The organism is Paucibacter hankyongi (assembly GCF_037482915.1).
GTDB lineage: Bacteria > Pseudomonadota > Gammaproteobacteria > Burkholderiales > Burkholderiaceae_C > Paucibacter_A > Paucibacter_A hankyongi.
Genome location: NZ_JBBHJX010000006.1, coordinates 1 through 56222, shown reverse-complemented (window position 1 = coordinate 56222; position 56222 = coordinate 1). Strand labels below are relative to the sequence as shown.

The window sequence follows — 56222 nt, the reverse complement described above, 5'->3', positions numbered from 1 at the left end:
CAGCTTCGGGGGCCGCACTTTCGGCAGCCCCGAAACCGACCGCCCCGGCCCCAAGGACATGCGCGCCGCCATCGTCAGTTCCAGCAATGTGTACTTCTACAGCTTGGCCAATGAGATGGGTGTGGACCTGATCCATGACCAGCTCGAGCCCTTTGGTTTCGGCCGCAAGACCGAGATCGATCTGCAAGGCGAAGTCACCGGCGATCTGCCGTCCACCGCCTGGAAGCGCAAGCGCTTCAAGAAGCCCGAGCAGCAGAAGTGGTTCGCGGGCGAAACCATCTCGCTAGGCATCGGCCAGGGCTATAACAACTTCACCATGCTTCAGATGGCCACCGCCATGTCCACCCTGTCGACGGGCGGCCTGCGCTACAAGCCCCGGCTGGTGCGCGAGATCGAGGATGTGGTCAAACATGAGCAACGCCGCATGTCCAGCGATGCGCTGGAACCGATGGGGCTCAAGCCCGAGCAGGTCGAGGTGATCCGTAACGCGATGCATGGTGTGACCATCGAGGGCACTTCCAAAGCCGCCTTCAACGGCGCGGGCTACAAGAGTGGCGGCAAGACCGGCACGGCCCAGGCCATCGGTCTGCGCGCCGGTGAGAAGTACAAAGACATCAAGGCCGATGAGCGCAAGCGCGACCATTCACTCTACGTCGCCTTTGCGCCGCTGGAGGCACCCACCATTGCGTTGGCGGTGATCGTCGAAAACGCCGGCTTCGGTTCCACCTCAGCCGCACCAATCGCCCGCCGCCTGTTCGACTTTGTGCTGATGGGCCAGTACCCCAGTGAGGAAGACATCGCCCTGACTCAACAAGGCAAAACGACCGCTCCAGTCGGTAAGCCACGGCTGGCCAGCGAGGTCCCACTGCCTGGCACGGCACCTGAGGTTGCAGCTTCAGCTGCTTCAGCGGCCAACCCCGGCTCGGGTGCATCGGCACCCGTTGCCGCAACATCGGCTTCCGCTGCTTCCACGCCTCCTGTCGCTGGTAATAGCGCCAAACTGCCCAAAGCCGCCCTCATGCCGGCCAGTGCCGCTGTTCGTACGCCCCTATCGGTGCCGCAAGCCGCCAGCGCGGGCAAGCCGGCGGCCAGCGCTTCCGAACTCCGCCATGCGGCGGCCAGCCACCCACCCGCCTCGGGAGCCTCGCGATGACAGGCGTTTTCAACAAACCCAGCTGGTGGCAGCGCATCAAGCCGCTGTTCTCCGGCTTTGACATCCCCTTGCTGCTGGCAATTGGATGGTTGATGGGCATCGGCATGCTGTCCATGTATTCGGCCGGTTACGACCATGGCACCCGCTTTGTCGATCACGGGCGCAATATGTTGTTGTCCATCGGCCTGATCTTTCTGGTTGCGCAGATGCCGCCACAGCGGCTGATGTCATTTGCCATCCCGCTCTACACGATTGGCGTGGCGCTGCTGATTGCGACTGCCTTGTTCGGCATCACGAAAAAGGGCGCGCAGCGCTGGCTCAGCATTGGCGTGACCCAGATCCAGCCTTCGGAGATTTTGAAAATTGCCACGCCCTTGATGCTGGCCTGGTGGTTCCAAAAGCGCGAAGGGCTGCTACGGCTGCCCGACTTCATTGCCGCCTTTGTGCTCTTGGCGATTCCCGTCGGCTTGGTGGCCAAGCAGCCGGACTTGGGCACCTCCATCCTGGTTGCTGCGGCGGGCTTGTTTGTGATCTTTTTTGCCGGCCTGTCATGGCGCTTGATCGTTCCCGCATTCTTGATCGGTGCCGTGGCCATATCCGCGCTGATCATGAGCGAAGAGGCCATCTGCCAGCCGGATGTGAAATGGCCGGTGCTGCGCGAGTACCAAAAGCACCGCGTCTGTACGCTGCTGGACCCCAATAAAGACCCGCTTGGCAAGGGCTTCCACATCATTCAAGGCGGCATCGCCATCGGCTCCGGCGGGCTGACCGGCAAGGGCTTTATGAAGGGAACGCAAACCCATCTGGAGTTCATTCCCGAGCGCACCACCGACTTCATTTTTGCGGCCTTCGGTGAGGAGTTTGGCCTGATGGGCGCGCTGGCTCTGCTGGGCGGCTTCACCGCGCTGATCATGCGCGGCTTGATGATCGCGTCGGATGCGCCGACCTTGTTCGCCCGGCTGATGGCAGGCGCGGTGACGCTGAGCTTCTTCACCTATGTCTTCGTCAATATGGGCATGGTCAGCGGTATCTTGCCCGTGGTGGGCGTGCCCTTGCCCTTCATCAGCTATGGCGGCACCGCCATGGTGACCCTGGGCATCAGCCTGGGCTTTTTGATGTCGATCTCCAAGGCCAGGCGCTTCAATCAGTCTTGATGGTTCAGTCGTCCCCGCCTGCTTCCACGTCAGGGTTGGGTGGCGAAGCATGGGCGTGGAAGCGTATGGTGAAGCGCGCCCCCGGGCCATGACCGTCGGGCTCATCCAATCCAGGCCGGCGCTGGCGGGTGTCGTCGAGACTCAGCTCGGCCTCGTGCTGCTGGGCAATCTCGCGCACGATGGCCAAGCCCAGGCCTGAACCATCGACATTGGTGCCCAAAGCGCGGAAGAAGGGCTGGAAGACTTTTTCGCGCTCGTTTTCAGCAATGCCCGGGCCCGAGTCTTCGACCTGCAAGACACTGACTTGACCAAACGGGTCTTCCACCACGCGCACGGTGACCGTGCCCTGGGTCGGCGTGTACAGCAGGGCGTTGTCGACCAGATTACGGATCAGCTCTCGGATCAAGATCGGGTGGCCCAGCACGCGCAAGCCACATTGCTCCACGCTGGGGCCCTCGTAGCCCAGGTCGATGCGCTTGTCCATGGCGCGGGGCACGAAGTCGCGCACTGTCTCCATGGCGAGTTCGGCCATATTGACCTCGCTGCGCTGGGCCGCATGCTCTTGGTCCTCGGCGCGCGCCATCGCCAGCAACTGGTTCACCATATGCGCGGCGCGCTGGCTCGACAGCGAAATCTGCTGCAGCGACCGCTTCAACTCAGCGGGCTGGCTGCGGCCGGCATCGATTTCGCGCTCGGCAAACTCGGCCTGCATGCGCAGCCCCGCCAACGGCGTTTTCAACTGATGGGCCGCGTCGGCCAGAAAGTGCTTTTGCCGGCTGATCGATTGATCCAGCCGTGCTAACAAGTCGTTGATCGCGCGCACCAGGGGGGCCACCTCTTCGGGGATGCGGCGCTCATCGATCGGGCTCAAGTCCGAACTCTCGCGCGAGCGAATGCGGCGCTGCAATTCATTCAGGGGCGCAATACCACGCGCCAGGGCCAACCAGACCAAGAGCACGGCCAAGGGCAGGATCACGAACTGCGGCAGGATCACGCCCTTGATGATTTCGTTCGTCAGGCGGCCACGCTTGCCCAGGGTCTCGGCCACTTGCACCAGCATGGTTCGGGTCGACCCAGCCAAGCCTTCGGGCGCCACCCACAGATAAGCCACCCGCACGCGCTCATTGGCGACCTCGTCATCGCGGAAATGCAGCTCCCAGGGCACGATCAGCTCTTCGTCCACCGGCACCGGCAGATTCGCGTCGCCACTCAAGAGCTCACCGCGCAGGCCAAGCACCTGATAGAAAACCGTGTCGGCCTCATCGGCGCGCAGCAAGGCAGCGGCCTCCGGCGCCAGCGCATATTGGGACCGACCGCTGCGCAAATTGGGCTGTGCGGCGGCCACCTGCAAGCCCAAGGTACGCGCCATCTCGCCGAGTTCGCGGTCATAAGGGCGGCTGGCAATGCCTTGTGCTACCAGCCAGGTCAGCGCCACGCTGATCGGCCAGATCAGCAGCAGCGGCGCCAGCATCCAATCAAGGATCTCGCCAAACAGTGAGCGTTGACCCGAATCAACCGGCATTGACTGCCTTAAAGCGAAGGAAGAGGCGGAGTAAGAGCGGTCGGACGCGCATCAGGCGCAATCAGGCGGGGATTTTTTCCAGGCAATAACCCAGGCCGCGCACGGTGGCGATGCGGATCGGACCTTGCTCAATTTTCTTGCGCAGCCGGTGGATATAGACCTCGATGGCGTTATTGCTGACTTCCTCGCCCCACTCACAAAGGCGCTCCACCAACTGGTCCTTGCTCACCAAACGGCCGGCCCGCTGCAGCAGCACTTCGAGCAAGCTCAGCTCACGCGCGGACAGCTCAATCATTTGCTCATTGATGTACGCAACCCGCCCGGTCGCATCGAAGCTGAGCGGCCCATGCTTGATGATGCTCGACGCCGTGCCCAGCCCACGCCGGGTCAGCGCCCGCACACGCGCTTCCAGCTCCTGCAGGGAGAAGGGCTTGGCCATATAGTCATCAGCGCCAAAGTCCAGCCCCTTGACGCGCTGCTCGACGCTATCGGCCGCAGTCAAAATCAGCACCGGCATCGACGAGCCCCGTGCGCGCAGCTTGCGCAACACCTCCAGACCATGCAGCTTGGGCAGGCCCAGGTCCAGGATCACCAAGTCAAACTCATGCGAAGCCAAGGCGGCGTCCGCCTCGCTGCCGCTGCTCACCTGATCCACGGCATAGCCGGAGGCACGCAACGAACGCAGCAGCGCGTCGGCAAGTACTTGGTCATCTTCAGCAATCAGGATGCGCATGCGGTCTCCGTCCTTGACTTGTTCTTGTCTCCGCATTCTAGGGAGTCCGCCTGCCTTTCAAGCGCCTGGATTACGAATGTGCGCAGGATGAACGTTTGGGCCCTGAAGCTGAAACGGCGAATTACTGGCTCATCCAGTGAGCCATCTGATATTTACGATTGCATGCATTGAAGGCCTGGAAGGGCGTGGGCTGACAAGCAGACTTCGGTCGCTACATCACCCCACCGGCGGTTTCCAACTTCATATCGCGCCCGGCACTTGCCAACGACGATTCGATAAACTACTGTACAAACATACAGATTGCGCCATAATCGCGCCAGTCAATTCAGGAGAAATTCATGGACGCCCCAGCCAAAACCGTCAACGCAGAAAAGGCCAAGGCCCTGCAAGCCGCACTCAGCCAAATCGAGAAGCAATTTGGCAAGGGCTCCATCATGCGCCTGGGTGAAGGCGAGGTGATTGAGGACATTCAAGTCGTCTCCACCGGCTCGCTGGGTCTGGACATTGCCCTGGGCGTCGGTGGCCTGCCGCGCGGCCGAGTGGTCGAAATCTATGGCCCGGAATCGTCGGGCAAGACAACACTGACGCTGCAGGTGATTGCCGAGATGCAAAAGCTCAGCGGCGTCTGCGCCTTTATCGACGCCGAACATGCACTGGACATCCAGTACGCGCAAAAGCTCGGCGTCAATCTGCAAGATTTGCTGATCAGCCAGCCCGACACCGGCGAACAAGCGCTTGAGATTGTTGACGCCCTGGTGCGCTCTGGCTCGGTGGACCTGATCGTCGTTGACTCGGTCGCCGCACTGACGCCCAAGGCCGAGTTGGAAGGCGAAATGGGCGACTCGCTGCCCGGCCTGCAGGCACGCTTGATGAGCCAGGCTTTGCGCAAGCTGACCGCCACGATCAAGAAGGCCAATTGCATGGTCATCTTCATCAACCAGATCCGCATGAAGATCGGCGTGATGTTTGGCAGCCCCGAAACCACCACCGGCGGCAATGCCTTGAAGTTCTACGCCTCGGTGCGTCTGGACATCCGTCGCATCGGCTCGATCAAAAAGGGCGACGACGTGATCGGCAGTGAGACCAAGGTCAAGGTGGTCAAGAACAAGGTCGCCCCGCCCTTCAAGACTGCGGAGTTCGACATCCTTTATGGCGAAGGCATCAGCCGCGAAGGCGAGATCATCGACATGGGTGTGATCGCCAAGGTGGTCGAGAAGTCAGGCTCCTGGTATGCCTACCAAGGCGAAAAGATTGGCCAGGGCAAAGACAATGCGCGCGAGTTCCTGCGCGAAAACCCAGATCTGGCCCGCGAGATCGAAAACAAGGTTCGCGACTCGCTCGGCGTGCCGCTGTTGGCAGGCAGCGAGCCCGCGGCCTAAGGGTACAAACGCGCCGCCGCAGGGCGTTGTTCGGCAAGCTTCACCAAATGGGCAGCAAGACTTCCAGCCTTGAGTTGGTACGGCGCTTCTGGGCGCTCTACCAAGCTAGGCGCTGGGCCGAGGCCCAAGCGCTGCTGAGTCCGGCGGCGTATTGCGTGTGGTGGGCCACTACCGAACGGTTTGCCGGCGCGGCAGCCATCGTGCATGTGAATGCGGTCTATCCAGAGGGCTGGGCCATTCATTTGCTGGAGTTGAACCACCTGGATGATGGCGCCTCGGCGTCAAGCAGCGCCTCCGCAGACACACAGCACCGGCTGCCCGTGTTGCAAGAGGTGCAACGCGTGCACAGCCTGGTACGGGTGGACCAAAACGGCCAATCGTTCTACGCCAACAGTTTTTTCAAACTGCAGGCCGGGTTGATCTTGTCCATCGAAGAGTACTGGGCCGACACCCAAGCGCCCCCGGCTTGGCGTTCACCCGGTGCCTTGCCGGGCCTACACCCCTTGGCGCCCGACCAACGACAGGGCCTGAGCCTGGATCTCCTCCCGCCACCCTAGGCGCGAGCCCCGCAATGCCTCCACACCGATCGAGGCATTCAAACGCGCGCCTGCTGAGGACACCCTTCAGCAGCACCTAAGCCAACCGTCATGAAACCTCTGTCTTTGAAGATGCGCGCCATCTCCCTGCTGTCGCAGCGAGAGCACAGCCGCTCCGAATTGCGGCTGAAATTGCTGCGATCTTTGCGCAAGGATCTGGCGGCCGCGGCGGCTCAGGCGGCGATGGCCCCACAAGATCAGCCGGGTCCGAACCCGGATCTCGAGTCGACGCACAGCGTCGACCCCGAGGACCAGATCGAAACCCTGCTGGACTGGTTACAGCAGCAAGGCTATTTGAGTGACGAGCGTTTCGTCGACTCTCGCATCCACGCTCGCGCCGCCCGCTATGGCGATCTGCGCATCAAACAAGAACTGGCACAGCACGGCTTGAGCCTCAGCGCAGAAAAGCTGGCTGACTTGAAAAGCGGCGAATTCGAGCGCGCAAAGGCGATCTGGTCGAGAAAGTTTGGCGGCCAAGCCGCCCCTGACCTGGCGATGAAGGCCAAACAAATGCGCTTCCTGATCGCGCGTGGTTTCAGCTCGGAAACGGTTCGAAAGCTCTTGAACGCCAAGGACGAATAGGCGGCTCCAAGCCTTGTGGCAAGCCAGGGTTTGACGGTATCGACAGTTTCGTGAAAGCCTCCAAACGGCGCAGCATGCTACATTGGCGCCCTGCGCAAATGAGTGCCTGCAGGCTTTTTCCAGCCGCAGGCATCGTTTTGTGTGAACGCCGTTTTCTTGACATGCCCCTATCCATCCCCTCAGCCGAGCGCCGTTTGATGCATCGCCGCGCCATTGACGTGCAGGTTTTTGCACGTGATGACGGCCTGTATGAGGTCGAGGCAGAGTTGACGGACACCAAAACCACAGACATGTCTGTGGCCGGTGGCACCCGCTTGGCCGGTGAACCCATCCACGCGATGCGACTGCACCTTGCGATTGATCAGCAGTTGACGATCCACGCCGCCACGTCAGTCTCCGAATGGATGCCCTACCCGGGGTCTTGCGACCAGCATGGCGATGCCTACGCGCGCTTAGTCGGCCTGAATTTGATGAAGGGCTTTCGCCTGGGCGTCAAAGATCGCCTCGCCGGCACCAAAGGTTGCACCCACCTGACCGAGTTGTGCCAGGTCTTGCCTTCCGCCGTGATTCAAGCCTTTGCCGGCACCGTGATCGACACGCAAGAAGGCAGCGCTGCAGGGCAAGCCCCCTTCCAGATCGACCGTTGCCATGCCTTGCGTAGCGACGGCGCCACCGTTCAAACCCATTACCCTCGCTGGTATCGCAAGCCCGGGACCGCTTCGGCGGCCACCGTGCCTGCAATACCTGCCTCCTCTTCCTGACCTTTCCAAAAGCGAGACCCTTATGAAGATTCACGAGTACCAGGGCAAGGAAATCCTGCGCCAATTCGGAGTGCCGGTGCCCCGTGGCATTCCGGCCTTTACCGTGCAAGAAGCTGTTGAAGCTGCACAAAAGCTGGGCGGCCCGGTCTGGGTCGTGAAGGCACAGATCCACGCCGGTGGCCGTGGTAAGGGCGGCGGCGTGAAGCTGGGTCGCTCGCTGGACGAGGTGAAGAGCCTGTCCGAGCAGATCCTGGGCATGCAGCTCGTCACGCACCAAACCGGCCCCGTCGGCCAGAAGGTGCGTCGCCTCTACATCGAAGAAGGCGCCGACATCAAGAACGAACTGTATGTGTCGCTGGTGACTGACCGTGGCACGCAGAAGGTGGCCTTCATCGCTTCCAGCGAAGGCGGCATGGACATCGAGGAAGTGGCTCACTCCACCCCCGAGAAGATCCTGACCGAGATGATCGACCCGCTGGTCGGTCTGACCGTCGATCAAGCCAAGAAGATCGCCAGCGGCATCGGCTTGTCCGGCCACTCGGTGGACCAAGCTGTTGACCTGTTCCAGAAGCTCTACAAGTGCTACATGGACACCGACGCGTCGCTGGTGGAAATCAACCCGCTGAACTGCGACTCCAAGGGCAATCTGATCGCTCTGGACGCCAAGTTCAACTTCGACTCCAACGCACTGTTCCGTCATCCCGAAATCGTGGCCTACCGCGATCTGGACGAAGAAGATCCGGCCGAAGTGGAAGCCTCCAAGTTCGACCTGGCCTACATCAGCCTAGACGGCAATATCGGCTGCCTGGTGAACGGCGCGGGTCTGGCCATGTCGACCATGGACACCATCAAGCTGTTCGGCGGCGAGCCAGCCAACTTCCTGGACGTGGGCGGTGGCGCCACGGCCGAGAAGGTCACCGAAGCCTTCAAGATCATGTTGAAGAACCCTGAAGTGAAGGGCATTCTGGTCAACATCTTCGGCGGCATCATGAAGTGCGACACCATCGCCGAAGGCGTGATCACCGCTTGCAAGGCCGTGAATCTGTCCGTGCCGCTGGTCGTACGCATGAAGGGCACCAACGAAGAGCTGGGCAAGAAGATGCTGGCCGACTCCGGTCTGCCCATCATCGCCGCCGACACCATGGCCGAAGCCGCGACGAAGATCGTTGCCGCTGTTGCCTGAGTCTGCCTAAAGCCCCGCAAGGAAAAAAATCATGTCGATCTACATCAACAAAGACACCAAGGTCATCACCCAGGGCATCACCGGCAAGACCGGTCAGTTCCACACTCTGGGCTGCCAGGCTTACGCGAACGGCAAAAACGCCTTCGTCGCTGGAGTGAACCCCAAGAAGGCTGGCGAGAAGTTCTCGGACATCCCAATCTACGCCACCGTCAAGGAAGCCGCTGCTCAGACCGGCGCGACCGTCTCGGTGATCTATGTGCCGCCCGCAGGCGCTGCTGCTGCCATCTGGGAAGCCGTGGAAGCCGATCTGGACCTGGCCATCTGCATCACGGAAGGCATCCCCGTCCGTGACATGCTGGAAATCCGCAACAAGATGAAGGCCAAGGAAGCGGCCGGCGGCAAGAAGACCTTGCTGCTGGGCCCCAACTGCCCCGGTCTGATCACGCCCGAAGAAATCAAAATCGGCATCATGCCCGGTCATATCCACCGCAAGGGCCGCATCGGCGTGGTTTCGCGCTCCGGCACGCTGACTTATGAAGCGGTGGCTCAGCTGACCGAAATCGGTCTGGGCCAGTCCAGCGCCGTCGGTATCGGTGGCGACCCGATCAACGGTCTGAAGCACATCGACGTGATGCAAGCCTTCAACGACGACCCAGACACCGACGCCGTCATCATGATCGGTGAAATCGGTGGACCGGACGAAGCCGAAGCCGCTCGCTGGTGCAAGCTGAACATGAAGAAGCCGGTCGTTGGCTTCATCGCCGGCGTGACTGCCCCTCCGGGCAAGCGCATGGGCCACGCTGGTGCGCTGATCGCCGGTGGCGCCGACACAGCCGATGCCAAGCTCGCCATCATGGAAGAGTGCGGTTTCACCATCACCCGCAATCCTTCGGAAATGGCCAAGCTGCTGAAGGGCTTGCTGTAAAACCGACGCGGCCGTCCGAGCTGGTCTCGGCCGCCTGACGAATGCGTAATTTCACGCATCGGATCTCAACAGGTCTGCGGCGAGACTGGAACACCATTCGTTTTGCAAGAACAAAAGGGGCGCGAGCCCCTTTTTTCATGCGCCCTCTGCCCCTGTTGGCCCTTCGCTATAGTCAGGCCTCAGTCCTGCCGGCTTTCGCGCGAGAGCTCGCAACACAATCAAAGACAACTCATGGACACCTTGCTCAGCCCTGAATTCTGGTTGGCCGTCGGTCAGATCATCATGATCGACATCCTGCTGGGCGGCGATAACGCCGTGGTCATTGCCCTGGCTTGCCGCAAACTTGCCCCGGCGCAGCGCACCAAAGGCATCATCTGGGGCACCGCAGGCGCCATCGTGCTGCGCGTGGTGCTGATCTTTTTTGCACTCACCCTGTTGCAAATTCCGTATCTGAAGATCGTTGGCGGCCTGCTGCTGGTTTGGATCGGCGTCAAGCTGCTGGTGCCTGAAGACGAAGACGAGCACAACAGTATCCAAGCCAGCGACAAGCTCTGGGCCGCCGTCAAGACTGTCATCGTGGCGGACTTCGTCATGAGTTTGGACAATGTGATCGCCATCGCCGGCGCGGCCCAAGGTGCAGGCGGAGACCATCAAATGCCCCTGGTCATTTTTGGGCTGCTGGTGTCCATTCCCATCATCGTCTGGGGTAGCCAACTGGTGATCAAGTTGATGGATCGTTTCCCCGCTGTGATCACCCTGGGCGCCATGCTGCTGGGCTGGATTGCGGGCACCATGATCATCGGCGATCCCGCCTTGTCCGCTTGGGTTCCCACGCAAGCAGGCGACAAGCCGGGTGTCACCTCGGTCATTCCCGCACTGCATTACGGCTGCGGTGTCGCTGGGGCTGTGTTGGTCTTGGCTCTTGGCAAAGTGCTGGCATCGCGCCAAGCCAGCAAAGACTGAGGCTGATGCATGACCGGGTTTTGGCGACGCGTCTTCGGTAAAACCAGTCCCAGCGACGCGGCCTCAGAGTCGTTGCAAGCGCCCACGGCCGCCATCGGCCTGCACGCTTATGAACTGCAGCAAGAACTGGGGCGCGGCGCCATGGCAGTGGTGCACTTGGCGCGAGAGGTGGGCAGCGGCAGACAGGTCGCCATCAAGCGCCTGGCGCTGCAACGCGAGTTCGCCGCCGAAGACCTGATCGATGTGCGCCAGCGCTTTATGCGCGAGGCTCGCGCCGCCGGACATTTGCAGCACCCGGACATCCTGCAGGTGCTGGATGCCGGCGAGGCCGGCGACGACGCCTGGATTGCCATGGAGTATGTGCAGGGCCAGGATCTCAGCCATTTCACCCGCGCGGGTCAGCTGCTGCCGGCGCGCGAAGTGGTGCAGTTGGGCGTGCGGCTGGCCCGCGCACTCGACTATGCCCACCGTCAAGGCGTGGTGCACCGCGACATCAAACCGGCCAATGTGATGCTGAACCGCAGCCAGGGCGTCATCAAGGTGATGGACTTTGGCATCGCCCGCATTGCCGACGGCAGCCGCACCCGCACCGGCCTGGTGTTGGGCACGCCCTCCTTCATGTCACCGGAGCAGTTGGCCGGCCTGAAGGTCGATGGTCGCAGCGACCTCTATTCGCTCGGCGCCCTGCTGTATCAGCTGCTGACCGGCCAATTGCCGCATCAGTCCAGCTCGATGGCCAAGCTGATGTATCAGATTGCCAATGTGACCCCGGCCGACGTTCGGCATCACCGGCCCGCGCTGCCCGAGTCGCTGGCGATGGTCTTGGCCTTGGCCTTGGAAAAGCGCCCTGAACTGCGTTACGCCAGTGGTGAACAGATGGCCCAGGATCTTGAGGCCGTGCTGGCACAAGCCGGGCTGGACGCCTCGGCCGACCTGCTTGCCGGCCCTGGCGCGCTGCAAGTCGCGCAAGACAGCGAAGTAAGCCCCAATAGCGCGGACTCTTTCGCACAAACAGTCCGCTTGAACTTGTCGGAAGCAGGGCAGAATCCTGCGGACATGCAACCGAAGACAAAGCCATGACCCTGGAGTTTTTCTGCGCCACCGACGTCGGCCGCGCGCGCGACAACAACGAGGACTCGGTGGCCTTGGACGAAGAGGTCGGCCTGGCTGTGCTGGCCGACGGCATGGGCGGCTACAACGCTGGCGAAGTGGCCAGCCAGATGCTGACCAGCTTCATCCGCGCCGAACTGGGCCGCTGGCTGAAGGAGTCCGGTGCGGCCGCCAGCGCCAGCGATGTGCGCCGCGCGATGGACATCTGCGTGGACAACGCCAACCGCGCCATCTTCAACGCCGCCAACACCAACCCGCGCTACGCCGGCATGGGCACTACCTTGGTCCTGGGCGTGTTCCGCGAAGAAGGCCTGTTGATGGGCCATGTGGGCGACTCGCGCGCCTACCGCTTGCGGGCCGGGCAGTTGACCCAGATCACCCGCGACCATTCCCTGCTGCAAGAACAACTGGACGCCGGCTTGCTGACGCCCGAAGAGGCGCAGATCTCCAGCAACAAGAACCTGGTCACCCGCGCCGTCGGCGTCGAAGATGCGGTGATGCTGGAGCTACATTTGCACGAGGTGCAGCCGGGCGATGTGTACCTGTTCTGCTCGGACGGTCTGTCCGATATGCTCAACGACGCTGCGATCTGCCAGTTGCTGATAAACCACCCTTCTTTGTCGGAAGCCGCCCAGGCCTTGATTGATGGGGCCAATGAAATGGGCGGCCGCGATAATATTGCGTTGGTGCTGGCGCGCGCCGAGGGTCGCGTCAAGCCCGAAGGCCGGACGTGGTGGCCTTTTGGTCGACGCTGAACGGCTTCGGCCAGACCAAGTCGCCGCGAGGCGCTGCAGGGAACGGTAGAACATGCGGGGGCGGGTATCGCCACCGACATAAGCGATAAGACAACACAGACCGAGGTCAAAGCATGGGCAAGCTGGTGGTTTCGCTCGACGGGGTGGTGATAAAGGATGTCCAAATTACAAAGGACAAGACCACCCTCGGGCGCCGGCCGTACAACGATATCGTGATCGATAACCTGGCAGTCAGCGGCGAGCATGCCGTGCTGCAGATGGTGGGTGCCGATGTTTTCATCGAAGACCTGAACTCGACCAACGGCACCTATATCAATGGCAAGGCGATCAAGAAGCAGCTGCTGACGAACAACGACATCGTCGAGATCGGCAAGTACAAGATCAAGTTCTTGCTCGAGGACAACGGCGATTACGAGAAGACGATGATCCTGAAGCCGGGTACCGCCACGGCCACCAACAGTGGCTTCGGTTTGCCCTCGAGCTTTGGCTCACTGCCGCCCGCGGCCGCTGCATTGCCGGCCACCATCAAGGTCCTGACCGGAGCGGCTGCAGGCCGCGAAGTCAGCCTGACCAAGGTGGTCACCACAGTCGGCAAGCCCGGCGTGCAAGTGGCGTCCATCACCAAACGGCCGAGCGGCTATGTGTTTGCTCATGTGGAAGGCGCCGCCCGCCCCACCGTCAATGGCGCACCGCTGACCGGCGAATCGATCGCACTGAAAAACGGCGATGTGATCGAGCTGGCCGGGACTCAGATGCAATTCGTGCACGGCTAAACGGCAGCTGAGCGACGGCGACATACGTCGTCGCGAGGCGCCATCAGCTGCGCTTTACGCAGCCAGACCAAACGTTGATGCCCCTCCAGCCCGCCGTTTTTCGGGCTCGGGAGGCGTCTGGCTCTGGGAATACCCTGGTGTTGCAGCGCACAAATCGCTCGGCGAGCCGGGCACAATACTTGGCAATTGCTTGTCTCGCCCGGCCCGCTGCAGCAGGCCGACCGAAAGTACTTTGTCTGAGCATTGCCCGTGAGTCAACGCAACGAAAAAGCAGCTTTGTCCTCAACGAAAAGCCGAGTTCGACTCGGCTCGGTTCGGGTGCGCACGACCTTGGCCGTGATGCTGGTCAGCCTGGTGCTGGTGGCTTTGACCGATGTGATTCACCTGCGTCATCAAATGCAGCAGCGCCAAGAAGGCATTGCTCTTGGCGGCGGACTGCAACCGGCCGCCTCGGTGAACAAGGTCGGCTTTGCCTTGAACCCGGCGGCGACACCCGAAGCCGCCTCGCCTGCCGCGGCCAACAACGCCCTGACGCAGCCACAAGCCTGGATTGATTGGCGAGCCCAACTGCCGGCCATCGTGGTGCGAGACCTTGCCCTGGTGCTGCTGCTCAGCTTCGTCTTGATGTTGGTGCTCGATCGCATGCTGCTGCGCCCGCTGCGTCGCATGGCCCAGCATGCCGATGACTTCGATCCGACGCTGCCGCCCCCCGAACCCGAGCCTCGCCAGGTCAATGAGCTAGCCCGTATTTCGCATTCGATCTCGCGGGCGCAGCAAAGCCTCTGGCTGCAGTTGCAAGAGGAACGCCGCCACGCCGAGCAAATGCGGCTGGAGCTTGAGCGCCAGCAGGCCAATTTGCGTCAGGCCGAGCAATCGCTGGCACAAAAAAGCCAGGAGCTCGGCCGCCTCAGCCGTATCGACGGCCTGACCGGCCTCGCCAATCGGCGCGAGTTTGACGAAGCGCTGCGGCGCGAATTCAAACGCGCACAGCGCCAGCGCGGTCAACTGGCCCTGGCAGTGCTGGACCTCGACCATTTCAAGAACTTCAATGAACGCTATGGCGTGGCCGCAGGGGATGCTGCGCTGCTGCGCTTTGCCCAACTCTTGAGCGAGCGCTTCAAGCGCGATACTGATTTGGTGGCCCGACTGGGCGGCGAAGAATTTGTCGCGCTATTGCCAGGCTTTGGCCTCGGCACGACGCAGAACCTGCTCGAACAGCTGCGCGAAGATCTGCGTGAACTGCAGCTTCAGCATGAAGGCGGCGTCAATGGGCAGGTGCTGACGGTCAGCATCGGGCTGGCGGCGTTCAGCCCCGCTCACCCTTATTTGAGCCCTCAGGCTCTGATGCAAGCCGCCGACGAGGCGCTCTACATCGCCAAACATGCCGGCCGTGACCGCCTCAGCTTGGCGGCCTCCAGCGGCGTGCCGGAACGGGCTTAAGCCTAACCGCGGCACCAGCGCGGTAGGCCTTAACGATCAGCGATCGTGTTCCTGAGCCTGCTTCATTTGGTCGCTGACACGCCGCGCCGCGCGCAACACCAACGCCTCATCCAGCGAGGCCTGCGGTGCGATCTCACGCGCCACATCTTCCAATTGCTCCGGGTGATTCAGCAAGGCCCAGGCGATGGTTGAAATGGCGCTCACACCGCGGCGCTGCAGGCTCTCGGGCATCTGCAGGCCGGCTTGCACCTCCACGTGATGACGCACGCTGGCCACCGCAGCGGGTGCCAGCCCCCAGCTCTCGCACAGGGCTGCGCCCAGTGCATCATGACTGACGCCAAAGGCGGTGTGCTCCAACTGCACCAGTTCGACATCGCTGGGCGCTGCGCGCAGCATGGCCGGGTAATGGGCCGGTGCATGGCGATACAGAACCGCCTTGCCGCATTCTTCAAACAGGCCCGCCGAGTGCGCGGCCCAGGGATCCACACCCAGCATCTGACCCATGCGCCCCATCAACAGGCCACGCTCGGAAGCCCGCTTCCAGACCGGCTCCAATTCAGCCGCGGCCGGGAAGGCGGCGCGCAGGCCCATCTCAAAGGTGATGGCCGCAACCTCACGCATGCCCAGGTAGGTGAGCGCCTGATGCACCGTCTGCACGCGACCACGCAGGCCATAAAGCGAGGAATTGACGGCCTTCATCACCGCCGCGGCCAGGGCCATATCGGTCTCAACCAGTGAGGACATGGCCAGCAAATCAATGTCCTCGGCCGCCATCAACAGCGACAGCTTGACCAGCACCTCGGGTTGGGTCGGGATTTCAATATCAAGCGAGCGCAGGGTCGGATCAACGGGCATGGTAGACGGCCTCCAAGAACAAGCCTGATCTTAGGGCAAGCGCGGCCAACAATAAGAGCGGGCGCACCCCTAGCAGACAAGTTCAACGCACAAAAGCGTCCCAGGCCGTCTTCAGAATCAAGGCGCCGACCACACTGATGAACATGCCGCGCACGAAACCGGCGCCACGCGCCAAGGCCATGCGGGTGCCGATCAGGCTGCCGGCCACATTGGTGACGGCCATCACGGCGGCGATATGCCACCACACATGGCCCTTGAACGCGAACAGCGTCAGCGCCGCGGCATTGGTGGCCGTGTTCATCAGCTTGGAGGTGGCAGAGGCATGCAAGAAGTCGTAGCCCAACAGGCGCACGAACAAAAAGACGAAGAAGCTGCCGGTCCCCGGACCGAAGAAGCCGTCATAAAACCCAATCACCAAGCCGATCGCCGCCGCGGCCAAGGCCTCGGCACGCCCACTGAAGCGAGGCGCATGATGGCGCCCCAGATCCTTGCGCATCAAGGTGTAGACCAAGACCAGCAACAAGATCAGCGGCAGGGCGCGCCGCAGGAAGCCGGCGCTGACCAAGGTCACGGTCCAGGCGCCGGCAAAACTGCCCAACAAGGCGACCCCGGCGGCCGGCAGCAGGGCCGGCCAATTGAGCGAGACGCGCCGGGCGTATTGGCCGGTGGCCCAAGCCGTGCCCCAGATCGAAGCGCCTTTATTGGTACCAAACAAGGTCGCCGGAGCAGCCTGTGGGAACACGCCAAACAAGGCCGGCACCAAAACCAAACCGCCACCACCGACCACGGCGTCAATGAAGCCGGCCATCAAAGAGGCCAGCGCGACGGTCAGGATTTCAAGCATGCAAACGGCGCAATCACAAAGAGAAACAGAGCGGCCACGGCCCAACGACCCGCCACCAACAAGCCACCAATGCGGCAAAAAAAACGGGCACCCAAATCGCATTGGGTGCCCGCTCATTGTGACAGTGTCACTTTTTTCTTAGTACTGCCTGGCTGAGTTGTCTCCTCGCGCCGCCCTAGTGTCGCTGCGCCGCAAAACGCACAACCGACACGTCGAGTGCTGACGAATGTAGAGGGCCGAGCGCATGCACACACTTGGGGTTATCACTGCCATCATGCACCGACAAAGGGAAGTTTGCTTGCGCTTACATTCGCGTTTCAACTCGTAATTCTTTGATTTAGCAGAAATGCCGCCCGCACAAATACGGGCACTCAAAACATGGGCTCGATCATTTTTCAGTCCCTACAGGCGAAGTTGCCTGTGGTGTTTATGCAAACTTTGCCAGGAAACCGCAAGAAACCAAGGGGCGTTAGGCCGTGATTTGAGGGGCGTTTGGGGGCCACAAGGACTTCAGTGGCCTGAAGGCGGCCCCCCCGGTCGCGATGAATCAATTGTGAAAAGCCCTGCCCACAGCGGCTATCTTGCGCTTTGCAGAAAATGAGCAAGGGGAACAATCCTCGCCATGCCTACATCTCGCGCTCACGCCATCTTCAAGCTCTCGACCTTCGCCTGGCGCCTGCTGGCGGGGCTGAGCCTGGCCATCCTGCTGGCCGCTTGCGGCGGCGGGGGTGCGAGCAGTTCGACTGCCGCAACGCCGACACCCACACCGACGCCGGTAGGAAGCGCCACCAGCAGCTTTGGTTTGAGCTTGCCCAGCGCGGGCTTGAAGGCGCAAGACCTGGGAGTCATCGTCGCCGAAGGGGATGTCTTGTCGGAGGCGGTGGCAGCCTACTATCAGTCGGCGCGTGGCGTGCCGGCCAGCAACATCATCCGCGTTAAGCTCAATACCGGCGCGGAGACTATTTCGGCCAATGACTTCGCGGCCCTGAAGGCCGATATCGACGCCAAACTGCCGACCAGCGTACAAGCGACGCTGCTGACCTGGATTGCACCAACCCGGGTGGTGGGCACATGCGCCATGAGCATCACCAGTGCACTGGCCTTTGGCTATGACGCCAAATACTGTGGCGCCGGTTGTGCGAGCACCGCGGCCTCGCCTTATTACGACACCGAGTCGAACAAGCCCTGGACGGACCACAAATTCAGACCGTCCATGATGTTGGGCGCACGCACGCTGGATGCCGCGCGCAGCCTGATCGATCGAGGCGTGCGCGCCGACGCCAGCCAACCCAGCGGCAGCGGCTATTTGCTGCGCACCAGTGATGCCGCTCGCAGCGTGCGTTATGGCGACTACACCGGCCTGCCCGCCAGTTGGGCCGGGCGCTTGCAACTGAGCTATACCGACAACTCGGCCGGCGCCGCCAGCGATGGCATCGTCGGCAAGGCCGATGTGCTGTTCTATTTCACCGGCAAGGCCGTCGTCCCGAATCTGAGCAGCAACAGCTTCCTGCCCGGCGCCGCTGCCGATCACTTGACCTCCTTTGGCGGCGCGCTGCCCTCGGGCTGGGGCCAGATGCCGATCACCGACTGGCTCGATGCCGGCGCGACAGCGAGTTATGGAACGGTCGAAGAGCCCTGCAATTACACCCAAAAGTTCTCGCAAGCCAGTGTGCTGATTGATCACTACTACCGCGGCGCCACGCTGATAGAGGCCTATTGGAAATCGGTGCAATGGCCCGGCCAAGGCCTGTTTGTCGGCGAACCGCTGGCCAAGCCCTTTGCCGACCAAGCCAGCTTCAGCCTGGAGGGCGGCCAGTATCTGATCAAGACCCGGTCGCTGCGGCCGAACGGCAACTACACGCTGGAGTTCCGCAGCGGCCCCACGGGCAGCTGGACCAGTCTGGCCACCTTCAAGATCGTCCGAGCTGAGCAGCAAACGCTGAACGCACCACTGCCGCCGGCCAGCGCCACCCAGCTGCGCTGGCGCGGCCCCTGCCCGGACAACAACAGCCTGCAATGCACGCTCAGCGAAAGCCCTTGAATCCGACTCAAGACTGAAAGCGGCGTGCGCTGGCAAAATGCAAGCCCCTCCAGGCGCCGCTCATGTCCCCCCAAACTTCCGCTTTCCGCGTGCTGTCTGTCATCCCGCCGATGACGCAGCTGAACACGCCCTATCCCTCAACGGCCTACATCACCGGCTTTTTGCGCTCACGCGGTGTCGATGCGGTGCAGGAGGATCTGGCCTTGGCCTTGATGCTGCGCCTGTTCAGCCGCGAGGGGCTGCAAGCCCTGCATGCACGCATCGAAGCGCTAGCGCCCCAACAACGCTCGACCCAGGTGCAGAACTTCGAGGCCTTGTACGAACGCTATCTAGCCACCATCAAGCCGGTGGTGAGCTTTTTGCAGGGCGGCGACTCGACGCTGGCACAGCGCATTTGCGGCCGCAATTTCCTGCCCGAAGGCAAGCGATTCGAATCACTCGACGTCTATATCGACGAGGACGGCGGCGACCCACTGGCCTGGGCTTTTGGCGCTCTCGGCCTGCAAGACCGAGCACGTCACCTCGCCACGCTGTATCTGAACGATTTGGCCGATGTCTTGCGCGATGCGGTCGACCCGCGCTTCGAGTTCGTGCGCTACGCCGAGTCACTGGCCACCAGCCAGCCGACCTTTGATCCCTTGGCCAAGGCGCTGGCGGCGCCGCTGAATCTGGTCGATGAAACGCTGCGCGAGTTGACCTTGGCGGCTGTGTCCAAGCACCAGCCGCAGCTCTTGCTGGTGTCGGTGCCCTTCCCGGGCGCGGTCTATGCGGCCTTCCGGATCGCCCAAGCGGTCAAGGCGGCACACCCCGACATCGTCATCGCCCTGGGCGGCGGCTTCGTCAACACCGAGTTGCGCGAACTGAGCGAGCCGCGTGTGTTCGACTACTTTGACTACCTGACCTTGGATGCCGGTGAGCGCCCGCTTTTGGCGCTGCTGGAGCATCTGCAGGGCAAGCGCTCACGCCAGCGCCTGGTGCGCACTTTTGTGCGCGAAGAAGGCCAGGTGCGCTACATCAATTTCGTCGAGCCCGACATTGCGTTTGCCGAAGTGGGCACGCCCACCTGGGACGGTCTGCCGCTGGATCGCTATCTGTCGCTGCTGGACATGCTCAATCCGATGAACCGGCTTTGGTCGGACGGGCGCTGGAACAAGCTGACCGTCGCGCATGGCTGTTACTGGAAGAAGTGCAGCTTCTGCGATGTCTCGCTGGACTACATCTCTCGCTACGAAGGCGCTTCCGCAGCGACGCTGGTGGACCGCATTGAAGCCATCGTGGCCGAAACCGGCCAGACCGGCTTTCACTTCGTCGACGAGGCCGCGCCGCCCAAGGCCTTGAAGGCGCTGGCCGCCGAGTTGCAAGCGCGCCAGACCAGCATCAGCTGGTGGGGCAATATCCGCTTCGAAAAGTCTTTCAGCCCCGAGCTCTGCCAACAGCTGGCAGACAGCGGCTGCATCGCCATCTCGGGCGGCTTGGAAGTCGCCTCCGATCGTTTGCTGAATCTGATGAAGAAGGGCGTCTCGGTCGAGCAGGTGGCGCGCGTCACCAAGGCCTTCACCGACGCCGGCATTCTGGTGCATGCCTACCTGATGTACGGCTTCCCGACCCAGACGGTGCAAGACACCGTCGACGCGCTCGAATATGTGCGCCAGTTGTTCGAGCAGGGCTGCATCCAGAGCGGCTTTTTCCACCGCTTCGCCTGCACCGTGCATTCACCGGTAGGCCGTGAACCTGAAGCCTATGGCGTGACGTTGCGGCCGCTGCCGCCGGTCAGCTTTGCCAAGAACGATGTGGGCTTTATCGACCCGACGGGGGTGGACCATGACCGACTCGGCTTGGCCTTGAAGAAAGCCATCTACAACTACATGCACGGCATCGGCCTTGAGGAAGACGTGCGCAGCTGGTTCCCCTTCAAGGTGCCGAAAACCACGGTGGCGCGCCACCGCATCGCACGAGCCCTGGCCTCCAGTTGATGCGGGGCTGCCGCGCCGAGCGTCAGCAGCGCCCCATCTCGCACGCTTGCTGCGCCACAAAGCCATCGAAGCCCTCCAGCAATGCCGCCAGCTGCGGCGCATCGCCTTGCAACTGCTGCAAGGCCTCGACGGTGGCTTCGAGCGTGGACAACTGCCCCGGCCGATGGGCCCGGCGGATGGCGTAACGGGAAGGCGCAGTCTGGCTGAGCGATAACCGGGGCAACTGCTGCAACAGCGGATTCAGATGCAGCATCTTGCGGCTCTTGCGCCAGGTCGCGTCCAACACGACCAGGCGCCCGCAAGCGCCGGGGGCCACTGGCAAAGGCTCGACCGGGGCGCCAGCATCTAGCCGGTCCGCCTCCGGCGGGTAGAGCAAGCAAGTCGCCAGACCCGGCGCTGGCGCCGCCAAGGCTTGCGCCAACACATCGGGCTCAAAGCTTTCGCCCACCAGCAGCTGGCTGCGCCGCAGAGACATTTGTAAAAGCCGGGCTGTGCCCTTGCTGTGATGCTGCTCCATCGGGTGCTGCAAAAGCAGCACCTCAACCCGGTTATCGACCGGTCTGACCCATTGACAGATGCAGGCCCTGAGCGGGCGTTGGCAGCTCGGGCATTGGGCGCGTGTCGGCCCAGCCACTGTCCTCGTCGGGCCGAGATTCTTCAAGTCGAGGCTCATAGGCCGGCATCATGGCATGGCGCCGCGCGCGCCTGCCGCCACCGAGCTTGCGGTAATGCGCGGCGGCCAATAGGCCGGCCAAGAAGGTGCCCTGCAACAAAGCCGCCATGTTCAACAAACCCCACAAGGGCGGCTCATTGGCAGCAAACAGCAGCACCGCCAAGGGCAGATCGGCGGCGCTCTGCTTTTCGGACATCCTGACCACGCCGGCCATCAGCCAAACAAACCAGGCCGACCCCAAACCGGCCATGAACCAAGCCACGGTCGGGCGCCGGCCACGCTTCGGCGAGCGCACGGTCAGATAGCTCCAGAACAAGGCCAGGCCCGACAGCAGCAAGGCAATCAGTCCCGCTTCCGCCAGCACCGCAGTGGTGCTGCCACGGCCAAGCAGGGCGTGCGGGAACATGTGGGTTGGCAAACGAACTTCGGCCAGCATCCAGGCCAAGGCCCAAGCGGCGATGTAAAGCAAGATGCCGGAACACAACGCCCACGCTCGTCGGGTACTTCTCATGATGTCGGGGCTCCTGTGGCGGGAATATTCACCCCGATTTTCGGTGCGGCAGCGCCCGCCCGGCTCGCAAACAGCCACCGGTCTCGGGGGGGGCAATTCCCCGCCCAAGCCCACGCATTCAGGGGGTTGGGCTCAGTTCCTGAGCGCCAAGGCGTCCAGCCGTGCCTCGATGTCTCGCATCATTTGCTTGTACGCCACCCCGTCGACACCGCCATAGCGTTTCAAAAACTCACGCTCGCTCAAGAACTCCGGCAAGTCAGCCACATTGGGCATGAAGGCCGTTTCCGGCTGACCTTGACTCATCAGGGCCTGCAAACGCTCCGGCGCCTGCTCTGCGAACAGGCCGAAGCGAGTACCCGCCCGGTCGGCGGCGATGTCGTTGAAGCTGAAGCCACTGCCGCCACGCGAATCGGACAGCTCTTTGTAGACCCCGATCGCATCGGCCAGCGGCCCGCCGCCCTCCAAGGCCAGAGCCGCCGAAACCAGAAAGTGCAACGCAAAGTCTTCGCGGCCATTCAGGGTCACCAACAAGGGCATCGGGCGGGTCCATGTCTGAGCCACGGGCATCACCCGGGCCCAACTCTCGCCCACGGCATACAGCGCCAGCGTCAACATAGCGGCGCGGTTTTCTGCCGCCGCCTGCGTACCCAGGCCCACGCTGCGCTGCTGCGCCAGCGTGAACATCGGCGGCATCAAGGCGGCCAGAGACACCGACTGCCCCGCCGGCAGTGTCTGCACCCAGCGCGCCAAATGATCCTGGTAGGCCTGCGCTCGCTGTTGTTCTCCGGCTGGCCATAGCGAGGACAAGACACGCGTCATGCTGTCCCGGTACCAGCGGTATTTGATGTGCAACAACTCGGCGCCAAAACCCACATGCTCCACCATATCGGCCGGCAACTGCAGCTCGAAATTGGCAGGTATCAGCTCCAAGCCATGCCGCAGAGCCAGATTGGCAGCCCAGGCGGGCAGCGGCAAGCGGCCCAGCCGCACCCGTTTGAACTCAGGCAAGCCCGGGGCTTCGGCCAACTCGGCTTCCACATTGAGCCAGAGGGGCAGACGCGGCAGCGCCCAGCTGGCTTCCAAAACGGCCAGCCCGGGTTGTAGACGGATATGCGCGGCGCCGCGCCCGTACACGCGTGCCGCCTGCCCGACCAGCAAATTCAAGTCCTTTTCACTGACACTCAGCAGGCGCTGATCGCCAGACTCCAACTTACGCGGATCATTGCGACGCACAAAGTCCTTGGCTTGTTGAACATCGGCCGGCGCCAATTCGGCCGCCATCGGCACCAAGGGGGCAGGCTGCAGACTCAAACCCAGGCACAGCCCCAACACCAGCACTAGGCCCAAGAACAAAAACAGCGCCCAGCGCACGATCGAAGCAAGTCTCATGCTGCGCAGTCTGCCAGCAAAGCATGACGCAGCGCGCAGGACAGACAATGCCGACCATGTCTGTTGACCCCGCCTTGATTTCAGCACCGCGCATCTGGCCTCCGCCAGAAGACGCGTTGGCGCGCCTGTTTGACAAACACCGGCTGCAGCGCGGCCGGCTGTTGCAGACACGCATTCAGGACTTGCAGCAAGACGCCCATGGCGCCAGCGCTCGGGTGCAAGGCAGCGGCGAACAGCTTTTTGAGTTGGCCTTGCAAGGCCTGACCGGCAGCGATGGCCTGCCGCACTACAGCGCGCTGTGCAGCTGCCGCACCCGGCGTTTTTGCGAGCATGCCGCCGCCGTCATGCTCAAGCTGCAGACCGAGGCCGATGCGCCGCTGCGCGCCCATACCTTGCAGCGCTGGGCCGAAGCCTTGCGCCGCAAGGCCGGGCGCGAGGAATTGAAGGCGCTGCCGCGCCTGCCCGAGGCTGATGCCGCCAAGCTGATGGACCTCTTGCTGGACGACGCCGCGCCGCCACCCGCAGCTTTACCCAAACCCGCACCAGCCCCAACGCAACAGGGCGAGGCCTTGCGTTTTCGCCCGCGCCTGACGCTGCGCACCCTGAGCCGGGGCGACGGTCTGCTGGGTTTGGCCCCCGGCGGCAAGCTGGGTCCGCGGGGTGATGCCGTCACCATCGCGCTGGTCGACTGGACCTATGCCGATGGCAGCGGCATTTGCTGGGCCACACCGGCGCCACGCACGCTCTTGAACAGCCGCCCGCCCTTGACGCAGGCGCTGGGCGCGCGCCTGCTGGCCCGCGACCTGCCCGCCGAGGCCGAAGCGCGCGACCAGCTCTGGAGCTCGGGCCTCTTGCCCCTGGACCCCGAGCTGCTGCAATGGCGAGCGCCTCATCTGGCCGCCGGGCTGGAGCAACCCTGGACGCTGTTGCAAGAAGACTTCTTTGCCGAGTTCTGGCTACAGCGCGTGCCGGAGCTGGAGGCTCAGGGCTGGGCGGTGGTGGCGCAAGCGGGCTTTGCCCACCGCCCGGTAGCAGCCGAGGCCTGGCGCATGCAGATTCAGCGCCTGAGCCTGCCGGCGCGCGAGGGCTCTTGGCTGGTGACGCTGGGGGTGGAGATCGAGGGTGAGTCGCTGGACTTGGCGCCCATGATTGCCGATCTGCTGCGCCGCGACGGCCGCTGGCTGGACGCGGAGGCCATCGCCGCCATCGACGACGCGGCCATCATCCTGCTGCACGCACCGGGCGGGCGCCGCATCGAAGCCCCGGCGGCCACGCTCAAGCCCATCGTGGCGGCCATGGTCGATCTGCTCAGTGATCCCAAGCGCCGCGAGGGTCCGCTGCCGCTGAGTGACTGGGATGTCTGTCGCTTGGATGGCCTGGACACCCGCGCCGGCTGGCAGATCCATGGCGACGCCGATCTGCGCCTGATGGCCCAGCGCCTGCGCGCCGCCGGCTCACCGCGGGCGCAAGCGCAGCCCACTGGCCTGGGGCTGACGCTGCGGCCCTATCAGCTGGGGGGTTTGGCTTGGCTGCAATACCTGCGCGAGCAAGGCTTGGCCGGCATCTTGGCCGACGATATGGGCCTGGGCAAAACCGCGCAGGCGCTGGCCCATCTGCTGCTGGAAAAACAAGCGGGCCGGCTCGACCGGCCGGCACTGGCAGTATTGCCCACCTCGCTGCTGTTCAACTGGCAGGCCGAGGCCCAACGCATTGCGCCTGACTTGAGGGTCTTGGTGCTGCAGGGGCCGGAGCGTGCGCAGCATTTTTCGAACTTGGCCGACTACGACCTGGTGCTGAGCACCTACCCCTTGCTTTGGCGCGATGCCGCCGTCTTGACGGCGCAGCCCTGGCATCTCTTGATCCTGGACGAAGCGCAGACGGTCAAAAACGCCGGCAGCCGCGCCGCCGCCGCGGTGCGCAAGCTGCATGCCCGCCATCGCCTCTGCCTGACCGGCACGCCGCTGGAAAACCATCTGGGCGAGTTGTGGGCGCAGTTCGACTTTTTGATGCCAGGCTTTTTAGGCGACGCACGCAGCTTTGCCAGGCTCTGGCGCAAGCCCATCGAAGAAAACGGCGAGACGCTTCGCGCCCAGTTGCTGCAACAGCGGGTGCGACCCTTCATCCTGAGGCGGCGCAAGGAGGAGGTGGCAACCGAGTTGCCGGCGCTCAGCACCGTGACCCGACGAGTTCAGCTCTATGGCCAGCAACGCGATCTCTACGAAAGCGTGCGAGTGGCGGCCGACAAGCAAGTGCGCCGCGTGCTGGAACGGCGTGGCTTTGGTGGGGCGCAGGTCTCGGTCTTGGATGCCCTGCTGAAGCTGCGGCAAGTCTGCTGCGACCCCGGCTTGCTGAAGGGCATGGACCTGCCGCCCGAGATGGAGCGCGCCAAGCTGGAACTGCTGCGAGAGATGCTGCCCGAGCTGCTCGCCGAAGGGCGGCGGGTGCTGGTGTTTTCGCAGTTCACCGAGATGCTGGGGCTGATTGAGGTTGAGTTGCAGCGTCTGGGTCTGCCCTGGCTGACGCTCAGCGGCGCCACGCCGGTGGCGGCGCGAGCGGAGATCGTGCGGCGTTTCCAAGCGCAGGAGCTGCCCTTGATGCTGATCAGCCTGAAGGCGGGCGGGGTAGGCTTGAACCTGACGGCGGCCGACACGGTGATCCATGTCGACCCTTGGTGGAACCCGGCCGTGGAGGCTCAGGCCAGCGCACGGGCACACCGCATCGGCCAGGACAAGCCGGTGTTTGTCTACAAACTGGTGGTGGCCGGCAGCATCGAGGAGCGGATGCTGGAGTTGCAAGCGCGCAAACTGGCGCTGGCGGAAGGCGTGCTGGGCAGTGATGCTGCCGATGCCAGCAAATTCACGGCCCAAGACCTGGATTTACTGTTGGCACCGCTGGCGAGCTAGTGTGTCGCGCCAGCGGCCCTAGTTTTTTGCACCATGACGGTGCAAATTTTCAACGCTTGCGGTCGAAGCGGATGGCGCGAGCCACGCTGCGGCGGTCGCTGCCGAAGTTGCCGGCCTCAAATGCTTCGTGCTTGCGACCCTTGTTGTCGGCCTGCCACTCGGGGCAAGGCATGCGACGGGGCTGGGGTTCGGAAGAATGCTGCTGCGTTTTCATGGCTGTTTCTGGCCTCGGTTACTACGACGGGGAGATTCCAACAATCCCGCTCCGTTTGCAGTGACAACGCAGGCTGTTTCAGCCCGGTTGACAGGCCAGCAAACTTTTTTCATAGCGATGGGTCTATTTGCTTGTCGCGGCGGCTGGCAGTTTGCGGTCTTTAGTGTTCCTCTTGCCGAAGCCATCGGGCGCACGGTTCCGCTCATGTCCTCCGGCTCTGGCTGCGCCAGACCCTCCCCCTTTACTTCGCTTCACCGTACCCCCGACGCCCTCGGCGATTGTTCTTGCGCAACAGCCCATCCTGCCGAAGCAGGACGGCTGGGCGCTCTGAACCGCGAGGTAAAGGCGGAGACACGGGCGCAAGCCCGGGACGGGGGACAGGAGCGGGGCAGAGTGCCTAGTCGGCCTGCTCAACCAAAGCCTTTGCTCGTTCGCTGAGACCGGCAAGCGGTCGCTCCAAGTCGGATGTCCGCAAAGCGCCATTTCCGATCGGCCGCCATAAAACAAGGCAGCTGGAGCAATCATCTGCAAGCCGCGTCGCCTGTTTGCAACGAGCAGCGGCGAAGGACCGCGCTTCGTGGCTATGCTTGGCAGCATGAGCATTCCCACCGACGCCCATCAGCGCCACGCCCAAACCACCTTGGTGGCTTGCCTGTGCGCCGCTTGGTGCCGCACCTGTGACGCGTATCACGAGATCATGGCGGACCTGCGGACGCAGTTTCCCGACTATCGCTTCATCTGGGTGGATATCGAAGATGACGAAGAATTGGTCGGCGAGTTGGAGGTGGAGACCTTCCCGACGCTGCTGATCGGCGTGGGCGAGCAGCTGCGGTTCATCGGCCCGGTGACACCACAACTGGCCACCGCTCAACGCATGATCAGCTCGGCGGTCGAGGCGCCGATGAGCCCCGCCAACCCCTCGGCCCAAGCCTTGTTGGTGCGTTTGCAGAGCAGTTGTTGAGCGCTGCTGCGGCCGCCGGCCAAGGGGTGGCGGCTTCAGCATGGACAATTGCGGCTTTACAAGAGCCGCAACGGAGACCTCCGCGCCATGACAGTTCAACTCAAGAACGCCGCTTCCAACGACACCGTCGCCATCACCGTGGTCGACCGGGCCGCTTTTTCCGCCATCGCGCCTAAGCTACCCGCACCGACGCGCCACTGGCTGGCAGCCCTGGGCTTCACGGGCGCGCCGGACAGCCATGCATTGGTCCCCGGCCCGGATGGCAAGCTGGGCCAGGTGTTCGCGGGCGTGGCCCATGCGGCCGACCCCTTTGCCTTGTCGGCCCTGCCGCAAGCGCTGCCCGAGGGACGCTACCACCTGAACGAAGACGGCTTGGCCCTGCAGCCCGAGTTGGCCGCACTGTCCTGGGAACTGGGCGCCTATCAATTTGACCTCTACAAGGCACGCCGGCGCGCACCGGCCGAGCTGATGTTGCAGGCCAGCAGCGACGCACAACGCGGCTTGGCCCAGGCCACCGCCATCACCGCCACCCGCGACCTGGTGAACACACCGGCCGAGCACATGGGCCCGGAAGAGCTGGCCAAAGCGGCGCAGCTGATTGCCAAACAACACGGCGCACGCTTCAAACAAATCGTCGGCGACGACCTGCTGAAGCAGAACTTCCCGGCCATTCATGCCGTCGGCCGCGCCTCCACCCGCGCGCCGCGTCTGATCGAGCTGAACTGGGGCAAGGCCGGCGCGCCGCTGCTGTGCATCGTCGGCAAGGGCGTTTGCTTTGACACCGGCGGCCTCGACATCAAGGGTGCCGAGGGCATGCGCCAAATGAAGAAGGACATGGGCGGCGCAGCCAATGCGCTGGGCCTGGCCGCGCTGGTGATGGCTTTCAAGTTGCCGGTGCGCCTGCAGGTCCTGATTCCGGCGGTGGAAAACGCCATCGCCGGCAACGCCTACCGTCCCGGCGATGTGATCAAGACCCGCAAGGGCCTGCACATCGAGATCGGCAACACCGACGCCGAGGGCCGCGTCGTCCTCAGCGACGCGCTGGCCTATGCCTCGGAAGGCAAGCCCGAGTTGATCATCGATCTGGCCACGCTGACCGGCGCCGCCCGTGTCGCGCTGGGCGCGCAACTGCCGGCCCTGTTCAGCAAGCATTTCGACACCGCGCGTGACCTGGTCGATTTGGGCCTGAAGCTGGATGACCCGATGTGGCATATGCCGCTGTGGGCGCCCTACAAAGAGGGCATCGCCAGCAGCATCGGCGACATCGTCAACACCGGCCGCAATGCCCTGGGCGGCGCCATCAACGCGGCCTTGTTCCTCGAGTACTTCGTGCCCGAGAACCAAGACTGGCTGCACATCGACCTGTTCGCCTGGAACGATGTGGCGCGCGCGGGCCGCCCTGTCGGCGGCGAAGCGCAGACCATCCGCACCTTGTTGGCCTATCTGGAGCAGCGCTTCCAATAAGCCGACGCTCGGTTCGAGCCGGTCTTTTTCACCTCAATTTGTAGGCATGGCGGCCGAAAGACGCTAAGGTGCTGCCTCATCGGCACTTGGCGTTTCTTTCTCTCATTCGCTCGGGCAAGCGCCCGGCCTTGGTCCCTGTAAACAAAGGAATTGAGATGAACAAAAAGACTGGCTTGAACCTGGCCCTGGCGCTTATCGTGGGCTTCGCTCCTCCCCTGATTGCGTCTGCCGCCGAAGGGGGCGCCACCGAAGAACAGGCCACGGCCATGGTCAAAAAAGGCATCGCCTTCATCAAGGCCAACGGCAAGGAAAAAGGCTACGCCGAGATTTCCAACAAGGCCGGCCAGTTCATCTTCCAAGACCTGTATCTGGTCGCCTACGGGCTGGATGGCACCGTTCGCGCTCATGGCGCCAACGCCAAGATGGTGGGCAAGAACTTGATCGACCTGAAAGACGTGGACGGCAAGGCCTTCGTCAAAGAACGGGTCGAGTTGGCCGCCAGCAAGGGCAGCTTTTGGCAGGACTACAAGTTCACCAATCCGGAGAACAAGAAGATCGAGCCCAAGCGCATGTATTGCGAGAAGTTCGAAGACATGGCCATCTGCGGAGGCATCTACAAGTAAGTTTCTGAATCCACGGGCCTAGCGCGTTACGCCGTGCGCCCGATCACAGGGGGTGGACATGAAACTTGCTTGGAAACTGCTCGCCGCACCGGCCTTGACGGCCCTGGTGGTCTTTACTACCGGCGAAGTGAATGCCTTGATCCAGAGCCAGACGGCCAATGCCAATCGGGTGGCGCTGGAAGCGCAGCTCGATGACTTCAGGACCCTATCGAGTGCGCAAGAACAGCTGGCGCAAATTCACACCGCGGTGTACCGCACACTGACGCTGGTCGCCTCCTTGGACGACGGCCAGGTGAAGAAAATTCGCAGCGATATGGCGCGCGAGGTCGATGGCGTCAAGCGCGTGGCCGCCGCCGTCAGCCAAGCGCACACCGACAAGCCGGCCATTCAGTCCGGCTTGGTCGAGTTGGACAAGGGGCTGGCCAAATATTTACAACAAGCCGACCAGGCCGTTGACTTGTCCTCGATGGACCCGAACACCGGCATTGCAGCGATGCAAAACGCCGACGAAACCTTCAAGGGCCTCGCGCAATCGATCCGCAGCATGCTCAAGCAGCTCGAGACCGACACTGAGGCTCAACTCACGGCGGCGGCTCAGCACTCTTCTCGCATCGGCTGGCTGATGGCCGGCCTTGGTGTGTTGAGCGCTGCGGTGGCCGTCGGTTTGTCGGCGCTGATGCAGCGCAAGGTGACCGCCGAATTGGGCCGTGCAGCCGCCATTGCCAGTGAAGTCGCAGGCGGCAATCTGGTCGTGGATGCGCGCAGTGAGCGCAATGATGAGGTCGGTGATCTGCTGCGCGCCTTGGGCAGCATGAGCACGCAGCTGGCCGAGTCGATGCGCACTGTGCTGCATTCGTCAGACGCCATCCGCAATGCCAGCAGCGAGATCGCCTCCGGCAATCAGGATCTCAGCATGCGCACCGAACAAACGGCGGCCAACCTGGAAGAAGCTGCCTCGTCGATGGAAGACCTGACCAATGGCGTCAAACAGTCGGCGAGCTCTGCGGCGGAGGCCAATCGTCTGGCCAATTCGGCCGCCGAGGTTGCCGCCCGCGGTGGCCAAGTGATGGCCCAGGTGGTGGCCACCATGGAGGACATCAACACCAGTTCTCGCAAGATCGGCGACATCGTCGGCGTCATTGACAGCATCGCCTTTCAGACCAATATCCTGGCGCTGAACGCGGCCGTGGAAGCGGCCCGGGCGGGCGAGCAAGGGCGCGGTTTTGCGGTGGTGGCCAGCGAAGTGCGCTCATTGGCCCAGCGCAGTGCGTTGGCCGCGCGAGAAATCAAAACCATGATCAATTCATCGGTGGAGAAGGTGGAAGGCGGCTCCCATCTGGTGGCCGATGCCGGGCAGACCATGAGCGAAATCGTCAGCAGCGTCCAACATGTGTCCGACATCATTGGCCACATTGCCTCGGCGGCGGGCGAGCAGTCGGACGGCATTGGCACCATCAACGCCTCGGTGGTGCAACTCGATCAGATGACGCAGCAAAACGCCGCACTGGTGGAACAGTCGGCCGCGTCGGCCGAGAGTCTGAAAGAGCAGGCCAGCAAGCTCGCCGATGTAGTGCACACCTTCAAACTGGGCTGAGCGGCCCTAGTCGCCGGCCAAAACCCAGGCGGCCGCCTTCTCGGCAATCATCAGCGTCGGCGAATTGGTGTTGCCGCTGGTGATGCTGGGCATGACGCTGGCATCCACCACGCGCAGACCGGACACGCCGCGCACGCGCAAGCGGCTGTCCAACACCGCCATCGCATCGTCATCCCGGCCCATCTTGCAGGTACCCACCGGATGAAAGATGGTGGTGGCGATGTCGCCGGCCAAACGGCTCAGTTCTTCCTCGCTCTGAAACTGCAGCCCTGGCTTGTATTCCTGTGGGGCAAAGCGCGCCAGCGCCGGCTGCGCGACGATGCTTCGCGTCAGGCGCAGGCTGGCGGCGGCCACCCGGCGATCCTCCGCCGTGCTGAGATAGTTCGGCGCGATCAGAGGCGGCTGCGTCGGATCATTCGAGCAGATCTCAACCTTGCCGCGGCTGCTGGGATTCAAATTGCAGACGCTGGCGGTGAAGGCATTGAAGGCGTGCAGCGGCTCCCCAAAGGCATCCAGCGACAGCGGTTGCACGTGGCACTCCAGATCGGGCCAAGTCTTTTCGGGCCCGCTGCGGGTGAAGGCCCCCAGCTGCGAGGGTGCCATGCTCATCGGGCCGCTACGCTTGAGCGCGTATTCCAGCCCGATCATGGCCTTGCCCCACAGGCTGGCTGCACGCGTGTTCAGCGTCGACGTGCCCTGTACCTTGAAGACGCTGCGGATCTGCAGATGGTCTTGCAAATTCGCGCCGACACCCGGCAGTGCCTGCTGAACTTCAAGGCCATGGCGCTGCAGCAGCTCGGCCGGGCCGATTCCGGAAAGCTGCAGGATCTGCGGCGAGCCAATGGCTCCGGCCGCCAACAGCAGCTCACCGCCGGGTTTGAGTTGAACCTGCTCCAGGCCACGCGGCGTACGCACCTCTGCGCCGGTACAGCGCAGTTGGCCCTCGATCCGCTCCAGCTGTAGGCGCTGCACCGTAGCGCCCGTCCACAACTCAAAATTGGGTCGGCCATAGCAAAGCGGGCGTAAAAAAGCCTTGGCCGTGTTCCAACGCCAGCCCTTGCGCTGGTTGACCTCAAAGTAGCCGACCCCCTCGTTGTCGCCGGCGTTGAAGTCATCGGTAGCCGGGATGCCGGCCTGCATGGCCGCGCTGGCAAAAGCATCCAGAATGTCCCAACGCAAGCGCTGACGTTCGACCCGCCACTCGCCGCCATGACCATGCGCGGCCCGAAAAGAGGCCGAAGCAGCGCCGGCGTCATCCAGCCGCCAATGGTTCTCATGCTGCTTGAAGAAGGGCAGGCAATCGGCCCAGCGCCAGGCGGGGTCAGATGTTGCCTCGGCCCAGCCGTCGTAGTCACGCGACTGGCCGCGCATATAGATCATGCCGTTGATGCTGGAACAGCCGCCCAAAACCTTGCCGCGCGGGTAGCGCAGGCGGCGACCATTCAGGCCGGCCTCGGCCTCGGTTTGATACAGCCAGTCGGTACGCGGGTTGCCAATGCAGTGCAGATAACCCACCGGCACATGCACCCACAGATAGTCATCGCGTCCACCGGCCTCCAGCAAGAGCACACGCTTGCTCGGATCGGCAGACAAGCGATTGGCCAAGAGGCAGCCCGCCGTGCCGGCGCCGACGATGATGAAATCAAACATGGCGCTCAATTGCCAATGTGCGAAGCCAGCACCGGGAAGAGTTTGATCAGGCCGTCCGCCAGCAGTTCCACCGCCAGCGCCGCCAAGATCAGGCCCATCAAGCGGGTCATGATGTTGATGCCGGTCTGGCCCAGGGCGCGGGCGATGCGCCCGGCCATCGAAAACACCGCATAAGTCACCAGACCCACCACCACGCCATAGCCGACCAGCACCGCCAACTCCCACCAGTGGCGGGTCTTGTCGGCGTAAATCACCATGGTGGAGATGGTGGCCGGCCCGGTCAGCAGCGGGATGGTCAAGGGCACCACGGCAATGCTGGCGCCGGCACTGGCCTTGTCAACGCCCTCGGAGAGATCTTCCTTGCGCGACTCGGCCGGCTGCGCATTGAGCATCTGGATGGAGCTGATCAAGAGCAAGGTGCCGCCACCGACCTGAAAGGAAGCCAGCGAGATGCCAAAGAACTCGATCACCTTCAAGCCCAGGATCGAACTGACCGCGATGACGACAAACGCGGTAAATGCGCTGACCAGAATCGTGTGCTTGCGCTCGGCCCGCGACAGTCCGCTGGTGAAGTGAATGAAGAAGGGCACCACCCCCACCGGGTTGACGATGGCGAGCAGGGCGACCAGAGGCTTGTAGATATCCATGCTCGCCATTGTGCGGTGACAAGGCCGCCGCGTGGGCCGGGTTGCTACTAGCTATGAGCGTCAGCAGTAGCGGCCAGCGCACGCAGATAGTCCAGGCCACGCGCCGCGCGCGGGCCGTACCAGCTGAGCAGTTCACCGTCGACCAACTCGACCTTGGCCTGCGGGCAAAGCGCCTGCGCCAATGACAGGTGCTGGGCGTCGAATCGATAGGGCTCGGAGCTGAGCAGGACTCGGTCGACGCCGGCCAGCCAGGTCTCATCACCCTGCAGCTGTGGATAGCGCGCCGCGCCCGCTTCGCCGCCGAGCTGATCCGGCCAGGTCTGCCAGCCGACCTCGGCCAGCATGCGCGCGATATAGGTATCGCGCGCCACCGTCATCCAAGGCTCGCGCCAGATCAGATAGAGCACGCGCTGCTCCGGCCAAGCCTGGCTTCGGCAAGCCTGCAAGGCCGCGTCCAATTCGGCCCTCAGTTCTTCACAGCGCTGCACCACGCCGGCGACCGATGCAAAAGCCTGACCCATCTGCGCCAACAAGGCGTGGTTGTCTTGCGGGCCTTGCGGGTGAGTCACCAAGACCTCGGGCACAAACTCGCGCAGCGCCTCGAAGGTCTCGCGCCGGTTTTCATCCACATTGACGATCACATGGCTGGGCGCCAGGCCTCGCAACTTGTCAAGATTCACATCCTTGGTGCCGCCAACCTTGGGAATATGCGCCACGGCCTCGGCCGGATGGATGCAAAAGCCGGTGCGGGCCACCAGATATGGCCCCAGGCCCAAGGCCACCAACAACTCGGTGATGCTGGGCACCAGGCTGGCGATGCGCAAGCCGTCGGCGGGCGTCTTCAAAGCGCCGCGTCCTCGAACGCCGCATCCTGCAGCGACAAATAGACAGCGCAGCAGGCGCGCAGGTACACCAGCGTCGGCAACACCAAGGCCAAGGCAAACACCACGCCGCCGCCCACCAAAGTCGCCATGCCCAGCGGCGTGGCCGCCACCGGCGCGCCGGCCGCACCCAGGCTGCGCAGGCCGTAGCCGAACAAACCGGCCATCAATTGCTGGGCGGGCACATCGATGCCAACCGCCCAGACCATCAAAAAGGCCATTGCCCGCCCGCCGCTGAGCACGACAAAACTGACCACCGCGCTGACCAGACCGGTGACCAGGAAGACCGCCCCCATCAAGGCCGCCGCCTCCAAAGGACCATCGCGCAACTGGCGCCAAAGCAGGCGGATACAGCCTTTGACCGTTTGCCCCGCCCACATCGAAGGCCCGGTCAAAGGGCCCACCAGCAGCGCGACGCTGAAGGCCATCACCCCCAGCAGCACAACACCCACAGGCACAAGCAATGCAAACAAGGGCGCGCCAACCCAGGGCAGCTTGACCGCCCACATCAAGCAGAGCAAACCGGCCAGCAAGCAAGCCCCGACCCCCAAGACCAGGGCCAGGCACAGCAGCACCCTTGGCGCAACGCGCAGGGCATCATGAAAAGCATCGACCAGATCGCGCACCGGCCGGCCGCGGGCCTGATCCATCAACAACAAGCCGGTGGTGTTGACGCCCAGAAATGCGACCACGAAACCCAGGCCGGCCCAGATCACGCCCCACAGGCTGTCTGACTTGGCCAGCGCTGATTCGGCCGAGGCCAACATCAAACCGGCCAGACAAAAGGCACTCAGAAGTGCATACAGAGCCTGTCCGTTACGCGGTGCATCAAGGCTGGCGAGCACGCGATTGAGCGCGTGAAGAGAGAGTTTGTGGGCCATGGCGGCCATCATAGCCAGCCCCTGCCGGGGCCAAATTTGCTGCGCCAGCCCCCGAAACATCCGCAGTTCGCACGTTTCGAACGCTAGGGTTTTTTCTATCTGCTAAAAAACAACATTTATCCCCCTTGCGGTGGGCGAGGCTAGACCCATCGCCCATAATCGTTTACCTGTGTATGGAAGCCGCACCTTCGCTTGAATGGTTCAGGATGGGTTGAAGCTCCACATGGTTTTTTTGGTATTTGAAAGGGCTTCCCCATGGGAAACAAGCTTTACGTCGGCAATCTTGCCTATAGCGTGCGCGACGAATCGCTGCATGAAGCGTTCTCGCAATTCGGTCAAGTGACCTCTGCAAAGGTCATGATGGATCGTGACACTGGCCGTTCCAAGGGCTTCGGCTTTGTGGAAATGGGCACTGATGCAGAAGCACAGTCGGCCATCAACGGCATGAACGGCCAAGACCTCGACGGTCGCGCCATCGTGGTGAACGAGGCTCGTCCTCGTGAAGAGCGTCCAGGCGGCTTCGGCGGCGGTCGTTCGGGTGGCGGCGGCTTCGGCGGCGGTCGTTCGGGTGGCGGCGGCTACGGCGGCGGCGGTGGTGGCGGCTACGGTGGTGGTGGCGGCGGCGGTTACGGCGGCGGCGCTGGTGGCGGCCGTTCCGGTGGCGGCGGCTACGGTGGCGGTGGTGGCCGTTCCGGTGGCGGCGGCTTCGGCGGCGGCGGCCGTTCGGGTGGCGGCGGCTATTAATTAGCCCTCCCTCGCACAGCGAAAGAAAGGCGCCCTTGGGCGCCTTTTTTTTTCATGGCCGCGGCGCTTTGCTTGGCAGCTCAGGGCTGAAAGGTCAAACCGAGTTTGGCAAACAGCTCGGTGTTGTGCCGGTCCATGGGCCGCTCACGCGCCGAGACCAGTCCCAGGCTGAGCATGCGCGAAAGGCCGATGCGGTGCTGGAAGACCAGGGACAGATGGCGTGAACTGTCATCCACGGCCGACAAGCCCGGCTCGGCCTGGCGCTGCACCCATGTCCCTTGTGCAATGGCGCGCAAGGAATCCCGCGCGCTGAGGTGCAGCACCGCCAGCGTCTGCGCATTGCGCTCGGTAAAGCTGCGCCGACCGGACGGTTGGTCCACAAAGCTCTGCCCCAGCTGCTGCTCCAACTCCAGCCACCAGCCCCAAGGCAGGGGGCTGCGCATCTTGGCCTGCAGCAAGAGATTGGCGCCACGCCCCAGACGATCTGCTTCCACATCAAGGCGCTGGCCCCAACTCGCTTCGGCCGACACAAAGGTCAACCAGGCATTCGGGTTGGACTCAAAGCCCAGATTCAAGGTGCGCGGCGTATGCAGCAGTCCGCCAGTTTTGGCGCGCTGTTGATCCAAGCCCAGAAAACCCCAAACTCCGCTGTTGCGGGCCGCCGCCAGCCAGAAACCGGGATGTAGCTTCCGCTCAATCACTTCGCCGGCTGCCACGCCGAGTTGCGCATCGGCCAAGGTCTGCGATTGCATCAGATGGAGCTGCAACTCGAACTCATGGGCTTGAAAGCTGGACCAGTCGCCCAGCGGCGACAGCGTCTGCGCGGGCAGGCGGCGATGCAAATTCAGCGTGGCCCGGCGCAAGCCGGACTGGCTGACAAAGCCGTTGTCATTGGCAAAACGCGGCGCGACCTCTTCGAATTGAGCGCTGTTATTCCAGTCCTCGCTGCGACGGCGCCACTCCAGCCAGAGCTTGTGACCGGACTCAGCCTGAATGCGCTGAGCCTGCCCCGTGGCGTCAAAACCGGCCGTGGTGCTGGACGCCAGCCAATGACCGCGCAGCAAATCGGATGCGCCCAGCGGCAAGGCAAAGTCGCTGCCGATGACTTGGTTGACGCCCTTGCCGCCATAGTCACGCTGAGAGGCCAGCAAGGCCAACCCTAAGGGCTGATCCCAAGGCGCCAGCTGCATCCGGCCACGCGCAAAACTGGCCTGCGATCGCCCCTGCTGCGCATAGCTCTGGGTCGCATAGGCGCTCGGGCGTCGAATCTCTCCGCCGCCGGCATCGCGCAGGCTCAGCAGCGTGGCCTCGGCCGTGGCGCCCCGCCAGGTGGCGCGCAGGCCCCAATCCGGATCGGTGATGGCGCGGGAATAAAAGGCCGCCAAGCTTTGCTGCTGTTCATTCTGCTCGGACTGACTTTGCCCGACCACATCGGTGCTCTCTAGAAAGAAGGCGCGCTTCTCCTGCACGCTCAAGGCGAAGCGGGTGTTGCCGGCCAACTGCGGCGTGTCCAACTCCACCTGCGAGAAGTCGGGATTCAGGGTCGCGTCAATGACCCAATCGGCGCGCGGCCGCCATTTCATCTCCAACCCCAATGCCAGTTCGCGCTGGCGACGCGAGCCGGTAGGGTCGGACTCATGCTCCCTGCGCAGCGTCAACTCGGGCCGGATGTTCAAAAAGGAGCGCTCGCGCACCTGCTCGACCAAGTCACCCAAGCCCTCCAGCGGCTGCAGTTCGGCAATGAAGCTGAGCGCATCCTTGGTCAGCGGCGCGCTGACCAGCAAGGTGCTGGCCTCGCGCGGAATGCTGCGTGTCACCATCAAGCGCCAGGGCGCGCCATCGGCATAGGGAAAGCGCAGCGCGGCCAGCGGCCAACGCAGTTCAACGCTATACCCATCGGGCAGTAACTGCACCGCGGCCTGCAGATCGAAGTCCGGCGCAAAGTCTTCGCTGTCGTCATCGGCGCTGAACAAACCGTCGGCCAGCACCCCGGCGGCGCTGATGCGCACAAACTGCGCCGAGCGACGCTGACCCACCGGGTCCAGCAGCACCGAGACAAAGTCCTGATCGCGCATGACCTTGTCCCGGCGTGACAAGGGGGCGCGGATCAGTTCGGGCGCGGGGTCATAGGCCCGAATGCCAAACACCAAAGCATCCTCCTGCACCAGGATCTGCACCGTGGTGCGCCAGCGCGCGGGCTGCTTGTCTTCGGGCAAGAACTGAACAAAGCGATCAAACAAGGGGGCGCGTTGCCAGGCCGGCTCGTCCAGCTTGCCGTCAATGACGGGGGTGGCATCGGCCGGCTTCAGGCGCAGCGCCTCGATGCCGCTAGCCATCACAGAAGCAGCGGCGGCAGTGGCAGGCGCCAAACCCCAGGCCAGGGCAAGGCCAAAAAGAATCGATTTCATGCGGGCACAACAAGGGCACAAACGACCACGATTCGGCGACGCCGAACAAGGACTGGGTGTGCAGATCAGGCAAACATGCGGCGGCAAAAACACGCGGCACGGCGAAGGGTCGACAAAGCATCGGGCGACTGCAGAGCTCGACGCTCGGCAGTCATGGCTGTATCGCTAGCAGGGATGCAGAACCTTGATCATGAGGGCCTCCTTGGCGGGCACGGGGTGCCTCGGCAGAATTTCGCTCGCAGTGTAGCCGAGGCGAACGGCGAGTCAAAACGGCGGGCAAATGCCGGACCTATGCAGGGCCAATGCCGGCCCAAGCCTCTATTCGCCCTGCCGGTGTTTGCGCGGGCGCCCGGCCAGTAGACGATCAAACAGCGCGTTAGGCAATAGACGCAAGAGCCGCGCCACCACCCCCATCTGCCAGGGAATGACGCGGAAGCTCACGCCGGCCGAGATGGCCTTGAAGGCCCGCTCGGCAAAGTCCTCCGGCCGCATCAAAAAGGGCATGCGATAGCGGTTCTCGCGGGTCAAGGGCGTGTCCACATAGCCCGGCGCAATCGTCACCACTTTGACGCCGTAAGGTCGGCACTCGCCGCGCAGGCTTTCGCAGTAGCTGATCACCGCCGCCTTGCTGGAGCAATAGGCGGCATGGCCCGGCAGGCCGCGAATGCCCGCCACGCTGGCAATGCCGACCAAGGCGCCATTGCCGCGCTCGAGCATCGGCGTGATGAAGGGCTGGAAAGTGGCGGCCATGCCGAGGTTGTTGGTGGCGTAGACCCGCTGCATCACCGCCAGATCTTCATGGATCGCGCTGTCGATGCCGACGCTGATGCCGGCATTGGCGATCACCACATCGGGCAAGCCTTGGCTGGCGATGCAGTCGCATCCGGCCGCCGTGATCTCGGCCATATCGCTGACATCGGCCGCATAAATGCGCCAGCGCTCCGGGCTCAAGCCCTCACGCTCCGCCCAAGCCTGCATCTCGGCCGTCCGCCGGGCCACCAAGGCCAGCCGCCAACCGGCCCGGTAGTAGCGCAACGCCAAGGCCTGGCCGATGCCGCTGGAAGCGCCGGTCAAAAAGACCAGGCCGCTCATGGCCGCGATCCCTTGCCGACACCCGGCGGCTCAAAGCGCGCACTGCTGCGCCCCGTGAAGTGCAGTTGCGCACTCAAACGGTTGAACTCGAAGTTCTGCACCTGCATCTCGCCTCCCGCATGCCGAACCTGCACCGGCAGATGCGAACGCAGCGTCTCGGTGTTGACAAAGGCCTGCAAAAACTCGCCACTGACTTCCAGCTTGGGGTGCGCCTGCAAGGCCTGACCCGGCGCCAACACCTCATAACGCTGCACATGCACAGCGCCCAGCAATTGAATCTCGCTGGCGTCGCCATTGCTGATGGCGCGATTGGCGGTGGCCACCATCAGCCCGCCATCACTGCCATAGCTGCGCAGGCGAATACCGTCGATCTCCATCGTGTCGGTGTCGGGGTAGTGGCGCAGCTCGGCGCCCGCAATATGGGCTCGCAACTGGCCATTGCTGCCAATGCGCTGCAGGTCGAACTGCTTCATCTGGTAATCGGGCTCGTGGCGTGGCGCCAGCACTTCAGACTCCCCTTCCGGCTTGGGCGTGTTTTTCACCAACCACCAGGTGCCACCGGCCAGCAAGGCCATGCACAGCAGCGGCAGGTAGGCGAACAGCAGCGACTGCAGTCGCCACACCCAAGGCTGGGCGGGGCGAGCGCCCGATCCGGCCGGTGGTGGCGCCAGCGGCGCCCGTTTGACCATCAGGGCGCGCCCCCGTCGAGGGTGTCCAAATGGCCGTTCAACAAGCTGGCATAACGGCCACAGGCCTGCAGCATCAGGTCGCAGCATTCGCGCGCGGCGCCATGGCCACCCGCGGCCTGGGTGACGTAATGCGCCACCGCCTTGACCTCGGCATGCGCTTGCGCCGGGGCGCAGGCAAAGCCGGCGCGCGTCATCAAGGGCAGATCGGGCCAGTCATCGCCCATCGCCGCCACCTGGCCCCACTGCAGACCCAGTTGATCCAGCAAGGGTTGCGCCACAGCGTATTTGTCCTTGGCGCCGTAGACCGCATGGCGCAGGCCCAGATCGGCGACCCGACGGCGCACCGCCGGAGAATCGCGCCCGGTGATGATGATGGGCGTGATGCCGCCCTGGGCGAGCAGTTTCAGGCCATGACCATCGAGCGTCGAGAAGGCCTTGAAGCTCTCGCCCTGCTCGCCGATATAAATGCGGCCATCGGTCAACACACCATCGACATCGAAGATCGCCGCCTTCAGGCCCAGGCCGCCGCCCTGCGCCAGCAGCAACAACTCAGGGGCAAATCGCAAAGCTGGCTGCATCAGATCACCTTCGCGCGCATCAAATCATTGATGGTGATGGCACCGAGCAAACGCCGTTCGGCATCCACCACCAGCACCACCGTGATGCGGGCCAATTCCATCAGGTCGGCGGCGTCCACCGCCAAGGCATCGGCCGACACGGTACGCGGGCTTTTCGAGGCCACATCGGCGGCGCTCAGGCTGCGCAAGTCCTGACCCTTTTCAACCAGGCGACGCAGGTCGCCGTCGGTGAAGATGCCGGCGATTTTGTCCTCGGCATCGACAACAATGGCCACGCCCAAGGCCTTGGCCGACATCTCGCGCATCATTTCGGTGAAGGGCGTGTCTGCCTTCACGCGGGGCAAATCATCGCCGGCGCGCATCAAGTCACGCACATGGGTCAGCAGCTTGCGGCCCAAGGCACCGCCAGGGTGCGAGCGTGCAAAGTCTTCGGGCTTGAAGCCACGCGCATCCAGCAGCGCCACAGCCAGCGCATCACCCAGCGCCATCTGCGCGGTGGTGCTGGCGGTGGGCGCCAGGTTCAAGGGGCAAGCCTCCTCGGCCACGGCACTGTCCAGCACGATGGTGGCATGGCGCGCCAAGCTCGATTCGGCCCGGCCTGTCATCGCCACGATGGTGACGCCCAGGCGCTTGAGCACCGGCAGCACCACATTCAATTCATCACTTTCACCCGAGTTCGACAGCGCCAGCACCACGTCCTTGGAGGTCACCATGCCCAGGTCGCCATGGCTGGCTTCACCCGGATGCACAAACAAGGCCGGGGTGCCGGTCGAAGCCAGGGTGGCCACAATCTTGCGCCCCACATGGCCGCTCTTGCCCATGCCCATCACGGCGACCCGGCCGCTGCAGTTCAAGACCGCTTGCACCGCTTGCGCAAAGGCATCGCCCAGGCGAGGGCCAAGATCGGTCAGGGCTTGCGCCTCGATGGCCAGCGCCTTGCGTGCTGCGGTGACCGCGCGCGCGGCATCGAATGTGGGAACTTGCGTCATGGCGGGAAGTATATCGAGGGGGGCTGTTCAAGCAGGCCCCAAGGCCTTCTCGGCCCCTGAAGCACTGGGAGCGCCTGCTATGCTGCTTTCGCTTTCTAATAAGAGGGAGAGGGTGTCGATGCGCAGCAGGATCTCGGGTCTGCTTGTCTGGATGCTGGCCGGATTCGGCGTGGCGCCAGCGCTTGCCGCTGACAGCGCTTCTTTGCACTTTGTCACCGAGCCTTTTCCGCCTTACACCTATGAAAGCAAGGGCAGAGCCGCCGGCCCCATGGTCGACGTGCTGGAGGCGGTGTGTACGCAACTCAAACGCAGCTGCAAGATCGAGGTCTTGCCATGGCGTCGGGCGCTGAGGTTAGCCCAGAAGGGCGAGGTCGACGGCATCTTCACAATTCTGGACACCCCCGAGCGACGCAGCTTCTTCCACATCAGCGTGCCGGTGATCGATGCGCGCTACAGCCTGTTCGCGCAGGCGGGCGCGGACTTCCGCTTTGAAGGCGACCGGCAGGAGCTGAAGGGCCGAACCATTGGCGTCTACGGTCCCTCCGGCACCTCTTACGTGCTGGACCAACTGATCGACGGCGTGGCCGAGGTCCAAAAAGTGCTGGAGTACGACAACGTTACCGTGCTGCGCAAACTCGCCGCCGGCCGCTATGGCCCGCAAGGGCTGATTCTGATCAACGAAGCGGTCGGCCTGCATCTGATTCACGCCGAGAAACTGCCCGGCCTGCAAGCAGCCGGCACCGTCAAGCAGTTCAGTTACGCCTTCGGTCTGAACCGCACCCGTGTTTCGGCCGAGGATGCGCGAGCGTTCGACGCTGCCCTGTCCAGCTTGTGCAGCAGCGGCCGCACCGCGGCGCTGCTGAAGCCCTATGCCCTGCCGGCCGCGGCCTGCAAGCACTCCTGAAGATCCGCTCGCCATGGCGCTCTAGCCCGCATGAAAAAGGCCACCCGAGGGTGGCCTTTCGTTTTTACCTGAGTGCCCTTAGACATCAAGTGGGTACATCAGGTGACGGCATCAAGGATACAAACCACGCTCTTCGCGAGCTTCCAGCACGCGGGTGCAAGCCACCACGAAAGCGGCCGTGCGCAGGCTGATGCGGTGCTGCTCCGACACATCCCAGATGTGCTTGAAGGCGCCGGTGATGATCTTGTCCAGGCGGACATTGATCTCGTCCTCGGTCCAGAAGAAGCTGCTGAAGTCTTGCACCCACTCGAAGTAGGACACGGTCACGCCGCCCGAGTTGGCGATCACGTCCGGCACCACCACGATGCCGCGATCGGCCAGCACGGCGTCGCCGTCGGGCGTGGTCGGGCCGTTGGCGCCTTCCAGCACCAGGCGGGTCTGCAGGCCTTCGGCGCGCTCTTTGCTGATCTGGCCTTCCAGCGCAGCCGGGATCAAGACATCGCTCTTGACCTTCCAGAAGTCTTCATTGGCGATCTTGTCGCCGCCAGAGAAGCCACCCACGCCGCCGGTCTTGGCTACATGGTCGAGCAGGTTTTGCATATCAAAACCGCGCTCGTTCAGGATGGTGCCGGTGTGGTCTTGCACGCAGACGATGCGCGCGCCGCTGGCCGCGAACAGCTTGGCGGCGATGGAGCCGACGTTACCGAAACCCTGCACGGCAATGCGGGCGCCTTCCATCTCGATGCCCAGACGGCGCATCGCTTCGCGACCGATCACGAACACCCCACGGCCGGTGGCTTGCACACGGCCCAGCGAACCGCCCAAAGCGATGGGCTTGCCGGTGACGACGCCGGTGGCGGTGGCGCCGACGTTCATCGAGTAGGTGTCCATCATCCAGGCCATGATCTGGCCATTGGTGTTGACGTCAGGCGCCGGAATGTCCTGCTGCGGGCCGATGATGATGCCGATTTCGCTGGTGTACCGGCGTGTAACTTTTTCCAGTTCTTTTTGCGAAAGCTGCTTGGGATCGAGGCGGATGCCGCCCTTGGCGCCGCCGTAAGGCAGGTTGACGGCCGCGTTCTTGATCGTCATCCAGGCCGACAGGGCCATCACTTCTTCCAGCGTCACATCGGGGTGGTAGCGCACGCCGCCCTTGCCCGGCCCACGGGTCAGGCTGTGCTGGACGCGATAGCCTTCATAGTGAGCGATGGTGCCGTTGTCGAGCTCGATCGGCACATCGACGATCAGCGCGCGCTTGGGGCGGCGCAGCGTTTCGACCCAGCGCGCCAGATGACCCAGGTAAGGTTCAACGGCGTCGATCTGGGACAGGTAGGTTCCCCAGGGACTGTTGCGCGTGGGCGAAACAAAGGACAGGTTGGACATTTGGTAATGCTCCGTAACTTTTGGTGGCCCGAACGGTATCGCGACTTCGATACCGCTCGCCCCCAAAAGCCAAGCCTTGTCTACATGCCGCTATGCGGCTTGCGCATAACCCTGCAAAGCAGCCCTGTCGGGCCCTTTCCAGCCCTATCCGGCCCTGTCCTGCGTGACTCAGTTCCAGTCGTAGGTGAGCTTCAGCATCAGGCCGGCATCGCCCAACATATTCACTTGTGCCGCCATCTTGTTGTCAAAGGTCCAGCCCAGGCCCACCAGCAAACCGGGCGAGAAGCCGCGGTAGTTGAAGGGGACCTTGTCCTTGAACTCACCTCGGTAGCCATAAAGAACCCCGGCCGACCACTGCGCATACAGACGCGGATAGGACTCCATCAGCCCGGTGTAGCGCTTGCCCACATAGACAAAGCCGCTCTCCTGGCCAAAGGAATTGCTGAAGAAGGACGCGCCCGCCAGCCAGTCGTTGTGCTGCTGACGCTCCACGCCCACGGCCCAAACATAGCGATGCTCGGGGCTGGGGTGAAAATGCAAGGTGTAGGGCGAGACCGCAATGCGCCAATGGCCATGGTTGTCATCCAGGGCTTCGGTCATTTCCGAGGCTGAGGCCCGGCCTGGGCACGCGGCCAGCGCCAGCCCCATGAACAAGAAAGAGCTCAGCATGCCAGTTCGGATTTTTCGCATGGACAAAGGTCGGGGTAGAAATTTCATGGCGCGAATTCTCGCCGATACGCATGACGGCCTTGTTGGGCACCCCGCCAAGTACCGCCGGATGGCACCGACGGTAGCGCTGACCGTGGCCCTGACGCTGGCCATGAGCGGCTGTGCCTGGTTGGGCGCGAAGGAGCGCGAGTTGGTGCTGCGGCCCTCACCCGGCCGCCCGGCCGCCTATGCCGACGACACGGCCGGCCTGCACCCCGGCGACCAGCGCTATCTGATCCCGGTCACCGCCACGGGCGATGCAGCCAGCCCAGGCAGCGGCGCCGGGCAACTGGCCCTGTGGTGGCTGCCGCACCCGGACCCGGCCGCGCCAACCCTGCTCTATCTGCACGGCACCTTGCGCAATCTGTACGAGAACCTGCCCAAGATTGAGGCGGTGCGCGCCGCCGGCTTTGCGGTGCTGGCGGTGGACTACCGCGGCTGGGGCGACAGCACGGCCATCATCCCCTCCGAGGCCAGCATCAACGCCGACGTGGCCCAGGCCTGGGCCGAGTTGGTGAAGCGCCAGCCCGACCCCAGCAAGCGCGTCATCTTTGGCCACTCGATGGGCGGGGCGGCCGCCGTCAGCCTGGCCAGTGGCCTGCACCGAAGCCTCGACTATGGCGGTCTGGTGCTGGAGTCCACCTTCACCCGCATGCCCGATGTGGCGGCCTCGGCCGGCACGCTGGGTCGCATTGGTGCGGCCATCACCTCGCTGAAATTCGAGTCGATCGACCGTATCGCCCGCGTCGACGCGCCGCTGCTGATCATGCATGGCCAGGCGGACAAGCTGGTGCCGGTTGAACTGGGCCGCCGCCTGCGCGATGCGGCCCGGCCCGACGTCTGCTGGGTCGAGGTGCCTGGGGGCACGCACAGCGGCCTGCACACCGAGGCCAAGGCGAGCTACACCGAGGCGCTGCGGGGCTTGATCGGCGTGCTGCCGCCGCGCCTGTCGGGCCCGGAAGGCCGCCCCTGGGCGACCGGGGTCTGCACGACGATCAGCGCCGCCCCGGCAGCGGCTCAGCGGTGAATGCCGTAAAGTCCTGACCCATCTCCACCTCACCGGGCGCCCCATATGCGGGCGCAGCACCTCATGCTGATCATCAACAAACTGCTGCCCCAGGGCGCCGGCCTGGCCCCGGTGCTGCTGAAGCGCGCCGGCGTTCTGTCCCTGCCCTTTGCGGCCCGCCAGCATCACGAAGCCAACCTCAGCGACGGCGAGGGCCATGAACTGGGCCTGCGCCTGCCCGCCGGAACCACGCTGCGTGGCGGCGATGTGCTGGTGGCCGAGGACGGCTCGCTGATGCGCGTCGAGGCCGTGGCCGAACCGCTACTGCTGGTGCGCTGCTCGGCCCAGCAAGGCTTGGGCGAACTGCTGCGCCTGGCCCACCAACTGGGCGAGATGCATGTGCATATGGAAGCGCATGCGGACCATCTGCGCGTCCCCGGTGACGCCCAACTGGCGCAGTGGCTGGAGCGCCAAGACTTTGCCCTGGCGCCGCTGGAAGCCCCTTTCGACCCGCCGGCACTGCTGAGCCAGTTGCCCGAGGTGCTGGCGCATCAGCAAGAGCATGTGCACGGCCCCGGCTGCGGCCATGACCATTCACATGATCACTCGCACGGTCATTCCCATGGCCACGCCCATGACCATGGGCACGACCACAGCGGCCATGTGCATGGCCCCGGCTGCAAGCACGACCATTGAGGCTTGAACGCTAAAAAGCCGCCGCGGCGCTGAATGCACCGCGGCGGCTTTGCTGTTTTTGGGCTCGGGCGTGGGGCCTCAGAACTTGTATTCGAAGCCGACGTTCGGCATCAGGCCCAGTTCCGACACCACCTTGCGCTTGCTGTAGTCGGCCGAGTACTCATAGCCGCCGACGTTCTCGCGGCCATAGGCATTGTTCAGCTCAAAGTAGTAGCTGGCACGCTTGGAGTATTGCCAATCGGCGCGCAGGTCGAGGCGGTGATAGGCCGGCAGGCGCTCCGAGTTCAGCTCGCCATAGACCGGCCGCAGGCGGCCGCTGGCATCGCGAGTGGCGCCCAGCACCGGCGTGGTCAAGTTACCGCTGTGATAACTCCACTTGGCGCCATAGCTCCACTTGTCGGAGTATTTGTAGCTGCCGACCAGATTGATGACCACCGGTTGGTCGTACTCGAACTTGAACTCCTTGCCGGTCTGCTCGTTCTTGCGTCGCGTCTCGGCCAGGCTGACCGACAACCAGCCCGAGATCTTGTCCGTCAAGTCCTTCTTGACAAACAACTCCAGCCCCTTAGCCGTGCCGCTGCCGCCGTTGACGTAATTCAACGCCGGGTCGCCGATCACAAAGTTCTCAAATTGCTTCTGATAGACCTCGGCCTTCAGCGACCAGCCGTCCGCCAGCCGCTGCGTCACACCCAGCACCGAGTGCTGCGCCTGCACATGGCCGAGTTTCGGGTTGCCGAACTCCTTCAAGACCTGGATGCCATCGGGGAACTCGTTGTGCTTACCCCAGCCGGCGTTGATGACCGTGTCCTTCAGCGCGCGCCACTCCAGACCCAGGCGGGGCTCGGTGTAGTTGCGCTTCAAATAGCCATCGCGGGTGTAATGGACGCCGACGGTGGCGGCCAGATCATTGCTCAGCTGCCAGCGGTCCTTCAGGTAAAGGTTGCCGTATTTGATCGACAGATCGTCATACAACTCCTTGCGCGGCGCGCTGCTCAGATCGCACTGCGGATCAAACTCGGTGCAGCGGGCATCGAGCAGATTCAGACCGAGCTTGAGCTGGTTGACGAAGGCTACCGCGCCCACCGTCACGTCATGGTCGTCGCCCAAACGCAGGCGCAACTGGTCGCGCAGGAAATAGCTGTCCTGCTTCAAGTCAACATTGGCGGCCACACCGGCCTGTGATTGATTCTTGTAGTCCATATGGCCCACAGCCAGCTTGTTGCTGATCCGCGGATTGAGCACCGAATCCCAGACCACCGCCTGGGTGTTGCTGGACAAATTAGCGCGCGAGGTGCCGGCCAGCGCTGGCTCATGCACGGCCACATCGCTGTCGGCCGGACGGAACAACTTGAGCTTGTCGGCCGCGCCGGTCGCGTGGAAGGTCAGCTCATTGCTGGCGTCGAGCTTCCACAGATACTTGGCCTGATAGTCGCCGAAGGTGGGCATGCTGTAGACCACGCCGCTGTCTTTATCGGTTTGGTCCTTGCGCACAATCAGATCGATATAGCTGCGCTTGGCGGCAAAGTAAAAACTCTGGTTCTGCGCCACCGGCCCTTCAACCAACACATTGGCCCCGAGCAAGCCCACATTGAGTTGGCCACCGAGGCGGTCATTGCGCGGCTTGCGCAACGTGATGTCGACCACGCCGCCATGCACATCATCAAATTCCGGGCCGAAGGCGCCGGTGTAGAGGTCAAACTGCTTGACCAGATCGCTGTGCACGGTGCTGACGTAGCCACCCAGGTGATAGACATAGCCGACCGGCAGGAAGTCGATGTAGTAGCTGTTGTCCTCGGGGCGCGAGCCACGGATCGCCGGCGCGGCATTGCTGTCGCTGGTCGACACCACGCCAGGCAGGCTTTGCAGCGCGCGGATCGGATCACCGCCGGTGCCGGGCACGCGGCTCAATTCCTCGCCACTGAGAACGAACTTGCTGGCCGGCTGGCGATTCGAGTTGACCTGCACCGGCGCCAGCTTCTGCGCCGCACCCTCGCTGGCTGGCACCGCGGCACTGGCCGCAGGCGCAGCCGCCTCGGCGGCCGGCTTGTCTTGCGCCAGACTCAGCGAAGACAGGCTCATGCCCCAGATCGCTGCCAAGGCGAGCAATAGGGGCCGAGGACGCATGCCCTTCAGGGTCAGGTCTTGCCTGCCAGCGGCTTGAAATCTTTCCAGCCGCGGGGCGCGGTGCGTTGTACTGCTATTCATCAAATCCCTCTTTTGTTGTCGAAGCCGATCGGGCGAGCCCATTCGGCGCAATCGGAGCGCAGTCTCGCAGCCAGCATGGGCCGCCATGGGCGCGACCGACGGAGTCGCAAAATCTGCACCCCAGAGTTGCACCGCACGCCCCCAAAATCAAAAGTCAGGCGTGCCAAAAGTCAGGTTCTTTTAGGCTCTTTCGGGCTATGTCAGACTCCTCGAGAGCCTCGCTGCCTTCGTCAAGCTGGGCGGCGACAAAAAAACAGGCCGGGGCAAACGAGCATGCAGAGGCCACACAGCTTCGATACAGTCGCTCGGCGTTCATTCAATCGCAGCCCCTTTGGAAAAGGACATTCCCATGCGCACATCGACCTTGAAATGGGCCGCCGCCGGCCTGGCCTTGACCTCACTCAGCGGCCTGCTTGTGGCGCAGGCGCCGGGCTTGACGCGCACCATCGTCACCAAAGCGGATGTGTCGGTGCCCAATCGGGAGGCCGTGGTGGCCCGCGTTGAAGTAGCGCCCGGCGGCTCGGCGCCCTGGCACACCCATCCCGGCGATGAAATCAGTTATGTGACGGAGGGCCGCGCCACCTTGCTGCTGGCGGGGCAAGCGCCGCGGACGATCTCGACCGGCGAGGCCTTCGTCATTCCCGCAGGCGTGGTGCACAGCGCCAAAAACGAAGGGACGGTGCCCGCCAAGCTGGTCGGCGTCTACGTCGTCGAGAAGGGCCAGCCCCTCGCATCGCCGGCCTCGGCGCCGGCGCCTTGAGCTGAGCTGAGCTGTCGCATCCAGTTCTTCCGGCCGCCTAATCCGCCATACACACTCATCATGCACACTCGCCTCAGCAAGCGCCTCGCCTGGGTGTACGCCCTCTTGTTACTGACGACAAGCCTCTACGGGCTGCACTCCAGCGGGGCCCAGCACGTCCCGGTCGACCCGATTCAAGCTTCGATAGAGAAGGCGAGAGCGCTGGTCCAGGGTCATGAGAACGCGAGCAAGCCGGATGCGCTGCAAGAGTTCCTGGACCAGAAGGCTGCGCGCGAGGACATCCAGGCACTCAACCGTGATGGACGGTTTCAAATCTTCACCTGGGGGCCGGATGAGCCGGCTCCGCTTGCACTGAAGGAGCAGTCCACCCAGCTCGGCGCGAATGCGGTCACCGTGATGGCGACGGCCGGGACGCGCTGGCATTGGACACTGGCCGCCACCGGCATCCCGCCTTCGCTGAGTAGCCAGGTGCAAGGGCGGGTGGAGGCCTTGATCGCCGCGCATCCGCTGTGGCTGGCTTTCATCGGCGTGCAATTGCTGGCACTCATTGGCCTGGGCACGCTCGGCACGGCTGACCAAGCATCCGACTCGAAGGCACAGCGTCCAAGTCCAGCAGAAGGCAAGGCAGGGGCCGCCCAAGGCGTCAGCGCCGCGCATTTGCAGCCGCAGCTAGAAGCGCTGCAGCTTGAAAATACCGCCTTGCGGACCGCCGTCCGGGTCTATGCCGATCAGTTGCAGGAGACCACGGCCAGCGTGCAACAACGGCGTCTTGGCCAACAGCACAGCACGGGCGGCAGTGCCCGCAGCTGAGCCGCCCGCCGCGCATATTGGGCCGCTGTTCGGCCCTTGTTCAGCTCAGCGCAGCGCCGCCACCCAGCGCTCCCAGCGCGGCTGCCAATGGTCGGTGATGTCGGCCGAGACCAGGATGTGATGGGCGCGACCGGCCAGCAAGCGGCGTGGCACCGGGCCAATGAAGCGCGAGTCTTCGCTGTTGTCACGGTTGTCGCCCAGCATGAAGTAATGGCCCTCGGGCACGCGCACCGGGCCGAAGTGTCGCTCGCCGGCGTCCTGCTCCATCGCTTGGGGCGCTGACGACAGATCGCCAAAGCCACGCATCACTTGCACGCGGCGGCTGTGGCCGGCCACGGTTTCTGTCGCTCGCTTGGCCGCGACCACAAAGCCGGCGCCGACGGTTTCGGTGCTGGCGGCAAAGTCGCTGTAGGCCGCCGCTTCACCGTTGATGAACAAGGCATTGCCGCGCAACTCGACCTCATCGCCGGGCAGGCCGACCAGGCGCTTGATCAAACGCGTCCCATTCTTGGGCGAGGCAAACACCACCACATCGCCGCGCTGCGGCTCGCCCAGCGGCGCCAGGCTGATATCGCTGAGCGGCAGCTTGGCGTCATAGGCCAGGCGGTTCACCAGCACCACATCGCCTTCCAAGATGCTGGGCCGCATCGAGCCGGTGGGCACCGGGTTCCAATCGGCCACGGCGGTTCGGAACACCCCGAAGCACAGTACGAAAAGAATCAGCCCACGGTTCTCGCGCAGCCATGCGCCGCCCCAGGTCTTGAGGGCCGAAGTTTGAGACTTTCCATTCGTCATGATGCATTCACTCCCGCTGCTGGGTCTGTGGCCGGCACAAGAGGTGCCGGCTTCAGAGTGAAGTCTGGCCAAGGCTTGGTGCTCAAGCCAGGGCCTTGCGGTGAATGGCGGGTCGGCTGAGATGAATGGCGGCTTGGGTGACACCAAGCCGGGGTCGCAGAAGACTGGACAGCGTCAAACAGGGTTTTGATGAAACCAAGCCGCCACCTGCTGGCGCTCGGCCGGTGTGTAGTGCAGGCCCAGCTTGGAGCGGCGCCACAAAACGTCATCGGCGCTGCAGGCCCATTCTTCACGCTGCAGATAGCGCAGCTCCATGGCGTAAAGACCCGGCGCGACTTCCTGGCCCAAGTCACTCAGGCGGCTGGCTGCGCCCAACACACGGTCCACCCGCGCACCATAGGCCCGCGACAAGCGGCGCGCCAGCGGCGCCGGCAAATAGGCATAACGCGCTTGTACAGCGGCCACCAATCGCTCGAAGTCCCCGGCCGGGTCAGCCGCTGCGCCGGGCTTGGGCGCGCCTATCCAGGCTTGCAAATCACCGCCAGGCAGCGGCGTGCACTCGGTCCAAGGCTTGCGCGCGTCGCCCAGCATCTGGCCCACCAAGTCTGCCGCGTCTTCCGCCAACTTGCGGAAGGTGGTGATCTTGCCGCCCCAGACGCTCAGCAGCGGCGCACCGTCGGTATGAGTTTCCAGCAGATAGTCGCGCGTCACGGCCGAGGGGTCGCCGGAGGCATCGTCGAGCAGCGGCCGCACGCCGGCATAGCTCCACACCACCTCGCTGGGCAGCACCGGCTTGACGAAGTAACGGCTGGCCTGCTCGCACAGATAAGCAATCTCTTGCTCATCGATGCTGGCCTTGGCAAAGCCGGCCAGCGCATCGGGCGGCAACTCCACATCGGTGGTGCCGATCAGGGTGTAGTGGCCCTCGTAGGGAATGGCGAAGATGATGCGCTTGTCGGGGTTTTGGAAGATGTAGGCATGGTCATGCGTGAAGCAGCGCTTGACGATGATGTGGCTGCCCTTGACCAGGCGCAGACTCTTGGTCGCCAAGGCCTCACCCCGCGCCGGCTGGGCCACCTGGCGCAAAAAGGACTCGGCCCAAGGGCCGGCCGCATTGACCAGGGCGCGGGCGCGCACCTGGCGCTCGCCTTGCGGCGTTTGGATGCGGGCGGTCCAGCCCTCGGCGTCGCGCTGCACCTGAGTGACCGGGCTGCGGGTCAGCAACTCGGCCCCCTTGGCTTTGGCATCGAGGGCGTTCAAGAGCACCAGGCGGGCGTCGTCCACCCAGCCATCGGAATAGACAAAACCGCGCCGGTACTGGGTCTTCAGCGGCTCGCCCAACACGGAAGCGCGCAGGTTCACGCCCTTGGAACCAGGCAAGACCTCGCGGCGCGCCAGATGGTCGTAAAGAAACAGGCCCATGCGGATCAACCAGCTGGGCCGCATGGCCTCGTCATGCGGCATCACAAAGCGCAGCGGCCACATGATGTGGGGGGCGCTCTTGAGCAGCACCTCGCGCTCTTGCAGCGCCTTGCGCACCAGCGAAAACTCGTAGTACTCCAGATAGCGCAAGCCGCCGTGAATCAGCTTGGTGCTGCTGGAAGAGGTGTGGGCGGCGAAGTCCGAGGCCTCGGCCAGCAGCACCTGCCAGCCGCGCCCTGCCAAATCGCGTGCAATGCCCGCGCCATTGATCCCACCACCCACCACCAGTACGTCAAAATGATCCATCACGCTACTCTAAGGCAAGACCGATGCGCTATTTGTTGGCACTCGACCAAGGCACCTCCAGTTCACGGGCCATCGTCTTTGATGCGAAGGGCCAAATCGTGGCCATGGCGCAGCGCGAGTTCAAGCAGATCTATCCGCAGCCCGGCTGGGTCGAACACGACGCGATGGAGATCTGGGCCAGCCAGCTGGACACCGCCCGCGAAGCGCTGCGCAAGGCCGGCCTGAAGGCCGCCGACATCCGCGCCCTGGGCATCACCAATCAGCGCGAAACCACAGTGCTATGGAACCGCAAGACCGGCCTGCCGCTGCACCATGCCATCGTCTGGCAAGACCGGCGCGCCGAGCCCACTTGCGCGGCGCTGCGAGAGCAGGGTCTGGGGCCCTTGGTGCAGCAGAAAACTGGCCTGGTGATCGACGCCTATTTTTCCGGCAGCAAGCTGAAATGGCTGCTCGACCAGGTGCCCAACGCGCGTGCGCAGGCCGCACGCGGAGAGCTGGCTTTTGGCACCATAGACACCTGGCTGGTCTGGCAACTCACCAACGGCGCGGTGCACGCCACCGATGTCAGCAATGCCTCGCGCACCCTGCTCTTCAATGTGCACAGCAATAGCTGGGACGATGACTTGCTGGCCGCGCTGGACATTCCGCGCTCGGTGCTGCCCGAGGTCTACCCCTCGGCGCACCGCTTTGGTCGGGTTACGGCCGAGCACCTGGGCGGCGAGATCCTGATTGGCGGCATCGCCGGCGATCAACAAGCCGCGCTGTTTGGCCAAGCCTGCTTCAAGCCGGGCATGGCCAAGAACACCTATGGCACCGGCTGCTTCATGCTGATGCACACCGGCTCGCAGTTCCAGCGTTCGGCCAATGGCTTGATCACCACCAGCGCCGCGCAAGCCACGGCCACGCCGGAGTTTGCACTGGAGGGCAGCGTCTTCATCGGCGGCGCGGTGGTGCAGTGGTTGCGTGATGGCCTGCAAGCCATCAAGGGCAGCGCCGAGGTTCAAGCCTTGGCCGAAAGCGTGCCGGATGCCGGCGGCGTGATGTTCGTGCCCGCCTTCACCGGCCTGGGCGCGCCCTATTGGAATGCCGATGCGCGCGGTGCCATTGTCGGCCTCACGCGCGGTTCCAGCGTGGCGCATATTGCACGAGCAGCGCTGGAGAGCATCGCTTTTCAAAGCGCCGCGCTGCTGCAAGCCATGAGCCGCGATGCCGTGGCCGCCGGCGGCGCGCCGGTGAGTGAGCTGCGCGTGGACGGCGGCGCCTGTGTCAACAACCTCTTGATGCAGTTCCAGGCCGATCTGCTGGGCATCCCGGTGCTGCGCCCCAAGGTGATCGAGACCACGGCCTTGGGTGCCGCCTATCTGGCCGGCCTGTCCAGCGGCCTTTACAGCGACGTGAACGAACTGGCCGGGCATTGGCAGGCCGAGCGGGTGTTCCGCCCAACCTTGCCGCGTGAACGCGCTTTGGCGCTGATGAGTCAGTGGGAACACGCGGTTCGGCAAGCGTGCGCGGTTTGACGGCCCTGAGCTCAGCCTGATGAACATCAGGTTCTGGCACGGGCTCGAATGCGGCTGAGGCTGACCGGCGTGATGCCCAGGTAGCGCGCCAGGTCCTTCAGCGGGATGCGCTCGGCCAGCGAGGCGTCTTCCCGTAGAAATTCGGCGTAACGCTGTGGCGGCGTCAGGGTCAGCAAGACGCGCTCGCGTTCTTCCTTCAGCACCGCCAATCTTTGCATGGCCCGGTACAAGGCCCATAACCAGGCTGGGTGACGCGCGGCCAGCGCTTCCAGCTGCCTAAAGTCGATGCGCTCGACCACGCTGGCTTCCAGCGCCGTGACCGCAAAACTGCTGCGCCCGCCAGGCTCCAAGGCACTCAAGCTGCCCAGAAACATACCCGTCTGGCTGAAGGACTTGATCCATTCCTCGCCATCGGCCAGCAGGTAGTGCAGCTTCAGCAGGCCACGCTCCACCACATAAACATAAGGCTGGGCCACCTCGGCCTCAAACAGCGTTTCGCCCGGTGCCAGGCGGATGCGGCTGAGGCTGAGCGCTTCCGCCTCGGGCAAAGGTTCCGACGAAGAGCCTTGGGCCAAAGCTTGCAGCAAGCGCAATGCGGCGGAAGTGCTTGGCTCGTTCGACTTATCTTTTGTAAACGACATGCGGCCCGGTGGTTTCTACAGTGAGGCCATGCATTCAAACACAGCAAGAGCAAGTCAAACCACCGAGGGCCGGCTTTGGTTGGTGACCGGTGCCAGCTCCGGCATCGGCCGCGCCATCGCCCTGCAACTGGCGGCCGCCGGCCAGCAGGTCATCGCCTGGGGGCGCAATGCCGATCGTTTGGCGGAACTGCAAGCCCAGCACGCAGGCATTGTGGGCATCCAGATCGTCGATCTGGCCGACACCGAGCGACTGGCCGAGCAAGCCTTGTCCTGCGTCCAACGGTGGCCGCAGTTGTCTGGCCTGATCCATTGCGCCGGTATCCAACACGATGTGCTGATGTCCGACAGCGGCTACAACGCAGCCGCTATCGGCGAAGAACTGCGGGTCAATCTGGCCGCGCCGATAGAGCTGAGCCGCGCGCTACTGCCGGATCTGCTCGCCCAGCCCAGTGCTAGGGTGGTGCTCGTTAGCAGTGCCTTGGCGTTCGCACCGAAACGCCGCGCCGCCACCTACAACGCCAGCAAGGCAGGCCTGCATGCCTTTGCACAAAGCCTGCGTGCGCAATTGCGAGACAGCGGGGTGTGGGTGCTGGAACTGATCCCACCGCTGGTCGACACGCCCATGACGACCGGGCGCGGCCGCCGCAAGCTAAACCCGGATGCCGTGGCCCAAGCGCTGCTGAGTCAGCTTCTTTCACGCTCGCGCTTGCCTGAACGGATTTGGGTCGGCCCAGCGCGCGCCCTGCCTTGGCTTTTGCGTCTGGCCCCACACAGCATCCAAAGTTTTTTCTTACGCTAGGAGACCTCTGATGAATCACTGCTTTTTGCTGGTGGACGCCCTGCCAGCCTGGCTGCGCCTGACCCGCTCGGAACGTGCACGCATTTTCGAAACCGAGGTCTTGGCCTTGCTGCCCCAGCACCCCGGCCTGCGCCTGCGCCACTTCGATGCCGAAGCCTATTCCGCCGTCTGCAGCGATGTCTTGATGCTGGAAGTGCCTGATGCCAAGCGCTTGCACTTTTTCATTGAGGCGCTGCGCGACACCTCCATTTACACCGAGCCCTACTTCAAAGTGCGGCACATCGTGCCAGCCTGGGAGGATGGCTACCGGGCCTATGAAGCCGAACAGCTCAAAGCCGGATAGTCCGAACATGGGGCGGCAAGGCGATGCGCTCGAACCTCACACTGGCGTTTTGTTTTTGACGCATGAAGGCAACCAGCGGCACTTTGCGGTCTTGTGCGTATAGGCGGGTGCCGCGCGCCGCCGGGGGGTGTGATTCCGCTCCTGTCCCCCGCCGTCGCCTTGCAGGCGCCGGCTCCGCCTTTACCTCGCGGAACCACACCCCCCGACGCCACTCGGCAGTTCCACCGACGTGCGTCCGCATCGAAGTCGCAGGGCCGCACTAGATCGGGACGCTTGGGGGCTTTGCGACGCGAG

The 56222-nt window shown here is 63.6% G+C and carries 52 protein-coding genes (1 of these 52 running past the window's edge); 29 read left to right on the top strand and 23 right to left on the bottom strand.

The window, feature by feature from the left end:
* Window positions 1–1153 carry the 3' portion of a penicillin-binding protein 2 gene (gene mrdA / locus WG899_RS11125; protein ID WP_339595715.1) on the top strand. Its footprint begins 1070 nt before the window's first position, so 1153 of the gene's 2223 nt are visible here — the last part of the coding sequence; the start codon falls outside the window, past its left edge; it ends in the stop codon at window positions 1151–1153.
* Window positions 1150–2307: a rod shape-determining protein RodA gene (gene rodA, locus WG899_RS11120; RefSeq protein ID WP_339595714.1), complete on the top strand. Its 1158-nt coding sequence runs from the start codon at window positions 1150–1152 to the stop codon at window positions 2305–2307. The genes mrdA and rodA overlap by 4 nt, the downstream gene beginning before the upstream one ends.
* 4 nt (window positions 2308–2311) lie before the next feature.
* Here the strand turns inward: rodA and WG899_RS11115 are convergent, their stop codons facing one another.
* Both WG899_RS11115 and WG899_RS11110 read right to left on the bottom strand, forming a co-directional pair.
* On the bottom strand, window positions 2312–3829 hold the full coding sequence (locus WG899_RS11115) for a sensor histidine kinase (protein WP_339595713.1): 1518 nt from the start codon (window positions 3827–3829) through the stop codon (window positions 2312–2314).
* Window positions 3830–3890: 61 nt separating this feature from the next.
* The gene (locus WG899_RS11110) at window positions 3891–4562 is read right to left on the bottom strand and encodes a response regulator (RefSeq protein WP_339595712.1); all 672 of its coding nucleotides are present in this window, start codon (window positions 4560–4562) and stop codon (window positions 3891–3893) included.
* A gap of 338 nt (window positions 4563–4900) precedes the next feature.
* Here WG899_RS11110 and recA point away from each other — a divergent pair, with 338 nt between their 5' ends.
* The 11 genes from recA (at window position 4901) to WG899_RS11055 (ending at window position 15029) form a co-directional block, all read left to right on the top strand.
* Window positions 4901–5941: a recombinase RecA gene (gene recA, locus WG899_RS11105; protein ID WP_339595711.1), complete on the top strand. Its 1041-nt coding sequence runs from the start codon at window positions 4901–4903 to the stop codon at window positions 5939–5941.
* A gap of 47 nt (window positions 5942–5988) precedes the next feature.
* Complete coding sequence (locus tag WG899_RS11100; protein ID WP_339595710.1) at window positions 5989–6498, top strand: nuclear transport factor 2-like protein; 510 nt, start codon at window positions 5989–5991, stop codon at window positions 6496–6498.
* A 90-nt stretch (window positions 6499–6588) separates the two neighbouring features.
* Entirely contained in the window at window positions 6589–7119 is a 531-nt protein-coding gene (locus tag WG899_RS11095) for a regulatory protein RecX (protein ID WP_339595709.1), read from the top strand.
* A gap of 161 nt (window positions 7120–7280) precedes the next feature.
* Window positions 7281–7880, top strand: a complete 600-nt coding sequence (locus WG899_RS11090; RefSeq protein WP_339595708.1) for a DUF2889 domain-containing protein — start codon at window positions 7281–7283, stop codon at window positions 7878–7880.
* A 22-nt stretch (window positions 7881–7902) separates the two neighbouring features.
* Window positions 7903–9063 (top strand): ADP-forming succinate--CoA ligase subunit beta, encoded by a 1161-nt coding sequence (gene sucC, locus WG899_RS11085; protein WP_339595707.1) that lies wholly within the window; start codon window positions 7903–7905, stop codon window positions 9061–9063.
* A 31-nt stretch (window positions 9064–9094) separates the two neighbouring features.
* Window positions 9095–9988: a succinate--CoA ligase subunit alpha gene (sucD, locus tag WG899_RS11080; protein ID WP_339595706.1), complete on the top strand. Its 894-nt coding sequence runs from the start codon at window positions 9095–9097 to the stop codon at window positions 9986–9988.
* A 231-nt stretch (window positions 9989–10219) separates the two neighbouring features.
* A complete protein-coding gene (locus WG899_RS11075) occupies window positions 10220–10951 on the top strand; it encodes a TerC family protein (RefSeq protein ID WP_339595705.1) in 732 nt (243 codons plus the stop codon).
* 9 nt (window positions 10952–10960) lie between these two features.
* A complete protein-coding gene (locus tag WG899_RS11070; RefSeq protein WP_339595704.1) occupies window positions 10961–12031 on the top strand; it encodes a serine/threonine-protein kinase in 1071 nt (356 codons plus the stop codon).
* Window positions 12028–12816, top strand: a complete 789-nt coding sequence (locus WG899_RS11065) for a Stp1/IreP family PP2C-type Ser/Thr phosphatase (RefSeq protein ID WP_339595703.1) — start codon at window positions 12028–12030, stop codon at window positions 12814–12816. The genes WG899_RS11070 and WG899_RS11065 overlap by 4 nt, the downstream gene beginning before the upstream one ends.
* Before the next feature lie 113 nt (window positions 12817–12929).
* On the top strand, window positions 12930–13589 hold the full coding sequence (locus tag WG899_RS11060; RefSeq protein ID WP_339595702.1) for an FHA domain-containing protein: 660 nt from the start codon (window positions 12930–12932) through the stop codon (window positions 13587–13589).
* A gap of 249 nt (window positions 13590–13838) precedes the next feature.
* Window positions 13839–15029: a GGDEF domain-containing protein gene (locus WG899_RS11055; RefSeq protein ID WP_339595701.1), complete on the top strand. Its 1191-nt coding sequence runs from the start codon at window positions 13839–13841 to the stop codon at window positions 15027–15029.
* A 36-nt stretch (window positions 15030–15065) separates the two neighbouring features.
* On the opposite strand, the gene WG899_RS11050 is transcribed toward WG899_RS11055, so the two are convergent.
* Entirely contained in the window at window positions 15066–15884 is an 819-nt protein-coding gene (locus WG899_RS11050) for an HDOD domain-containing protein (RefSeq protein WP_339595700.1), read from the bottom strand.
* Window positions 15885–15966: 82 nt separating this feature from the next.
* Window positions 15967–16728, bottom strand: coding sequence for a sulfite exporter TauE/SafE family protein (locus WG899_RS11045; RefSeq protein ID WP_339595699.1), 762 nt, complete (start codon window positions 16726–16728; stop codon window positions 15967–15969).
* Window positions 16729–17350: 622 nt separating this feature from the next.
* Between WG899_RS11045 and WG899_RS11040 the strand changes: the two genes are divergently transcribed.
* Together WG899_RS11040 and WG899_RS11035 are read left to right on the top strand one after the other, a co-directional pair.
* Window positions 17351–18769: a TIGR03790 family protein gene (locus WG899_RS11040; protein WP_339595698.1), complete on the top strand. Its 1419-nt coding sequence runs from the start codon at window positions 17351–17353 to the stop codon at window positions 18767–18769.
* A gap of 62 nt (window positions 18770–18831) precedes the next feature.
* The gene (locus WG899_RS11035) at window positions 18832–20742 is read left to right on the top strand and encodes a B12-binding domain-containing radical SAM protein (protein WP_339595697.1); all 1911 of its coding nucleotides are present in this window, start codon (window positions 18832–18834) and stop codon (window positions 20740–20742) included.
* A gap of 22 nt (window positions 20743–20764) precedes the next feature.
* On the opposite strand, the gene WG899_RS11030 is transcribed toward WG899_RS11035, so the two are convergent.
* The 3 genes from WG899_RS11030 to WG899_RS11020 all read right to left on the bottom strand — a co-directional run bounded on the left by WG899_RS11030 (window position 20765) and on the right by WG899_RS11020 (window position 23315).
* Entirely contained in the window at window positions 20765–21376 is a 612-nt protein-coding gene (locus tag WG899_RS11030; RefSeq protein ID WP_339595879.1) for a tRNA-uridine aminocarboxypropyltransferase, read from the bottom strand.
* Window positions 21291–21926, bottom strand: coding sequence for a hypothetical protein (locus WG899_RS11025; RefSeq protein WP_339595696.1), 636 nt, complete (start codon window positions 21924–21926; stop codon window positions 21291–21293). Before WG899_RS11025 ends, WG899_RS11030 begins: the two co-directional genes overlap by 86 nt.
* A gap of 132 nt (window positions 21927–22058) precedes the next feature.
* Complete coding sequence (locus WG899_RS11020; RefSeq protein WP_339595695.1) at window positions 22059–23315, bottom strand: hypothetical protein; 1257 nt, start codon at window positions 23313–23315, stop codon at window positions 22059–22061.
* A 56-nt stretch (window positions 23316–23371) separates the two neighbouring features.
* On the opposite strand from WG899_RS11020, the gene WG899_RS11015 reads away from it, so the two are divergent.
* Complete coding sequence (locus tag WG899_RS11015; RefSeq protein ID WP_339595694.1) at window positions 23372–26218, top strand: DEAD/DEAH box helicase; 2847 nt, start codon at window positions 23372–23374, stop codon at window positions 26216–26218.
* Window positions 26219–26267: 49 nt separating this feature from the next.
* On the opposite strand, the gene WG899_RS11010 is transcribed toward WG899_RS11015, so the two are convergent.
* On the bottom strand, window positions 26268–26432 hold the full coding sequence (locus tag WG899_RS11010) for a hypothetical protein (protein ID WP_339595693.1): 165 nt from the start codon (window positions 26430–26432) through the stop codon (window positions 26268–26270).
* A gap of 595 nt (window positions 26433–27027) precedes the next feature.
* Between WG899_RS11010 and WG899_RS11005 the strand changes: the two genes are divergently transcribed.
* The 4 genes from WG899_RS11005 (at window position 27028) to WG899_RS10990 (ending at window position 31074) form a co-directional block, all read left to right on the top strand.
* The gene (locus WG899_RS11005) at window positions 27028–27393 is read left to right on the top strand and encodes a thioredoxin domain-containing protein (protein ID WP_339595692.1); all 366 of its coding nucleotides are present in this window, start codon (window positions 27028–27030) and stop codon (window positions 27391–27393) included.
* An 87-nt stretch (window positions 27394–27480) separates the two neighbouring features.
* Window positions 27481–28857 carry a leucyl aminopeptidase family protein gene (locus WG899_RS11000; RefSeq protein ID WP_339595691.1) on the top strand — a complete coding sequence of 459 codons (1377 nt, stop codon included), beginning with the start codon at window positions 27481–27483 and terminating at the stop codon, window positions 28855–28857.
* 155 nt (window positions 28858–29012) lie between these two features.
* Entirely contained in the window at window positions 29013–29480 is a 468-nt protein-coding gene (locus WG899_RS10995) for a cache domain-containing protein (RefSeq protein WP_339595690.1), read from the top strand.
* Window positions 29481–29538: 58 nt separating this feature from the next.
* Window positions 29539–31074 (top strand): methyl-accepting chemotaxis protein, encoded by a 1536-nt coding sequence (locus WG899_RS10990; protein WP_339595689.1) that lies wholly within the window; start codon window positions 29539–29541, stop codon window positions 31072–31074.
* A gap of 6 nt (window positions 31075–31080) precedes the next feature.
* Here WG899_RS10990 and WG899_RS10985 read toward each other — a convergent pair whose 3' ends face one another.
* From WG899_RS10985 to WG899_RS10970, 4 genes are read right to left on the bottom strand one after another with little or no spacing between them, the layout of a single operon-like run.
* Window positions 31081–32724, bottom strand: coding sequence for a GMC family oxidoreductase (locus tag WG899_RS10985; protein WP_339595688.1), 1644 nt, complete (start codon window positions 32722–32724; stop codon window positions 31081–31083).
* A gap of 5 nt (window positions 32725–32729) precedes the next feature.
* The gene (locus tag WG899_RS10980; protein WP_339595687.1) at window positions 32730–33371 is read right to left on the bottom strand and encodes a MarC family protein; all 642 of its coding nucleotides are present in this window, start codon (window positions 33369–33371) and stop codon (window positions 32730–32732) included.
* Window positions 33372–33418: 47 nt separating this feature from the next.
* Window positions 33419–34216 (bottom strand): helical backbone metal receptor, encoded by a 798-nt coding sequence (locus WG899_RS10975; protein WP_339595686.1) that lies wholly within the window; start codon window positions 34214–34216, stop codon window positions 33419–33421.
* Entirely contained in the window at window positions 34213–35133 is a 921-nt protein-coding gene (locus WG899_RS10970) for a hypothetical protein (protein ID WP_339595685.1), read from the bottom strand. The genes WG899_RS10975 and WG899_RS10970 overlap by 4 nt, the downstream gene beginning before the upstream one ends.
* A 255-nt stretch (window positions 35134–35388) precedes the next feature.
* On the opposite strand from WG899_RS10970, the gene rbp reads away from it, so the two are divergent.
* Window positions 35389–35877 (top strand): RNA-binding regulator, encoded by a 489-nt coding sequence (rbp, locus tag WG899_RS10965; protein WP_339595684.1) that lies wholly within the window; start codon window positions 35389–35391, stop codon window positions 35875–35877.
* 80 nt (window positions 35878–35957) lie between these two features.
* Here rbp and WG899_RS10960 read toward each other — a convergent pair whose 3' ends face one another.
* The 5 genes from WG899_RS10960 to WG899_RS10940 form a co-directional block, all read right to left on the bottom strand.
* Window positions 35958–38285, bottom strand: coding sequence for a carbohydrate binding family 9 domain-containing protein (locus WG899_RS10960; protein ID WP_339595683.1), 2328 nt, complete (start codon window positions 38283–38285; stop codon window positions 35958–35960).
* Between the two features lie 318 nt (window positions 38286–38603).
* Complete coding sequence (locus WG899_RS10955) at window positions 38604–39377, bottom strand: SDR family oxidoreductase (protein ID WP_339595682.1); 774 nt, start codon at window positions 39375–39377, stop codon at window positions 38604–38606.
* Window positions 39374–40066: an LPS export ABC transporter periplasmic protein LptC gene (gene lptC, locus WG899_RS10950; RefSeq protein WP_339595681.1), complete on the bottom strand. Its 693-nt coding sequence runs from the start codon at window positions 40064–40066 to the stop codon at window positions 39374–39376. Before lptC ends, WG899_RS10955 begins: the two co-directional genes overlap by 4 nt.
* Complete coding sequence (locus tag WG899_RS10945) at window positions 40066–40644, bottom strand: KdsC family phosphatase (protein ID WP_339595680.1); 579 nt, start codon at window positions 40642–40644, stop codon at window positions 40066–40068. Before WG899_RS10945 ends, lptC begins: the two co-directional genes overlap by 1 nt.
* The gene (locus WG899_RS10940; protein WP_339595679.1) at window positions 40644–41633 is read right to left on the bottom strand and encodes a KpsF/GutQ family sugar-phosphate isomerase; all 990 of its coding nucleotides are present in this window, start codon (window positions 41631–41633) and stop codon (window positions 40644–40646) included. The genes WG899_RS10945 and WG899_RS10940 overlap by 1 nt, the downstream gene beginning before the upstream one ends.
* 118 nt (window positions 41634–41751) lie before the next feature.
* On the opposite strand from WG899_RS10940, the gene WG899_RS10935 reads away from it, so the two are divergent.
* Window positions 41752–42537: a substrate-binding periplasmic protein gene (locus WG899_RS10935; RefSeq protein WP_339595678.1), complete on the top strand. Its 786-nt coding sequence runs from the start codon at window positions 41752–41754 to the stop codon at window positions 42535–42537.
* A 111-nt stretch (window positions 42538–42648) separates the two neighbouring features.
* Here WG899_RS10935 and WG899_RS10930 read toward each other — a convergent pair whose 3' ends face one another.
* A complete protein-coding gene (locus WG899_RS10930) occupies window positions 42649–43920 on the bottom strand; it encodes a Glu/Leu/Phe/Val family dehydrogenase (RefSeq protein WP_339595677.1) in 1272 nt (423 codons plus the stop codon).
* Between the two features lie 168 nt (window positions 43921–44088).
* The gene (locus tag WG899_RS10925; protein WP_339595676.1) at window positions 44089–44589 is read right to left on the bottom strand and encodes an ABC transporter ATP-binding protein; all 501 of its coding nucleotides are present in this window, start codon (window positions 44587–44589) and stop codon (window positions 44089–44091) included.
* 46 nt (window positions 44590–44635) lie between these two features.
* On the opposite strand from WG899_RS10925, the gene WG899_RS10920 reads away from it, so the two are divergent.
* On the top strand, window positions 44636–45655 hold the full coding sequence (locus WG899_RS10920; protein WP_339595675.1) for an alpha/beta hydrolase: 1020 nt from the start codon (window positions 44636–44638) through the stop codon (window positions 45653–45655).
* A 63-nt stretch (window positions 45656–45718) separates the two neighbouring features.
* Window positions 45719–46330, top strand: coding sequence for an urease accessory protein UreE (locus WG899_RS10915; RefSeq protein WP_339595674.1), 612 nt, complete (start codon window positions 45719–45721; stop codon window positions 46328–46330).
* A gap of 78 nt (window positions 46331–46408) precedes the next feature.
* Here the strand turns inward: WG899_RS10915 and WG899_RS10910 are convergent, their stop codons facing one another.
* Complete coding sequence (locus WG899_RS10910; RefSeq protein WP_339595673.1) at window positions 46409–48535, bottom strand: TonB-dependent receptor plug domain-containing protein; 2127 nt, start codon at window positions 48533–48535, stop codon at window positions 46409–46411.
* Between the two features lie 349 nt (window positions 48536–48884).
* Between WG899_RS10910 and WG899_RS10905 the strand changes: the two genes are divergently transcribed.
* Together WG899_RS10905 and WG899_RS10900 are read left to right on the top strand one after the other, a co-directional pair.
* The gene (locus WG899_RS10905; protein ID WP_339595672.1) at window positions 48885–49295 is read left to right on the top strand and encodes a cupin domain-containing protein; all 411 of its coding nucleotides are present in this window, start codon (window positions 48885–48887) and stop codon (window positions 49293–49295) included.
* Between the two features lie 60 nt (window positions 49296–49355).
* Window positions 49356–50105 (top strand): hypothetical protein, encoded by a 750-nt coding sequence (locus WG899_RS10900; RefSeq protein WP_339595671.1) that lies wholly within the window; start codon window positions 49356–49358, stop codon window positions 50103–50105.
* A 45-nt stretch (window positions 50106–50150) separates the two neighbouring features.
* Here WG899_RS10900 and lepB read toward each other — a convergent pair whose 3' ends face one another.
* Both lepB and glpD read right to left on the bottom strand, forming a co-directional pair.
* Window positions 50151–50900: a signal peptidase I gene (gene lepB, locus WG899_RS10895; RefSeq protein ID WP_339595670.1), complete on the bottom strand. Its 750-nt coding sequence runs from the start codon at window positions 50898–50900 to the stop codon at window positions 50151–50153.
* A gap of 174 nt (window positions 50901–51074) precedes the next feature.
* Window positions 51075–52628 (bottom strand): glycerol-3-phosphate dehydrogenase, encoded by a 1554-nt coding sequence (glpD, locus tag WG899_RS10890; RefSeq protein ID WP_339595669.1) that lies wholly within the window; start codon window positions 52626–52628, stop codon window positions 51075–51077.
* A 23-nt stretch (window positions 52629–52651) separates the two neighbouring features.
* Between glpD and glpK the strand changes: the two genes are divergently transcribed.
* Window positions 52652–54145, top strand: a complete 1494-nt coding sequence (glpK, locus tag WG899_RS10885; RefSeq protein WP_339595668.1) for a glycerol kinase GlpK — start codon at window positions 52652–52654, stop codon at window positions 54143–54145.
* A 26-nt stretch (window positions 54146–54171) separates the two neighbouring features.
* On the opposite strand, the gene WG899_RS10880 is transcribed toward glpK, so the two are convergent.
* Window positions 54172–54786 (bottom strand): Crp/Fnr family transcriptional regulator, encoded by a 615-nt coding sequence (locus WG899_RS10880; protein WP_339595667.1) that lies wholly within the window; start codon window positions 54784–54786, stop codon window positions 54172–54174.
* 28 nt (window positions 54787–54814) lie between these two features.
* Here WG899_RS10880 and WG899_RS10875 point away from each other — a divergent pair, with 28 nt between their 5' ends.
* Both WG899_RS10875 and WG899_RS10870 read left to right on the top strand, forming a co-directional pair.
* Window positions 54815–55585, top strand: a complete 771-nt coding sequence (locus WG899_RS10875) for an SDR family oxidoreductase (RefSeq protein ID WP_339595666.1) — start codon at window positions 54815–54817, stop codon at window positions 55583–55585.
* A 10-nt stretch (window positions 55586–55595) separates the two neighbouring features.
* Window positions 55596–55928: a darcynin family protein gene (locus WG899_RS10870; protein ID WP_339595665.1), complete on the top strand. Its 333-nt coding sequence runs from the start codon at window positions 55596–55598 to the stop codon at window positions 55926–55928.
* The last annotated feature ends 294 nt before the right edge of the window (window positions 55929–56222 follow it).

What these genes read in the sequence shown, in the direction of transcription:
- rodA (WP_339595714.1), top strand. Translation starts at nt 1,150, where the DNA reads ATGACAGGCGTTTTCAACAAACCCAGCTGGTGGCAGCGCATCAAGCCG.
- WG899_RS11115 (WP_339595713.1), bottom strand. Translation starts at nt 3,829, where the DNA reads ATGCCGGTTGATTCGGGTCAACGCTCACTGTTTGGCGAGATCCTTGAT.
- WG899_RS11110 (WP_339595712.1), bottom strand. Translation starts at nt 4,562, where the DNA reads ATGCGCATCCTGATTGCTGAAGATGACCAAGTACTTGCCGACGCGCTG.
- recA (WP_339595711.1), top strand. Translation starts at nt 4,901, where the DNA reads ATGGACGCCCCAGCCAAAACCGTCAACGCAGAAAAGGCCAAGGCCCTG.
- WG899_RS11100 (WP_339595710.1), top strand. Translation starts at nt 5,989, where the DNA reads ATGGGCAGCAAGACTTCCAGCCTTGAGTTGGTACGGCGCTTCTGGGCG.
- WG899_RS11095 (WP_339595709.1), top strand. Translation starts at nt 6,589, where the DNA reads ATGAAACCTCTGTCTTTGAAGATGCGCGCCATCTCCCTGCTGTCGCAG.
- WG899_RS11090 (WP_339595708.1), top strand. Translation starts at nt 7,281, where the DNA reads ATGCCCCTATCCATCCCCTCAGCCGAGCGCCGTTTGATGCATCGCCGC.
- sucC (WP_339595707.1), top strand. Translation starts at nt 7,903, where the DNA reads ATGAAGATTCACGAGTACCAGGGCAAGGAAATCCTGCGCCAATTCGGA.
- sucD (WP_339595706.1), top strand. Translation starts at nt 9,095, where the DNA reads ATGTCGATCTACATCAACAAAGACACCAAGGTCATCACCCAGGGCATC.
- WG899_RS11075 (WP_339595705.1), top strand. Translation starts at nt 10,220, where the DNA reads ATGGACACCTTGCTCAGCCCTGAATTCTGGTTGGCCGTCGGTCAGATC.
- WG899_RS11070 (WP_339595704.1), top strand. Translation starts at nt 10,961, where the DNA reads ATGACCGGGTTTTGGCGACGCGTCTTCGGTAAAACCAGTCCCAGCGAC.
- WG899_RS11065 (WP_339595703.1), top strand. Translation starts at nt 12,028, where the DNA reads ATGACCCTGGAGTTTTTCTGCGCCACCGACGTCGGCCGCGCGCGCGAC.
- WG899_RS11060 (WP_339595702.1), top strand. Translation starts at nt 12,930, where the DNA reads ATGGGCAAGCTGGTGGTTTCGCTCGACGGGGTGGTGATAAAGGATGTC.
- WG899_RS11050 (WP_339595700.1), bottom strand. Translation starts at nt 15,884, where the DNA reads ATGCCCGTTGATCCGACCCTGCGCTCGCTTGATATTGAAATCCCGACC.
- WG899_RS11045 (WP_339595699.1), bottom strand. Translation starts at nt 16,728, where the DNA reads ATGCTTGAAATCCTGACCGTCGCGCTGGCCTCTTTGATGGCCGGCTTC.
- WG899_RS11040 (WP_339595698.1), top strand. Translation starts at nt 17,351, where the DNA reads ATGCCTACATCTCGCGCTCACGCCATCTTCAAGCTCTCGACCTTCGCC.
- WG899_RS11035 (WP_339595697.1), top strand. Translation starts at nt 18,832, where the DNA reads ATGTCCCCCCAAACTTCCGCTTTCCGCGTGCTGTCTGTCATCCCGCCG.
- WG899_RS11025 (WP_339595696.1), bottom strand. Translation starts at nt 21,926, where the DNA reads ATGAGAAGTACCCGACGAGCGTGGGCGTTGTGTTCCGGCATCTTGCTT.
- WG899_RS11020 (WP_339595695.1), bottom strand. Translation starts at nt 23,315, where the DNA reads ATGAGACTTGCTTCGATCGTGCGCTGGGCGCTGTTTTTGTTCTTGGGC.
- WG899_RS11015 (WP_339595694.1), top strand. Translation starts at nt 23,372, where the DNA reads ATGTCTGTTGACCCCGCCTTGATTTCAGCACCGCGCATCTGGCCTCCG.
- WG899_RS11010 (WP_339595693.1), bottom strand. Translation starts at nt 26,432, where the DNA reads ATGAAAACGCAGCAGCATTCTTCCGAACCCCAGCCCCGTCGCATGCCT.
- WG899_RS11005 (WP_339595692.1), top strand. Translation starts at nt 27,028, where the DNA reads ATGAGCATTCCCACCGACGCCCATCAGCGCCACGCCCAAACCACCTTG.
- WG899_RS11000 (WP_339595691.1), top strand. Translation starts at nt 27,481, where the DNA reads ATGACAGTTCAACTCAAGAACGCCGCTTCCAACGACACCGTCGCCATC.
- WG899_RS10995 (WP_339595690.1), top strand. Translation starts at nt 29,013, where the DNA reads ATGAACAAAAAGACTGGCTTGAACCTGGCCCTGGCGCTTATCGTGGGC.
- WG899_RS10990 (WP_339595689.1), top strand. Translation starts at nt 29,539, where the DNA reads ATGAAACTTGCTTGGAAACTGCTCGCCGCACCGGCCTTGACGGCCCTG.
- WG899_RS10985 (WP_339595688.1), bottom strand. Translation starts at nt 32,724, where the DNA reads ATGTTTGATTTCATCATCGTCGGCGCCGGCACGGCGGGCTGCCTCTTG.
- WG899_RS10980 (WP_339595687.1), bottom strand. Translation starts at nt 33,371, where the DNA reads ATGGATATCTACAAGCCTCTGGTCGCCCTGCTCGCCATCGTCAACCCG.
- WG899_RS10970 (WP_339595685.1), bottom strand. Translation starts at nt 35,133, where the DNA reads ATGGCCCACAAACTCTCTCTTCACGCGCTCAATCGCGTGCTCGCCAGC.
- rbp (WP_339595684.1), top strand. Translation starts at nt 35,389, where the DNA reads ATGGGAAACAAGCTTTACGTCGGCAATCTTGCCTATAGCGTGCGCGAC.
- WG899_RS10960 (WP_339595683.1), bottom strand. Translation starts at nt 38,285, where the DNA reads ATGAAATCGATTCTTTTTGGCCTTGCCCTGGCCTGGGGTTTGGCGCCT.
- WG899_RS10955 (WP_339595682.1), bottom strand. Translation starts at nt 39,377, where the DNA reads ATGAGCGGCCTGGTCTTTTTGACCGGCGCTTCCAGCGGCATCGGCCAG.
- lptC (WP_339595681.1), bottom strand. Translation starts at nt 40,066, where the DNA reads ATGGTCAAACGGGCGCCGCTGGCGCCACCACCGGCCGGATCGGGCGCT.
- WG899_RS10945 (WP_339595680.1), bottom strand. Translation starts at nt 40,644, where the DNA reads ATGCAGCCAGCTTTGCGATTTGCCCCTGAGTTGTTGCTGCTGGCGCAG.
- WG899_RS10940 (WP_339595679.1), bottom strand. Translation starts at nt 41,633, where the DNA reads ATGACGCAAGTTCCCACATTCGATGCCGCGCGCGCGGTCACCGCAGCA.
- WG899_RS10935 (WP_339595678.1), top strand. Translation starts at nt 41,752, where the DNA reads ATGCGCAGCAGGATCTCGGGTCTGCTTGTCTGGATGCTGGCCGGATTC.
- WG899_RS10930 (WP_339595677.1), bottom strand. Translation starts at nt 43,920, where the DNA reads ATGTCCAACCTGTCCTTTGTTTCGCCCACGCGCAACAGTCCCTGGGGA.
- WG899_RS10925 (WP_339595676.1), bottom strand. Translation starts at nt 44,589, where the DNA reads ATGCTGAGCTCTTTCTTGTTCATGGGGCTGGCGCTGGCCGCGTGCCCA.
- WG899_RS10920 (WP_339595675.1), top strand. Translation starts at nt 44,636, where the DNA reads ATGGCGCGAATTCTCGCCGATACGCATGACGGCCTTGTTGGGCACCCC.
- WG899_RS10915 (WP_339595674.1), top strand. Translation starts at nt 45,719, where the DNA reads ATGCTGATCATCAACAAACTGCTGCCCCAGGGCGCCGGCCTGGCCCCG.
- WG899_RS10910 (WP_339595673.1), bottom strand. Translation starts at nt 48,535, where the DNA reads ATGAATAGCAGTACAACGCACCGCGCCCCGCGGCTGGAAAGATTTCAA.
- WG899_RS10905 (WP_339595672.1), top strand. Translation starts at nt 48,885, where the DNA reads ATGCGCACATCGACCTTGAAATGGGCCGCCGCCGGCCTGGCCTTGACC.
- WG899_RS10900 (WP_339595671.1), top strand. Translation starts at nt 49,356, where the DNA reads ATGCACACTCGCCTCAGCAAGCGCCTCGCCTGGGTGTACGCCCTCTTG.
- lepB (WP_339595670.1), bottom strand. Translation starts at nt 50,900, where the DNA reads ATGACGAATGGAAAGTCTCAAACTTCGGCCCTCAAGACCTGGGGCGGC.
- glpD (WP_339595669.1), bottom strand. Translation starts at nt 52,628, where the DNA reads ATGGATCATTTTGACGTACTGGTGGTGGGTGGTGGGATCAATGGCGCG.
- glpK (WP_339595668.1), top strand. Translation starts at nt 52,652, where the DNA reads ATGCGCTATTTGTTGGCACTCGACCAAGGCACCTCCAGTTCACGGGCC.
- WG899_RS10880 (WP_339595667.1), bottom strand. Translation starts at nt 54,786, where the DNA reads ATGTCGTTTACAAAAGATAAGTCGAACGAGCCAAGCACTTCCGCCGCA.
- WG899_RS10875 (WP_339595666.1), top strand. Translation starts at nt 54,815, where the DNA reads ATGCATTCAAACACAGCAAGAGCAAGTCAAACCACCGAGGGCCGGCTT.
- WG899_RS10870 (WP_339595665.1), top strand. Translation starts at nt 55,596, where the DNA reads ATGAATCACTGCTTTTTGCTGGTGGACGCCCTGCCAGCCTGGCTGCGC.